The 54,891-nt window shown below is 57.0% G+C and carries 60 protein-coding genes and 1 pseudogene (2 of these 61 running past the window's edge); 48 read left to right on the forward strand and 13 right to left on the reverse strand.

Going from position 1 to position 54,891, the window contains the following annotated elements; translation table 11 throughout:
- Both exbB and exbD read left to right on the forward strand, forming a co-directional pair.
- Window positions 1-641 carry the 3' portion of a tol-pal system-associated acyl-CoA thioesterase gene (gene exbB, locus LLF79_RS12550; protein WP_021242115.1) on the forward strand. The gene continues 91 nt to the left of window position 1, outside the view, so only the last 641 of its 732 coding nucleotides appear in the window; the start codon falls outside the window, past its left edge; it ends in the stop codon at window positions 639-641.
- A gap of 4 nt (window positions 642-645) precedes the next feature.
- Window positions 646-1,071 carry a TonB system transport protein ExbD gene (gene exbD, locus LLF79_RS12555; protein WP_008499809.1) on the forward strand — a complete coding sequence of 142 codons (426 nt, stop codon included), beginning with the start codon at window positions 646-648 and terminating at the stop codon, window positions 1,069-1,071.
- A 42-nt stretch (window positions 1,072-1,113) separates the two neighbouring features.
- Here the strand turns inward: exbD and LLF79_RS12560 are convergent, their stop codons facing one another.
- Together LLF79_RS12560 and LLF79_RS12565 are read right to left on the reverse strand one after the other, a co-directional pair.
- Window positions 1,114-1,563 (reverse strand): hypothetical protein, encoded by a 450-nt coding sequence (locus tag LLF79_RS12560; RefSeq protein ID WP_008499808.1) that lies wholly within the window; start codon window positions 1,561-1,563, stop codon window positions 1,114-1,116.
- A 1-nt stretch (window position 1,564) separates the two neighbouring features.
- Window positions 1,565-1,969: a hypothetical protein gene (locus LLF79_RS12565; protein WP_008499807.1), complete on the reverse strand. Its 405-nt coding sequence runs from the start codon at window positions 1,967-1,969 to the stop codon at window positions 1,565-1,567.
- A 103-nt stretch (window positions 1,970-2,072) separates the two neighbouring features.
- Between LLF79_RS12565 and LLF79_RS12570 the strand changes: the two genes are divergently transcribed.
- Window positions 2,073-2,576 carry an ESA_00282 family adhesion-associated protein gene (locus LLF79_RS12570; RefSeq protein ID WP_008499806.1) on the forward strand — a complete coding sequence of 168 codons (504 nt, stop codon included), beginning with the start codon at window positions 2,073-2,075 and terminating at the stop codon, window positions 2,574-2,576.
- 82 nt (window positions 2,577-2,658) lie between these two features.
- Window positions 2,659-3,147: a TIGR00645 family protein gene (locus tag LLF79_RS12575; protein WP_227879589.1), complete on the forward strand. Its 489-nt coding sequence runs from the start codon at window positions 2,659-2,661 to the stop codon at window positions 3,145-3,147.
- A gap of 64 nt (window positions 3,148-3,211) precedes the next feature.
- On the opposite strand, the gene LLF79_RS12580 is transcribed toward LLF79_RS12575, so the two are convergent.
- Window positions 3,212-4,252, reverse strand: a complete 1,041-nt coding sequence (locus LLF79_RS12580; RefSeq protein ID WP_032664420.1) for an aldo/keto reductase — start codon at window positions 4,250-4,252, stop codon at window positions 3,212-3,214.
- 181 nt (window positions 4,253-4,433) lie between these two features.
- Window positions 4,434-6,980 carry an autotransporter outer membrane beta-barrel domain-containing protein gene (locus LLF79_RS12585; protein WP_227879590.1) on the reverse strand — a complete coding sequence of 849 codons (2,547 nt, stop codon included), beginning with the start codon at window positions 6,978-6,980 and terminating at the stop codon, window positions 4,434-4,436.
- 550 nt (window positions 6,981-7,530) lie between these two features.
- On the opposite strand from LLF79_RS12585, the gene LLF79_RS12590 reads away from it, so the two are divergent.
- From LLF79_RS12590 to LLF79_RS12600, 3 genes are all read left to right on the forward strand, one after another.
- A complete protein-coding gene (locus LLF79_RS12590; RefSeq protein ID WP_025912490.1) occupies window positions 7,531-9,078 on the forward strand; it encodes a methyl-accepting chemotaxis protein in 1,548 nt (515 codons plus the stop codon).
- A gap of 126 nt (window positions 9,079-9,204) precedes the next feature.
- The gene (locus LLF79_RS12595) at window positions 9,205-9,459 is read left to right on the forward strand and encodes a hypothetical protein (RefSeq protein ID WP_159125782.1); all 255 of its coding nucleotides are present in this window, start codon (window positions 9,205-9,207) and stop codon (window positions 9,457-9,459) included.
- A 202-nt stretch (window positions 9,460-9,661) separates the two neighbouring features.
- Entirely contained in the window at window positions 9,662-9,934 is a 273-nt protein-coding gene (locus LLF79_RS12600; RefSeq protein ID WP_023294550.1) for a hypothetical protein, read from the forward strand.
- Between the two features lie 119 nt (window positions 9,935-10,053).
- Here LLF79_RS12600 and LLF79_RS12605 read toward each other — a convergent pair whose 3' ends face one another.
- Window positions 10,054-10,386 carry a glycine zipper family protein gene (locus LLF79_RS12605; protein ID WP_227879591.1) on the reverse strand — a complete coding sequence of 111 codons (333 nt, stop codon included), beginning with the start codon at window positions 10,384-10,386 and terminating at the stop codon, window positions 10,054-10,056.
- Between the two features lie 158 nt (window positions 10,387-10,544).
- Window positions 10,545-11,411 carry a glutathione-dependent disulfide-bond oxidoreductase gene (gene yghU, locus LLF79_RS12610; RefSeq protein ID WP_008499796.1) on the reverse strand — a complete coding sequence of 289 codons (867 nt, stop codon included), beginning with the start codon at window positions 11,409-11,411 and terminating at the stop codon, window positions 10,545-10,547.
- A 245-nt stretch (window positions 11,412-11,656) separates the two neighbouring features.
- On the opposite strand from yghU, the gene LLF79_RS12615 reads away from it, so the two are divergent.
- The 6 genes from LLF79_RS12615 to gss all read left to right on the forward strand — a co-directional run bounded on the left by LLF79_RS12615 (window position 11,657) and on the right by gss (window position 19,086).
- Entirely contained in the window at window positions 11,657-13,246 is a 1,590-nt protein-coding gene (locus tag LLF79_RS12615; protein ID WP_047747051.1) for an ABC transporter substrate-binding protein, read from the forward strand.
- A gap of 45 nt (window positions 13,247-13,291) precedes the next feature.
- On the forward strand, window positions 13,292-14,245 hold the full coding sequence (locus tag LLF79_RS12620) for an ABC transporter permease (RefSeq protein ID WP_181367568.1): 954 nt from the start codon (window positions 13,292-13,294) through the stop codon (window positions 14,243-14,245).
- A gap of 5 nt (window positions 14,246-14,250) precedes the next feature.
- Window positions 14,251-15,096, forward strand: a complete 846-nt coding sequence (locus tag LLF79_RS12625) for an ABC transporter permease (RefSeq protein WP_008499793.1) — start codon at window positions 14,251-14,253, stop codon at window positions 15,094-15,096.
- Window positions 15,089-16,066, forward strand: coding sequence for an ABC transporter ATP-binding protein (locus LLF79_RS12630; RefSeq protein WP_227879592.1), 978 nt, complete (start codon window positions 15,089-15,091; stop codon window positions 16,064-16,066). The genes LLF79_RS12625 and LLF79_RS12630 overlap by 8 nt, the downstream gene beginning before the upstream one ends.
- Complete coding sequence (locus LLF79_RS12635) at window positions 16,063-17,040, forward strand: ABC transporter ATP-binding protein (protein ID WP_045409497.1); 978 nt, start codon at window positions 16,063-16,065, stop codon at window positions 17,038-17,040. The genes LLF79_RS12630 and LLF79_RS12635 overlap by 4 nt, the downstream gene beginning before the upstream one ends.
- A 183-nt stretch (window positions 17,041-17,223) precedes the next feature.
- Complete coding sequence (gene gss / locus LLF79_RS12640) at window positions 17,224-19,086, forward strand: bifunctional glutathionylspermidine amidase/synthase (RefSeq protein WP_227879593.1); 1,863 nt, start codon at window positions 17,224-17,226, stop codon at window positions 19,084-19,086.
- A 52-nt stretch (window positions 19,087-19,138) separates the two neighbouring features.
- Here the strand turns inward: gss and pgaD are convergent, their stop codons facing one another.
- The 4 genes from pgaD to pgaA are packed head-to-tail and all read right to left on the reverse strand — an operon-like array spanning window position 19,139 to window position 25,275.
- Window positions 19,139-19,570, reverse strand: a complete 432-nt coding sequence (gene pgaD, locus LLF79_RS12645) for a poly-beta-1,6-N-acetyl-D-glucosamine biosynthesis protein PgaD (protein WP_008499789.1) — start codon at window positions 19,568-19,570, stop codon at window positions 19,139-19,141.
- The gene (gene pgaC / locus LLF79_RS12650) at window positions 19,570-20,898 is read right to left on the reverse strand and encodes a poly-beta-1,6-N-acetyl-D-glucosamine synthase (protein ID WP_213802226.1); all 1,329 of its coding nucleotides are present in this window, start codon (window positions 20,896-20,898) and stop codon (window positions 19,570-19,572) included. Before pgaC ends, pgaD begins: the two co-directional genes overlap by 1 nt.
- Window positions 20,891-22,825: a poly-beta-1,6-N-acetyl-D-glucosamine N-deacetylase PgaB gene (gene pgaB, locus LLF79_RS12655; protein WP_227879594.1), complete on the reverse strand. Its 1,935-nt coding sequence runs from the start codon at window positions 22,823-22,825 to the stop codon at window positions 20,891-20,893. The genes pgaC and pgaB overlap by 8 nt, the downstream gene beginning before the upstream one ends.
- A gap of 11 nt (window positions 22,826-22,836) precedes the next feature.
- Window positions 22,837-25,275 carry a poly-beta-1,6 N-acetyl-D-glucosamine export porin PgaA gene (gene pgaA / locus LLF79_RS12660; RefSeq protein ID WP_227879595.1) on the reverse strand — a complete coding sequence of 813 codons (2,439 nt, stop codon included), beginning with the start codon at window positions 25,273-25,275 and terminating at the stop codon, window positions 22,837-22,839.
- 672 nt (window positions 25,276-25,947) lie between these two features.
- Between pgaA and LLF79_RS12665 the strand changes: the two genes are divergently transcribed.
- Both LLF79_RS12665 and LLF79_RS12670 read left to right on the forward strand, forming a co-directional pair.
- On the forward strand, window positions 25,948-26,475 hold the full coding sequence (locus LLF79_RS12665) for a LuxR C-terminal-related transcriptional regulator (RefSeq protein WP_021242095.1): 528 nt from the start codon (window positions 25,948-25,950) through the stop codon (window positions 26,473-26,475).
- Between the two features lie 150 nt (window positions 26,476-26,625).
- Entirely contained in the window at window positions 26,626-26,955 is a 330-nt protein-coding gene (locus tag LLF79_RS12670; protein ID WP_227879596.1) for a DUF1493 family protein, read from the forward strand.
- A gap of 24 nt (window positions 26,956-26,979) precedes the next feature.
- On the opposite strand, the pseudogene tssD reads toward LLF79_RS12670, so the two are convergent.
- Window positions 26,980-27,231, reverse strand: a pseudogene (gene tssD, locus LLF79_RS12675) (type VI secretion system tube protein TssD); the annotation flags it as partial.
- A 166-nt stretch (window positions 27,232-27,397) separates the two neighbouring features.
- Here tssD and LLF79_RS12680 point away from each other — a divergent pair.
- The 7 genes from LLF79_RS12680 to LLF79_RS12710 all read left to right on the forward strand — a co-directional run bounded on the left by LLF79_RS12680 (window position 27,398) and on the right by LLF79_RS12710 (window position 34,210).
- A complete protein-coding gene (locus LLF79_RS12680; protein ID WP_004115581.1) occupies window positions 27,398-28,273 on the forward strand; it encodes a ParA family protein in 876 nt (291 codons plus the stop codon).
- Window positions 28,266-29,636, forward strand: coding sequence for an SPI-7-type island replicative DNA helicase (dnaB-PI, locus tag LLF79_RS12685; RefSeq protein WP_004115579.1), 1,371 nt, complete (start codon window positions 28,266-28,268; stop codon window positions 29,634-29,636). The genes LLF79_RS12680 and dnaB-PI overlap by 8 nt, the downstream gene beginning before the upstream one ends.
- On the forward strand, window positions 29,633-31,327 hold the full coding sequence (locus LLF79_RS12690) for a ParB family protein (protein ID WP_004115577.1): 1,695 nt from the start codon (window positions 29,633-29,635) through the stop codon (window positions 31,325-31,327). Before dnaB-PI ends, LLF79_RS12690 begins: the two co-directional genes overlap by 4 nt.
- Window positions 31,320-32,030, forward strand: a complete 711-nt coding sequence (locus tag LLF79_RS12695; protein ID WP_004115576.1) for a DUF2786 domain-containing protein — start codon at window positions 31,320-31,322, stop codon at window positions 32,028-32,030. The genes LLF79_RS12690 and LLF79_RS12695 overlap by 8 nt, the downstream gene beginning before the upstream one ends.
- Before the next feature lie 6 nt (window positions 32,031-32,036).
- Window positions 32,037-32,627 carry a DUF2857 domain-containing protein gene (locus LLF79_RS12700; protein ID WP_004115574.1) on the forward strand — a complete coding sequence of 197 codons (591 nt, stop codon included), beginning with the start codon at window positions 32,037-32,039 and terminating at the stop codon, window positions 32,625-32,627.
- Window positions 32,624-32,872, forward strand: a complete 249-nt coding sequence (locus LLF79_RS12705; RefSeq protein ID WP_004115572.1) for a hypothetical protein — start codon at window positions 32,624-32,626, stop codon at window positions 32,870-32,872. Before LLF79_RS12700 ends, LLF79_RS12705 begins: the two co-directional genes overlap by 4 nt.
- A gap of 99 nt (window positions 32,873-32,971) precedes the next feature.
- Window positions 32,972-34,210, forward strand: coding sequence for an STY4528 family pathogenicity island replication protein (locus LLF79_RS12710; RefSeq protein ID WP_004115571.1), 1,239 nt, complete (start codon window positions 32,972-32,974; stop codon window positions 34,208-34,210).
- Window positions 34,211-34,222: 12 nt separating this feature from the next.
- Here LLF79_RS12710 and LLF79_RS12715 read toward each other — a convergent pair whose 3' ends face one another.
- Window positions 34,223-34,396, reverse strand: coding sequence for a hypothetical protein (locus LLF79_RS12715; protein WP_154816772.1), 174 nt, complete (start codon window positions 34,394-34,396; stop codon window positions 34,223-34,225).
- 68 nt (window positions 34,397-34,464) lie between these two features.
- Here LLF79_RS12715 and LLF79_RS12720 point away from each other — a divergent pair, with 68 nt between their 5' ends.
- From LLF79_RS12720 to LLF79_RS12795, 16 genes are all read left to right on the forward strand, one after another.
- On the forward strand, window positions 34,465-35,190 hold the full coding sequence (locus LLF79_RS12720) for a PFL_4669 family integrating conjugative element protein (protein WP_004115569.1): 726 nt from the start codon (window positions 34,465-34,467) through the stop codon (window positions 35,188-35,190).
- 1 nt (window position 35,191) lies between these two features.
- Window positions 35,192-35,746, forward strand: a complete 555-nt coding sequence (locus LLF79_RS12725; protein ID WP_004115567.1) for a hypothetical protein — start codon at window positions 35,192-35,194, stop codon at window positions 35,744-35,746.
- Between the two features lie 15 nt (window positions 35,747-35,761).
- Complete coding sequence (locus LLF79_RS12730; protein WP_004115565.1) at window positions 35,762-37,771, forward strand: DNA topoisomerase III; 2,010 nt, start codon at window positions 35,762-35,764, stop codon at window positions 37,769-37,771.
- A 635-nt stretch (window positions 37,772-38,406) separates the two neighbouring features.
- Window positions 38,407-38,877, forward strand: coding sequence for an STY4534 family ICE replication protein (locus LLF79_RS12735; protein WP_004115563.1), 471 nt, complete (start codon window positions 38,407-38,409; stop codon window positions 38,875-38,877).
- Window positions 38,878-38,937: 60 nt separating this feature from the next.
- On the forward strand, window positions 38,938-39,474 hold the full coding sequence (locus LLF79_RS12740; protein WP_004115562.1) for a single-stranded DNA-binding protein: 537 nt from the start codon (window positions 38,938-38,940) through the stop codon (window positions 39,472-39,474).
- A 64-nt stretch (window positions 39,475-39,538) separates the two neighbouring features.
- A complete protein-coding gene (locus tag LLF79_RS12745) occupies window positions 39,539-39,781 on the forward strand; it encodes a DUF4160 domain-containing protein (protein WP_004115560.1) in 243 nt (80 codons plus the stop codon).
- Window positions 39,765-40,013, forward strand: a complete 249-nt coding sequence (locus LLF79_RS12750) for a DUF2442 domain-containing protein (RefSeq protein WP_004115558.1) — start codon at window positions 39,765-39,767, stop codon at window positions 40,011-40,013. Before LLF79_RS12745 ends, LLF79_RS12750 begins: the two co-directional genes overlap by 17 nt.
- A 136-nt stretch (window positions 40,014-40,149) precedes the next feature.
- The gene (locus LLF79_RS12755) at window positions 40,150-40,815 is read left to right on the forward strand and encodes a PilL N-terminal domain-containing protein (RefSeq protein WP_004115557.1); all 666 of its coding nucleotides are present in this window, start codon (window positions 40,150-40,152) and stop codon (window positions 40,813-40,815) included.
- Window positions 40,812-41,570: a hypothetical protein gene (locus LLF79_RS12760; protein WP_004115554.1), complete on the forward strand. Its 759-nt coding sequence runs from the start codon at window positions 40,812-40,814 to the stop codon at window positions 41,568-41,570. The genes LLF79_RS12755 and LLF79_RS12760 overlap by 4 nt, the downstream gene beginning before the upstream one ends.
- A gap of 11 nt (window positions 41,571-41,581) precedes the next feature.
- A complete protein-coding gene (locus tag LLF79_RS12765) occupies window positions 41,582-42,304 on the forward strand; it encodes a TIGR03759 family integrating conjugative element protein (RefSeq protein ID WP_004115552.1) in 723 nt (240 codons plus the stop codon).
- Entirely contained in the window at window positions 42,283-42,918 is a 636-nt protein-coding gene (locus tag LLF79_RS12770; protein WP_004115550.1) for a transglycosylase SLT domain-containing protein, read from the forward strand. Before LLF79_RS12765 ends, LLF79_RS12770 begins: the two co-directional genes overlap by 22 nt.
- 5 nt (window positions 42,919-42,923) lie before the next feature.
- Complete coding sequence (locus tag LLF79_RS12775) at window positions 42,924-43,445, forward strand: integrating conjugative element protein (RefSeq protein ID WP_004115548.1); 522 nt, start codon at window positions 42,924-42,926, stop codon at window positions 43,443-43,445.
- Window positions 43,445-44,017, forward strand: a complete 573-nt coding sequence (locus LLF79_RS12780; RefSeq protein WP_004115546.1) for a restriction endonuclease — start codon at window positions 43,445-43,447, stop codon at window positions 44,015-44,017. The genes LLF79_RS12775 and LLF79_RS12780 overlap by 1 nt, the downstream gene beginning before the upstream one ends.
- Window positions 44,018-44,027: 10 nt before the next feature.
- Window positions 44,028-44,516, forward strand: a complete 489-nt coding sequence (locus tag LLF79_RS12785) for a hypothetical protein (protein ID WP_004115543.1) — start codon at window positions 44,028-44,030, stop codon at window positions 44,514-44,516.
- Window positions 44,509-46,608, forward strand: coding sequence for a type IV conjugative transfer system coupling protein TraD (gene traD, locus LLF79_RS12790; RefSeq protein ID WP_004115541.1), 2,100 nt, complete (start codon window positions 44,509-44,511; stop codon window positions 46,606-46,608). The genes LLF79_RS12785 and traD overlap by 8 nt, the downstream gene beginning before the upstream one ends.
- Entirely contained in the window at window positions 46,601-47,359 is a 759-nt protein-coding gene (locus tag LLF79_RS12795) for a TIGR03747 family integrating conjugative element membrane protein (RefSeq protein ID WP_004115539.1), read from the forward strand. Before traD ends, LLF79_RS12795 begins: the two co-directional genes overlap by 8 nt.
- A gap of 90 nt (window positions 47,360-47,449) precedes the next feature.
- Here LLF79_RS12795 and LLF79_RS12800 read toward each other — a convergent pair whose 3' ends face one another.
- Window positions 47,450-47,797 carry an FxLYD domain-containing protein gene (locus LLF79_RS12800; RefSeq protein WP_004115538.1) on the reverse strand — a complete coding sequence of 116 codons (348 nt, stop codon included), beginning with the start codon at window positions 47,795-47,797 and terminating at the stop codon, window positions 47,450-47,452.
- A gap of 184 nt (window positions 47,798-47,981) precedes the next feature.
- Between LLF79_RS12800 and LLF79_RS12805 the strand changes: the two genes are divergently transcribed.
- The 10 genes in view from LLF79_RS12805 to LLF79_RS12850 are tightly spaced (at most 35 nt apart) and all read left to right on the forward strand, a layout consistent with a single transcriptional unit that may run on beyond the window.
- A complete protein-coding gene (locus tag LLF79_RS12805) occupies window positions 47,982-48,329 on the forward strand; it encodes an RAQPRD family integrative conjugative element protein (protein WP_004115537.1) in 348 nt (115 codons plus the stop codon).
- Entirely contained in the window at window positions 48,329-48,571 is a 243-nt protein-coding gene (locus tag LLF79_RS12810) for a TIGR03758 family integrating conjugative element protein (RefSeq protein WP_004115536.1), read from the forward strand. Before LLF79_RS12805 ends, LLF79_RS12810 begins: the two co-directional genes overlap by 1 nt.
- A 35-nt stretch (window positions 48,572-48,606) precedes the next feature.
- A complete protein-coding gene (locus tag LLF79_RS12815; protein ID WP_004115535.1) occupies window positions 48,607-48,993 on the forward strand; it encodes a TIGR03745 family integrating conjugative element membrane protein in 387 nt (128 codons plus the stop codon).
- Window positions 48,994-49,005: 12 nt separating this feature from the next.
- Complete coding sequence (locus LLF79_RS12820) at window positions 49,006-49,362, forward strand: TIGR03750 family conjugal transfer protein (RefSeq protein WP_004115534.1); 357 nt, start codon at window positions 49,006-49,008, stop codon at window positions 49,360-49,362.
- On the forward strand, window positions 49,359-50,018 hold the full coding sequence (locus tag LLF79_RS12825) for a PFL_4703 family integrating conjugative element protein (protein WP_004115533.1): 660 nt from the start codon (window positions 49,359-49,361) through the stop codon (window positions 50,016-50,018). Before LLF79_RS12820 ends, LLF79_RS12825 begins: the two co-directional genes overlap by 4 nt.
- The gene (locus tag LLF79_RS12830; RefSeq protein ID WP_004115532.1) at window positions 50,018-50,968 is read left to right on the forward strand and encodes a TIGR03749 family integrating conjugative element protein; all 951 of its coding nucleotides are present in this window, start codon (window positions 50,018-50,020) and stop codon (window positions 50,966-50,968) included. Before LLF79_RS12825 ends, LLF79_RS12830 begins: the two co-directional genes overlap by 1 nt.
- Complete coding sequence (locus LLF79_RS12835; RefSeq protein ID WP_004115531.1) at window positions 50,958-52,460, forward strand: TIGR03752 family integrating conjugative element protein; 1,503 nt, start codon at window positions 50,958-50,960, stop codon at window positions 52,458-52,460. The genes LLF79_RS12830 and LLF79_RS12835 overlap by 11 nt, the downstream gene beginning before the upstream one ends.
- Window positions 52,438-52,839 (forward strand): hypothetical protein, encoded by a 402-nt coding sequence (locus LLF79_RS12840; protein ID WP_223369404.1) that lies wholly within the window; start codon window positions 52,438-52,440, stop codon window positions 52,837-52,839. Before LLF79_RS12835 ends, LLF79_RS12840 begins: the two co-directional genes overlap by 23 nt.
- A complete protein-coding gene (locus tag LLF79_RS12845; RefSeq protein ID WP_004115530.1) occupies window positions 52,839-53,249 on the forward strand; it encodes a TIGR03751 family conjugal transfer lipoprotein in 411 nt (136 codons plus the stop codon). The genes LLF79_RS12840 and LLF79_RS12845 overlap by 1 nt, the downstream gene beginning before the upstream one ends.
- Window positions 53,249-54,891, forward strand: partial view of a conjugative transfer ATPase gene (locus LLF79_RS12850; RefSeq protein WP_004115529.1) — the 5' portion only. It continues 1,216 nt past the right edge of the window; only the first 1,643 of its 2,859 coding nucleotides appear in the window; it begins with the start codon at window positions 53,249-53,251; its stop codon lies off the right edge, out of view. Before LLF79_RS12845 ends, LLF79_RS12850 begins: the two co-directional genes overlap by 1 nt.

Consider the following 54,891-nt stretch of genomic DNA (forward strand, 5'->3'; position numbering starts at 1 on the left):
TTCTGGCGTCCGTTGTCACCTGGGCTATCTTCTTCAGCAAGAGCGCCGAGCTGCTTTCGCAGAAGCGTCGCCTCAAGCGGGAACAGCAGCAGCTGGCTGAAGCTCGCTCTCTGGATCAGGCCTCAGATATGACCTCATCCTTCCACGCGAAAAGCCTGACCACCCTGCTCGTGAATGAAGCACAGAACGAGCTGGAACTCTCCGCGGGCAGTGAAGATAACGAAGGCATCAAGGAGCGTACCGGTTTCCGTCTGGAGCGTCGCGTGGCGGCGGTTGGCCGACACATGGGGCGCGGCAATGGTTATCTGGCCACCATCGGCGCGATTTCGCCGTTCATCGGTCTTTTCGGTACGGTTTGGGGCATCATGAACAGCTTTATCGGTATCGCGCAGACCCAAACCACCAACCTGGCGGTCGTTGCGCCGGGTATCGCAGAAGCGCTGCTGGCGACGGCGATTGGTCTGGTCGCGGCGATTCCGGCGGTGGTTATCTACAACATCTTCGCGCGGATGATTGGCAGCTACAAAGCCACCCTCGGTGACGTTGCCGCGCAGGTTCTGCTGCTGCAGAGCCGCGATCTCGACCTGAATGCCAGCGCCGTTAAGCCGGTGCACGCGGCGTCCAAACTGCGCGTAGGTTGATATTATGGCGATGCGTCTAAACGAAAATCTGGACGATAACGGCGAAATGCATGAGATCAACGTGACGCCGTTTATCGACGTCATGCTGGTTCTGCTGATCATCTTCATGGTGGCCGCGCCGCTGGCGACGGTGGACGTGAAGGTGAATCTGCCAGCCTCGTCGAGCCAGCCGCAGCCGCGCCCGGAAAAGCCTGTCTATCTGTCCGTGAAGGCCGATAAATCGATGTTCCTCGGGAACGACCCGGTAACGGCCGACTCTGTTATCCCGGCGCTGGATCAGCTTACCGGCGGTAAGAAAGACACCACGGTCTTCTTCCGTGCAGATAAAACCGTGGATTATGAAACCATGATGAAGGTAATGGACACGCTGCATCAGGCGGGTTATCTGAAGATTGGGCTGGTCGGCGAAGAGAAAGCGGCCGCGAAGTGATAAAGAAGCTGGCGAAAGCCGGCTTTTTTATGCCTGTTGGGTTTATGCGTTTTTATTTTCCGTCGGTGCGATAGAGGGGGTTGCCAGCGCGTCCTCATCAAGCGCAACGCAGGTGACGTTTGAGGTACGGTACTCGCCGTCTGACAGTTTGCGCGTCAGACGCAGGGTGGCGATCTCTCTGGCAAGCAGATACTGGTAGTTGGCCTCAAGGCGTCCCAGAAGCTTCTCTTTTAGCTCTGGCCGCTGTTCCATGATGGCGTTCATCACGGCACCGTAAATTTCTTCTTTGACCTGCAGCGGATAAATCTCACGGCGATTCTGCCATTTCAGCCGCACCAGCGTCGCCGGGATCGATACCAGGTCTTGTGTAATGCGCGTCATCTCGTCATTTTTTGTGTTTCGCAGCGCGTCGAGATTTTGCTTTAAGATAAATTCATCACTTTTTTTATCATCCAAAGTCAAATAAACGTCGTTATTTTTAACTTCCTTCACGTTAATCCTCCCCCAGGCTATAAAAAATTGGGTTGTTTTTTTCGCGCGTAATTAAGTTAAGCCAAATTTCATTGCCCGCTTCGTTAATTTCTTTGGTTTTTTCGGCCAATATTTGACTTAGTTTCTGGGCATCTATTTCACCTTCGGCCTGCAGATCATTCAGCAGGTGGACAAAGGCTTCAATTTTTATGGCGCGAAATAAGCGGTCTTTTATATGACGATCGTGCTCTTCCAGCAACATATTACGGGATTTGCCGGTACGGGAAACACCAATTAATATATCAGGCTCGAAATCAGAGAGCTTTCTTTTCCCCTGAGTGAAACTGACCTCTTTTTCTGCTTCCGTCGGTTGCTGTTCCACAGGCGTAATGTGGTACTTAGCCGGGACGAGATAGTCGGGCAGCATTTTTAATTTCCTTTAATTTCAACAGGGTGGGGTTGGTAAAGGCGTGAGATTCGTTGACAATATCATGAGGCAAATTTAAAATCAAAAAAAATGGAGCCTACCCATGAACAGCATCTTTTTTACGGTCATCACATTACTATTACTGACCGCTGGTGTGCTTTTATTGATGCAGGAGTTCAATAAAACGAAAGTGTCGAAAGACACCAGTGAACCGCCGCAACCGGAACTCATGACAAAAGAGGAAGGGGAAGACCATTTCTCTGTATTGATGAACTCCGTTACGCCTGTCTGGTACTGGCGGGTGAACCATGAATATATCGACTTTTTACACGCGACAATTAAACGCATGAAAATGTCGGAAATTAATGACACGCCCGGACTGTTTGAAGCACAGCGTCGCTGTAGCGATCTCAATTCAGCCGTGTATAAATATTATGACAATATCAAAAAACGCTGCCTTAACGGCGAGAAGGTCTCTTATTCCGATCTGGACGTATTAAATTTGCGTCAGTGTTTTCGTGAGTTCAGCCTTGAAGCCTACCCGGAGCTGGTGGTGCTGGTCTGGCCGGAATACGCCCGTCCCGAGGTTAACCCCGACAACGTCTGAGTGACCATACTGGTGAGCTATTGCAAACAGTCAGCGCCATTGGGATATACTGGGCGCTGGTTTCTTTTGCAAACAGGACTTTATGGAACGCTTTTTTGAAAATGCCATGTACGCCTCTCGCTGGATACTGGCCCCTGTCTATTTTGGCCTTTCGCTGGCGCTTATCGCGCTGACGATTAAGTTCTTTCAGGAAATCCTGCACGTTCTGCCGAATATCTTTTCCATTGCCGAGGCGGATTTGATTCTGGTTCTGCTGTCGCTGGTGGATATGACCCTGGTGGGCGGGCTGCTGGTAATGGTGATGTTCTCCGGCTACGAGAATTTCGTCTCTCAGCTGGATATCGACGAGCGCAAAGAGAAGCTCAGCTGGTTGGGCAAAATGGATGCCTCGTCGCTGAAGAATAAAGTGGCCGCGTCGATTGTGGCGATCTCTTCTATCCACCTGCTACGCGTGTTTATGGACGCGAAGAACGTGCCGGATAACAAACTGATGTGGTACGTCATTATCCTTCTGACGTTTGTGCTGTCTGCGTTTGTGATGGGGTATCTGGATAAGATCAGTAAGAAGTAAAGTACGCCTTACCCCTCACCCTAACCCTCTCCCCAAAGGGGAGAGGGGACTGCTCGGTGCGGCCTTATTTATCAGACGACGCCTGCCACAGGTTCAACTCCCCATCCGCAACATGCTGGTCAATCCGCTTGAGTTCGTCCTCACTGAAGTACACGTTATCCAGCGCCCGAACGTTCTCCTCAATCTGTTCCGGGCGGCTTGCGCCAATCAGCACTGACGTCACGCGCGCATCTTTCAGCAGCCAGCTCAACGCCATCTGCGCCATGGTCTGACCGCGCGCCTGCGCCATTTCACTCAGCAAACGCAGGCTGTTCAGGTTGGCTTCGGTCAGCATTTTTTCGTTCAGACCGCGGACTTTCTTGCCTTCACGCTGCATGCGTGAATCTTCAGGAATACCGTTCAGGTATTTTCCGGTCAGCAGCCCCTGCGCCAGCGGGGTAAAGGCGATGCACCCGGTACCGTTGGCCGCCAGCGCATCCAGCAAACCGGTCTTATCGACCCAGCGGTTGAGCAGGTTATAGGACGGCTGGTGGATCAGCAGGGGGATCTTCCACTCGCGCAGCAGCTCGGCCATTTTTTGCGTGCGCTCGGTTGAATAGGAGGAAATGCCTACATACAGCGCTTTGCCGCTCTGCACGGCGTGGGCAAGCGCAGAGGCCGTCTCTTCCATCGGCGTGGTTTCATCCACGCGGTGGGAATAGAAAATATCCACGTAGTCGACGCCCAGGCGTTTCAGGCTCTGATCGAGGCTGGCGAGCAGATATTTGCGCGATCCGCCTGAGCCGTATGGCCCGGCCCACATGTCGTAACCCGCCTTGGTGGAGATAACCAGCTCGTCGCGATACGCGGCAAAGTCCTCCCGCAGCAGACGGCCAAAATTCTCTTCCGCGCTGCCTGCTGGCGGGCCGTAGTTGTTGGCAAGGTCGAAATGGGTAATGCCGAGGTCAAAGGCTTTACGCAGCAGCGCCCGCTGGGCATCAAGAGGCTGAATATGGCCGAAGCTATGCCACAGGCCAAGCGACAGCGCGGGCAGGCGAAGGCCGCTCTTGCCACAGTGGCGGTACTGCATGTTCTCGTAGCGGTCAGGGGCAGGGTACCAGGACATGATGTCTCCTTTTCTTATCGATGAATTTTTGAAACGGCGTTTTCATTCTGTCCTTATCAAAACACAAATCCCGGGGAGAAGCGATGGCAGAACTCCCTGCCAGCAATTTTCCCCGGGATGCGTCAGACGTTGAGTCCCGCACTGCCCGGTACACGCAGGTCACCGGGCAATCAGACGACAATCAGAAGCTATAGCTCATCCCCGCCTGTACGCTGGCATCGTTATCCACATCGCCAGTACCGACATAGACGCCGGTAGTCAGGGTGAAGTTATGGGCGATGGTGGCGTTGATACCTGCCCCAAAGATGCCCATGGTGTTGTTGTGACCGGAGGTGTTGTGATAATCCGCCGCCTGAATGTCGGTGTCATCGCTGAACTCTTTCTGGAAGCGCGCGTCGATCCACGGCATCACCTTCACGTTTTTGTTCAAATCGCGAAGGGTGGTGGTGAGCCTCACGCCCGCGCCGCCGTTCCAGGAAGAGACCTGGCTGTCGGCAAAGGTGACTTCGCTGTCAGAGAAGCCGTTCGCTTTGGTCTGATCCCAGCCAAGAGTGGCATAGGGTTGCAGCAGCGTTTCGCCTGGCAGCAACACGTTCACCCCGGTGCGGGCCTGCGCCAGATACAGACTGCCATCGGTGGAGCCGTGCAGCGCTTCCGTCATGCCGCTGGTATCGCCCGTTACGTTGTTGGCAGACAGCGAGTAACGCATATCGCCGTAGCTGAAGCTGCCGTCAGCAAACAGACCCCAGGTTCGGCCGTTCAGCGCCTGCTGCCAGCCGCCATACAGGCTGTAGTAGTTCCCGTAAACGCTGTCTTTGAAGCTATCCGCGCCGTCGCTGGTGTCCTGCACGCGGCTGCGCGTCCACGCCAGCGCGATACCGCCGGTGACGCTGTCGCCGTTGTCCAGATGCGCCGTCCAGTCTACGCCGCCCTGCGCACCCTGAGTGATGCTTTTGTAGTCGACGTCGTTGCTGAAATTACCGTTCTGATAAAGGAAATCGCCCCAGACCTGCGCACCGTCCTGCTGTTCTCCCAGCAGGTTTGCCAGATGCACCTGGTTCATGTGGTTGCTGATGTCATCCGCTACCTGATGCCCGGCCTGTTCCGCTGCATCCAGGCCGGCTACCAGCCCCTGAACATCGCTCGCAAGGTTGCCCTTCTGGCTGTTAAATTCAATATTCCAGGTCTGGCTATTATCTGCAGTCAGCTGAGCCTGAGGCGCGCTGTCGGCCGCAACAATATTCAGACTGTTGTTGTAGTTATAGGCGCCGCTACGGTTCTCCACGGTCTGGTCGCCGTTGGTAAACGTGGCTGCTGCATAATTCTGCGGCGCACTGCTGCCCGACGTGGTGAAGGTCCCCAGGACTATTCCCTGCTGATTTTGCGCTGACGGCGTAATGCTGTTCACCACCACGGCGTTATTGGCGCCGGTAATATTACCGAAATTCACGTAGCTGTCGGTGCTCATGGTAACCAGCGCATTGCTGCCGGTGGTGTTGGCAATCAGGGTTGAACCGTTTTGCAAACTCCAGCTGGTTGCATCGTTAATTTTATCAATGGCAATGCTGTTATCGCTGGTGGTATTTACCGTTTCAAACTGGCTTATTTGTCCGGATATGGAACTGCCCGCATCCATTGACAGAGTATCGCTGCCGTCACCACCGTTAACATTGCCATTGACATGTGAATCATTGGTCAGCACGACCGTATCATCACCTGCACCCGTTGTAATATCACCGTTGACGGTCGCGTTGTTCTGCAGCGTAATTGTGCTATTGCCCGTACTCTGGCTGGTATTTATCTCGCCATTCACGGTGCTGTTATCCACCAGAACGGAATTTGCGGCGTTACCATCGACGGTCACATTGCCATTTACCACGCTGTTATTGGTCAATGAAATCAGCGTGGTGCCGTTTTCGTTAAAGGCCCCAATGTCGCCGGTGACCGTACTGTTATCCAGCGCCAGCGAATCAGCCTTCGTTCCGTACATCGCGATGGCGACATCGCCAAAGGCATCCAGGTTGATGTCGCTGAAGGGCTTGTATCCGCTCAGTTTTACCGCCAGCGTGTCGATGTTCTGCGCGATTTCGCTCTGCGAGGCATCCACGGAAGCGTTAGTCAGCGTAATATTGGTATCAGATTTATCGCTACCCGCGTAAATACCGCCTTTATCCATCGTGCTGTTGCTGATGGCAATATTTTGTGCACCGGCTCCCGCACTGAGAATACTGCCGTGCAGCATGCTGCCGTCCTCAACGTTGACGGTGTGGTAACCTTTATCCATGGGGTCGAGATAAATGGCGGAACCCATCATATAGGCTTTCTTGCCCTCGTAGCTTCCGGCGTCATTTTCGCCATTCAGCGTGGCGTCATCGATGGTCACCGTCGTATTGGTGGTTGCACCGGTATTGCCCACTTCGATCATATCGACGGTGGCGCCGTTATTCACCGTAATATTAGCCGTCCCCCCGTTGCTGCCCTGAATATAATGGCCGGACATGTCGGTACCAGAAACGGTTAATGACTGGGTATCCCCTGATTCACGGCTTCCATCCATAAAGATATTATTTGCGGTGGTGTCGGCCATAATGGCATTAGTCACGCCGGGATCTTCATAGAAACTATTATCTACATATTTCGTTAAGCCGCAGGTCTGCGATGTCACGCCCGGCTGGCAGGGCGTAGCGGGTGTTACGTTAGCCTGGGCGCCAAATGACGTTAAAGCCACTAATACACATTGCGAAAGCAATGTACGATTCATTAATTTGCGCATTTGAAGTTCTCTGGATGAGTCGAAAATTGTCCGGCTCTTTTTAAATGAATTTATTTAAAATAAGAACTTCCTCAGCAGGTAAGGATGTAATGAAATCTAAAAAAATATCCTGCACAATAATTAGCGTTTAAATAATTAAATCTGATTAATAAATTTAATTTAATTCATGAGCTAAATGCTTTGGAATGATTTGCATACAAATTAAAGGGTTTCTTGACCGGTCGTGCGGTTCTTTGACCGTCTCATTCATCAGGGTATTCATCCTTTCGGGTTGTGAGGTTAATTAACTGTTTGTCTGTTTTACATTTCGACGGCTGCTGAAATATGAAAACATGTATTGAGCAGTAAGATTTTCCCCGCAGTGATTATCCTTTTCCGGCGAACGGCAGGGTAGCGAAGATTTTTATAAAATTACGCGCGAAATAGTATAACTTCGTCAGTTTCTGCCGATAACGAGGGTAAGACTCGCCTCTGGGCGAATTCACCCTCACGGCAAGGAAGACTTATGAATATGCTCCGTAATTTCACGATCCGTTTCGTCATGCTGGCGATTCTCGGGATCTTTTGTTTAATGTGGGCGGGTGTTGGGCTCTACAGCACCTGGTCTCTGTCTCGCGTTTCAGATGGCAACGAGGTGGACCGCCAGCTGGTCAAGCAGATGACGGTGCTCAGCCAGGGCAACGATCAGTATTTCCGCTTTGTGACCCGTCTGAGCCGCGCAATGGAAGTCAAAGCCGCAGGCGGCACGCCGGATCTGGCCTCTGCCCAGCAGGCGCTGGATAACATGGGCAAGAAGCTGGCCGAGATGAAGGCGATCTCCCCAGGCCCAATGGATCCCCAGGTCTCTTCCCGGGTGATCGGTGCATGGCAGGCGCTGCTCGAACAGGGCGTGACGCCGCAAATGCAGCAGGCGAAACTGGGCGCGCTGGACGGCTATCGTCAGCAGGCCAATAACGTCACGCCAACGCTGAGCCGCGCGTTCGGCGCGGCGGCTGAAGAGTTCAACAGTGCTGCCGCAAAGTCGCTCGACAGCACCCGCGTGGTGGTGGACGGCCTGACCAGCATGACCCGTACGGTGATTATCGTCGCCACGATCGTCGGTCTGCTGATCCTGCTCTTCACCGACCGTTACCTGGTCGCGATGCTGGTCAAACCGCTGGACCGCATTCGCCAGCAGTTCCGCCAGATTGCTCAGGGCGATCTCAGCCAGCCCATTGAGCCGTTCGGCCGCAACTGCGTGGGACAGCTGGTGCCGCTGCTGAGCGCCATGCAGGACAGCCTGCGCGAGGCGGTCAGCACGATCCGCTCCGGCAGTGAAAATATCTGGCGCGGGGCGACGGAGATTTCCAGCGGTAACAACGATCTCTCCTCCCGTACCGAAGAGCAGGCGGCGGCGCTGGAAGAGACGGCAGCCAGCATGGAACAGCTGACCGCTACGGTGAAACTGAACGCGGAGAGCGCCCGTCAGGCAAGCCAGCTGGCCGATGTGGCCTCAACCACCGCCAGCCGCGGCGGTTCGCTGGTGGAAGAGGTGGTAAGCACCATGAGCGGTATTTCGGAAAGCTCGAAGAAAATTGCTGAAATCACCAACGTCATTAACAGCATTGCCTTCCAGACCAATATTCTGGCACTTAACGCGGCGGTTGAAGCAGCACGCGCGGGCGAACAGGGGCGCGGCTTCGCCGTCGTCGCGGGCGAAGTCCGCAACCTGGCAAGCCGCAGCGCCAACGCGGCGAAAGAGATTGAGGGGCTGATTACCGATTCCGTTTCCCGCGTCGAGCAGGGTGCAAAGCTGGTAAGCGACACGGGTACGACCATGGATGCGATTTTGCGGGACGTGACGGAAGTGACGACCATTATGAAGCAAATCGCCTCTGCCTCTGAGGAGCAGAGTAAAGGCATTTCGCAGGTCGGTATCGCCATTACGCAGATGGACGGCGTCACCCAGCAAAACGCCTCGCTGGTGGAGGAGGTTTCCGCGGCGGCTTCGGCGCTGGAGCGTCAGACCGAAGATCTTCAGCGCTCGGTGCAGAAGTTCCGCCTGACGGCATAACGCAACGTTGTAAGGCCGCCTTGAGCGGCCTTACATTATTAACGCCTTCCCCATTCCGCGTGCTCTGAAACTGCTATTCTTTTGCTAACCCCTGACGTTCTGGACTCTCTTCTACGAGGTGTTGCTATGAACAGATCGTTATCTTTTATCCCTGTCCTTTCTCTCATTTTTCTGACGCTTTTCTCGGTTTCCACCAGCGCGACCCAGCAGGCGCAGGAGCGGCGCGTGGCGCGTGATGTCAGGCAGGAAACCCGCGACGCGTCACGGCAGGTGAAGCAGACCTGCATGGCGAACAATAACCAGAGTAATCACGACTGCCGCCAGGATAAACGTCAGATTAAACAGGCCGGGCGGCAAAAAGCGCGGGATATAAAGTATTAACATAGCAGGCGAGGCGGCATGCGAGCATGTTTCTTGCCGCCTTTTTAAAAAGCGTGAGTCAATATATTTCAAATATTAAAATATTCGCTTGTAACAATATATTTGGCATTTTCTGCACATTTCAGAACATGAAAATTAATATTGTCTTAAGATTCAGTCGACATAATGAATTATCTTCTTGATACAGGAAATAATTCAATTTATGAAAAACCGTATTATTTTATTTGCTGCCCTGGCAGGTTTTGCCGTGGTCAATACAGCGATGGCCCAGAGCGTCACGGTCGATGTCCCCACCGGGTATAAGGTCGTGATTGTTCCGCAGTCAGCCACGGTTCCTGAGGCGGTAAGCGTTGCGCCTGCACCTGTACAAACAACGTATGCCGCCCCTGCACCGGTCTATCATCCGCGTGCACGCCATGTGGCGAGCGTGGCGGAAGGAATGGTGATTGAGCATCAGTATGACGACCACCATTGATATATTCCGGGTGACATTTCTGACCATAAGTTGAGGGCAAATAGTCGTGATTGGGTGCAGGGAGTTATTACTGAACAGCCATGAGGCCGGGCACGCGCTGCGACGCCCGGCGAAAACTATTAGTGCGTCGCTTCACCAATCAGCGCGCCCGTGCCCGCGCCAACGGCTGCACCTTTCAGCACGCTCTTGCCGGTAACCGCCGCGGCGCCTGCGCCCACGGCAGCCCCTACGGCGCCGCCTTTACGCGCGGCTTTACCTTTGTCGCCGTTTTTGAACATGGCACCCGTGCCTGTGCCAACAACGGCACCGCCAACGGTGGATTTCAGATCTTTGCCCGTGGCCGCGCCAATGGCAGCACCTGCTACCGCGCCAGCGGCGGTTTTATCGATGGCCATTCCCGAGGTGGAAAAAATGAGGGCGCTGATAACCAGCGTTGTTTTAATCAGTTTCATAACAGATCCTTTGTGACTGCTGTCGGTTGATACGTCGCTTCTCACTCTGAGGTGAGAAAAACGCACAGATAGTGCCAGCAATACCGGCTCAACCTTTAGGCCAATCATGCCCTGCGAAAGGATCTCGGTTGCCGGGCGGCGATCCGCCCGGCAGAACATTACGCCTGACGCTTATCTTCCGTATTGGTCTCGAAGTCGCTCGCCGCGTGGCGTTCGTGAAGCTGCTCGTTCAGCTCGCCGCTGGTGCGGTTAACGATGCGTCCGCGCTTAACGGCATGGCGGTTCGCCACGTCTTTCGCCCAGCGCTGCACGTTGGTGTACTTTTCTGCGTCGAGGAACTCAGCGGCGTTATACACGCTGCCCAGCGCCACGCAGCCGAACCATGGCCAGATGGCGATATCCGCAATGGTGTACTCCTCACCCGCCACGTAGCGACCGCGCGCCAGCTGTTTATCCAGCACGTCGAACAGGCGTTTAGCTTCCATGGTGAAGCGGTCAATCGCGTACTCAATTTTCACCGGGGCATAGTTATAGAAGTGGCCAAAGCCGCCGCCGAGGAACGGCGCCGCGCCCTGCAGCCAGAACAGCCAGTTCAGCGTCTCGGTGCGTCCCGCCGGATCTTTCGGCAGGAAGTGGCCGAATTTCTCCGCCAGATAGAGCAGGATATTGCCGGATTCAAAGACGCGCGTTGGCGGGTTCGTGGAGTGGTCACGCAGCGCCGGGATTTTCGAGTTCGGGTTCACCTCCACGAAGCCGCTGGAGAACTGATCGCCCTCGCCGATGCGGATCAACCACGCGTCGTACTCCGCGCCCGTTACGCCCAGCGCCAGCAGCTCTTCGAGCATGATCGTCACCTTCTGACCGTTCGGTGTGCCGAGCGAGTAAAGCTGCAGCGGGTGCGAACCGACAGGAAGATCTTTCTCATGGGTCGCGCCGGAAATGGGGCGGTTGATGTTGGCGAACGCGCCGCCGTTGTTCTTTTTCCATTCCCACACTTTGGGTGGCTGATACGTGTTGTCTGACATGTTGGCCTGCCTTTTGAGTGATGTGTTGAGGCAGTGTAGCAGGAGATTTGTGAAGCGTTTAACGAACTGAGCGTAATCGATCTGCCGCTATTCCTTCCGGCGCTTATATATATCAAATCAGGTATAAGCTTAATCGAAAATCGCATTTTCATAATTAATGCGTAAACGGATAAAGCTGCATATGATGCTTCAACATAAATAAAAGATGCAGTCATAAACACTTTATAAGGCAAGGAGTTAGTGAGATGCGCAAGCTTCTGTTATCGGCAGTGGTTGTTTCGCTCGCGTTAGGCCTGGCGGGCTGTGATGATGCGAAAAATAAAGAGACAAATACGCCCTCAGCGGCAAAAAGCGATGCGCCAAAAGCGGGCGGTTCGCTGATTATCGGTATTACCTCCGGCGACCCGTTAGCTGTAAATCCGCTCTACGCCAGCGACCGTACCACGTTGACGATCATGCAAGCGTTGTATGCTCCCCTCTATAGCTTCAACAACGGTAAGATCGAATGGGGCCTGGCGGAAAGCCTGACGCCCTCCGCCGACAACCTGAGCTACACCCTGACGTTAAAACCCAACCTGAAATGGCAGGACGGCCAGCCGCTGACGGCGGACGACGTGGTCTTTACGTTCAACAAGCTGCTCGATGCCAAACAGCACAGCTTCTTCCGCAGCATGTTCACCTACGGCGATAAGCCGGTACAGGTGAGCAAGGTTGACGACCGCACCGTTAAGTTCACCTTACCGCAGGTCAGCGCGGCCTTTACCGGCACGCTGGTACAGATCTACCCGATCCCGCAGCACGTGTTCGCCAGCGAAGGCGACCTGGAAAAGAGCAGCAAAAACGATGCACCGGTCGGCTCCGGGCCGTTCAAATTTAAAGAGTACCGCGCCGGACAATATTACGCCCTGACCCGTTTTGACGATTACTGGAACGGCAAAGCGAAGCTAGATTCAGTGACCTACCGTTTCGCCAAAGACAGTAACGCCGCCAACCTTGCGCTGCAAAACGGTGAAATCAACCTCAAGATGGTTGACCCGCAGGATGTGAACCGCCTGAAAAATACCGGTAAGTTTGACTTCGTGGTCTATCCGGAAGGCCGTCTGGCCTATATGACGTTCAACCAGAACGTGCCGGTAATGAAGAGCAAAGCACTGCGTCAGGCCATTGCGTACGCCATCAACAAAGACGAGCTGACCCAGACCGCCTTTACCTCGCTGGACTACGCCAAACCGGCGACGTCCTTCCTGACGCCCGATACGCTTTACAAGACGGATGACGTCGAGCAATACACATTCGACCTGCAAAAAGCCAAAGAGCGGCTTAAAGCGTCCGGCGCGCCGGACAACCTCAAGCTGCGCCTGGCGTATGTGAATACCAACAAAACCCAGGAGAGCATGGCGCTCTACATTCAGCAGGCGCTGAAGGGCATTGGGGTGAACGTGGAGCTGATGCCGCTGGACTCCAACGCCATGTCCCAGCGCAGCCTCGATATGAACAACACCGCGTGGGAGCTGAACCTGGGCGGCTACATCATGGGCTCAGAGCCGGACGGCTACAAATCGCTGTTCATGAGCAACGAAGCCTATAACTACGCGCACTACAAAAATCCGCAGTTTGATGCCCTCTGGGATAAAGGCGCCGTGGAAACCGACGCCGCAAAACGTGCCGATATCTACAAGCAAATTCAGCAGATCGTGGCGAACGACATGACGTACTACCCGATCGCCTATACCAATGCGACCGTCGCGGTGGACAAGCGTTTCGGCGGCACCGAGGAAGCGGAGCCGAAGCCGGTCTATCTGTTCCAGGATCTGTCAAAAATCTATCAGAAATAAGCGATTGCCCCGGCCATCGGGTCGGGGCCTTGGTAAGGGCATGTCGTGAACACACTTCTCACGCGTCGGCTGCTGCAGCTGCTGCCGATGCTGTTCTTTATTTCGCTGGTGGCGTTTTTGCTGGTCAAGCTCGCGCCCGGCGATCCGTTGGCGGCGTACATCACACCGCGCATGGCTCCGGAAGATATCGAACGTATTCGCCAGAGCCTGGGGCTGGATAAGCCGCTGGTCACGCAGTACGTTCTGTGGCTGAAGAACGTCCTGCGGGGCGATCTCGGCTATTCGCTGATTTACCACCGCCCGGTGCTGGAGATGATCGGCGAACGCATTCCGGCCACGCTGGGGCTGATGGGCGCGTCGCTGCTGCTGGCGATCGTGCTGGCCATCCCGCTGGGCCTGCTGGCGGGGGCATTTAAGCACCGCTGGCTGGATCACCTGCTGAACCTGTTCGCCTATATCGGCATCTCGGTGCCGATTTTCTGGTTCGGCATTTTGCTCATCACCGTTTTTGCCGTGCAGCTTAACTGGTTCCCCAGCATGGGAATGCGCACCATCGGCATGGAGGATAATGTGCTGGACGTGCTGCGTCACGGCGTGCTGCCGTGTATTGCCCTCACGTTCTACAACCTCTCCAGCTACGTGCGCTACATCCGCTCCAACACCATCTCGCAGCTCTCTGCCGACTATGTGCAGACCCAGCTGGCCTACGGCGCCACGCGTTCCAGCATTCTGTTCCGCCACGTGCTGAAAAACGTGCTGCTGCCGGTGATCACCCTGTTTGGGCTGTCGTTCGGTGAGCTGATTGTGGGGGCCTACGTGACGGAAAGCGTCTTCTCCTGGCCGGGGATGGGGCTGCTCGGGATCCAGTCGATCGCCTCGCTGGACTACCCGCTGATCATGGCGATCATCATGCTCTCGTCGATGATGCTGATCGTCGGTAACCTGATCGCCGATCTGCTTTATCGCTTCGCCGATCCCCGCATTCGTACGCTGAGGTAACCCGCATGAGCAGACGCTGGCAGCAGGTTCGTCACCAGCTGCGCCGCAACCGTCCGGCGCAGTTCTCCCTGTTTGTGCTTTTTATATTTGTTATCGCCGCGCTCTGTGCGGGCTTGAGTCCGTACGATCCGGATCGGATGGCGCTCGGCGCACGCACGCTGCCGCCGGATGCCGCACACTGGTTCGGCACCGACGAGTACGGGCGCGACTACTTCACCCGCGCGCTGTATGGCGGGCAGATCTCCCTGATGGTCGGTTTTCTCGCCATGCTCTTTTCCACGCTTATCGGCACGGTGGTGGGAACGGTGAGCGGCTACTTTGGCGGCTGGCTGGACAACCTGATGATGCGCGCCGTGGATATCCTGATGGCCATTCCGGCCTTCTTCCTGCTGCTGGTGGTGAATGCGTACCTCAAGCCGGGCGTGGATAACATCATTCTGATCATCAGCCTGCTGACGTGGATGAACATGTCGCGGCTGGTGCGCGCTGAAACCCTGTCGGTGAAAGAGCGCGAGTATGTGCTTTATGCCCGCGCGTCGGGGGAGCACCCGCTGCGCATTATCGTGCGCCACATTATTCCCGGCGTGCTGCCGACCATTATCGTGGCCGCCACGCTCAATATCGCCTCGGCCATTCTGATGGAGTCGACGCTCAGCTTCTTAGGGCTGGGCGTACAGGCACCGGCGGCGTCGTGGGGAAGCATGCTCAACAACGCCCAGTCTTATATTGGCGAAGCGTCGTGGCTGGCGATGTTCCCCGGCATTCTGATCCTGCTGACGGTGTTCAGCTTTAACGTGCTGGGCGATGTGTTCCGTACCGCCTTTGAGCCAGGAGCGAATCGCGATGAGTAGCTTATTAGCGCTTGAGAACCTGCAAACCACCTTCCGCACCCGCGAGGGCGAGGTTCACGCGGTGCGTGGCGTGAGCTTTCAGGTGCAGCCGGGGGAACTCGTCGGCATCGTCGGCGAGTCGGGCTGCGGGAAAAGCGTCACCTGTAAGTCGATCATTCAGCTTCTGGGGAACAACGGACGGATAACCGGCGGCAGCGTTCGCTTCCAGAATGACGATCTGGCGCAGAAAACGCCCGCGCAGATGCGCGCCATTCGCGGCAACGAGATCGCGATGATTTTTCAGGATCCGATGACCGCCCTGAATCCGGTGCTGACCATCGGTAAACAGATGGCAGAGATCCTGATGCGCAATAAAGGGCTCACCAAAAGAGCGGCCAAAGCGGCGGCGATCGCCATGCTGGAACAGGTGGGGATTGCCGAGGCGGAACGCCGATACGACCAGTATCCCCACGAGTTCAGCGGCGGGATGCGCCAGCGGGTGATGATCGCCATTGCGCTCTCCTGCAACCCGAAGCTGCTTATTGCCGATGAGCCGACCACCGCGCTGGACGTCACCATTCAGGCGCAGATCCTGCGACTGCTGAAAAGCCTGCAACAGCAGACCCAAACCGCGATTCTGCTGATCACCCACGATCTCGGCGTGGTGGCGCAGGTCTGCAGCCGCGTGGTGGTGATGTACGGCGGGCTGGTGATGGAGGAGGGGAGCGTGGAGGATATTTTTTATGGCCCTGCACATCCTTATACCCAGGGGCTGCTGGCCTCGCTGCCGCGCCCGGATGAGGTCAACCAACGTTTATCGCCCATTGAGGGCGCGCCGCCTGGCCTGCTTAACCCGCCGCCGGGCTGTCCGTTCGCCGAACGCTGCCCGAAACGCATGCCCCAGTGTGAACGGCAGCCCGCTTTTTACGCCATGGGTGAAGGCCATCGCGCCGCCTGCTGGCTATGGGCCGATAAGGAGATTCAGGCATGAGTGAACAACAGGCCCCTTTAGTAAGCGTGCGAGATCTGCGCAAACACTATCCGCTTAACGGCGGTTTGCTGCGTAAAGGCGCGGCGGTGAAGGCGGTTGATGGCGTGAGCTTTGATATCCAGCCCGGCGAGACGTTTGGCCTGGTGGGTGAGTCCGGCTGCGGGAAATCCACCCTCGGGCGCGCCATTCTGCGCCTTTTCGATATCACCGCGGGCGAGATCCACTTTGCCGGACAGGCGATTGCCCATGCTCGCGAAAGAGAGCTCAAGCCGCTGCGTAAGCGGATGCAGGCGATTTTTCAGGATCCTTACTCCTCGCTCAACCCCGGCATGACGGTGCGGCAGCTGGTGGCTGAGCCAATGCAGATCCACGGCTACAGCCGTGAAGAACAGCGCGAACGGACGGAAACGCTGCTCTACAAAGTGGGGCTCAAGCAGGAGCACCTTGAGCGGTTCCCGCATGAGTTCAGCGGCGGGCAGCGCCAGCGCATCAGTATTGCCCGCGCGTTGTCCGTGCGTCCCGAATTTGTGCTGTGCGACGAGCCGCTCTCGGCGCTGGACGTCTCGGTGCAGGCGCAGGTGGTGAATATTCTGCAGGACCTGCAGCAGGAGCTGGGGCTGACCTATCTGTTCATCGCCCACGATCTCTCGATGGTGCGCCATATCTCCAGCCGCATTGGAGTGATGTACCTCGGTAAGCTGGTGGAGGTTGCCCCGGCGAATGAACTGTATCAGCGTCCGGCGCACCCTTATACCCGCGCGCTGCTGGCGGCGGTTCCCCAGCCCGACCCGCGCATTCGCAACCTCGAAGACGCCACCCTGCGCGGCGAAATGCCCGGCCCTACGTCCGCGCTGCCGGGCTGTAAGTTCTGCAGCCGCTGCCCGCACGCCATGCCGGTTTGCCAGACGCAGGAGCCTGCCATGCAGGAGATCGCGCCAGGGCATTTCGCGGCGTGCTGGCTGTTTAAGATGTGAGCCTTAAACGTGTCGGGTGGCGCTTCGCTTACCCGACCTACAGGGGTTTGTGTTTTGTCGGCCGGGTAAGGCGAATTATTTACCACGCAGGTGTATGATAAACGCTCCTCTGTCAGGTTAATTACAACGTGCAGACGACGACAACCCATAAAAATTGCCGCCTGCCTGTTTTAGGTTGGATACATGCGTAAAGGAACGTTAAGCAGTGATGCGCCCTTCGGGACATTGTTAGGCTATGCGCCCGGTGGCGTGGCGATTTACTCTTCAAATTACGGCAGTCTGGACCCGCGAAACTATCCGGAAGATGCGGATTTCCGCAGCTACATCGGCAACGAATACATGGGCCACAAGTGGCAATGCGTTGAGTTTGCCCGCCGTTTCCTGTTCCTCAACTATGGCTTCGTGTTTACCGACGTAGGTATGGCGTGGGAAATTTTCTCTCTGCGCTTTTTGCGTCAGGTGGTGAACGATAACATTCTGCCCCTTCAGGCGTTTGCCAACGGCTCAAAACGCGCGCCGCGCGCCGGAGCGCTGCTGATCTGGCAAAAGGGCGGCGAGTTTCACGAGACCGGCCACGTGGCGGTGATCACCCAGCTTCTGGACGATAAGGTGCGTATCGCCGAGCAGAACGTCATTCACTCTCCGCTGCCGCTCGGGCAGCAGTGGACGCGCGAGCTGCGCCTGAGCGTGGAGAACGGGTGTTACACCCTCCACGACACCTTCAGCGACACGGAAATTCTCGGCTGGATGATCCAGACCGACGACACAGAACACAGCATTCCGCAGCCGGAAATCGACGGCGAACTGCTGAAAATCAGCGGCGCGCGGCTGAAAAACACACGTCAGTTCGACGGGAAATGGCTCAACGAAAATGACGCGCTGCAGCAGGCGTATATTCGCGCCAACGGTCACGTGATCAACAAAGATCCCTGCCAGTACTTCACCATTACCGAAAGCGCCGAGCAGGAGCTGATCAAAGCCACCAACGAGCTGCACCTGATGTACCTGCACGCCACGGACAAGGTGCTGAAAGACGACAGCCTGCTGGCGCTTTTCGACATCCCGAAAATCCTCTGGCCGCGCCTGCGCCTCTCCTGGCAGTGGCGTCGTCACCATATGATCACCGGTCGTATGGATTTCTGCATGGATGAGCGCGGCATCAAGGTCTACGAGTACAACGCCGACTCCGCATCCTGCCATACCGAGGGCGGGCTGATTCTCGAAGAGTGGGTGAAAAATGGCTATCGCGGTAACGGGCATAACCCGGCGGAAGGCCTGCTGGAAGAGCTGACCGGCGCCTGGAAGCACAGCCACGCCCGGTCGTTCGTCCACATCATGCAGGACAACGATGTCGAAGAGGACTATCACGCGCTCTTTATTCAGCGTTCGCTGATGCAGGCCGGGTTTGAAACCAAAATTCTGCACGGGCTGGGGGCGCTCAGCTGGGATACCGCCGGACAGCTGATTGATGACGAAGGCCGCCACGTCAACTGCGTGTGGAAAACCTGGGCGTGGGAGACGGCGATTGAGCAGATCCGCGAGGTCAGCGAAACCGAATACGCGGCGGTGCCGATCCGCACCGGACATCCTGAAGGCGAAGTGCGCCTGATTGACGTCCTGCTGCGCCCGGAGGTGCTGGTCTTTGAACCCCTGTGGACCGTTATTCCCGGCAACAAGGCGATTCTTCCGGTGCTGTGGCAACTGTTCCCGAATCACCGTTACCTGCTCGACACCGATTTTGAGGTCAACGATCTGCTGAAGCAGACCGGATACGCCGTCAAGCCGATTGCCGGACGCTGCGGCAGCAATATCGACCTGATTAGCGCCCAGGACGAACTGCTGGATAAATCCAGCGGCAAGTTTGTCGACCGCAAAAACATCTACCAGCAGCTGTGGTGCCTGCCAAACGTCGACGGCAAGTACATTCAGGTCTGTACCTTTACCGTGGGCGGGAACTACGGTGGGACCTGCCTGCGCGGCGATGACTCGCTGGTGGTGAAGAAAGAGAGCGATATTGAGCCGCTGATCGTGGTTAAAGATAAGTAGCTCTTGCCCGCAATAAAAAAGCCCCCGCAGGACATCCTGCGGGGGCTTTTCGTTACTGTTCTTCCTCTTCCTGCCCGTTGATCTTCAGATCGATGATGCGGCCAATCTGGTCATGATAGACCGTCAGCAGGTTGTACTGGCTCATCTCAGAGATGATCTGCGGTGAGACATTAAAGCTGCGGGCCAGCTCCTCCTGGTGAAAATAGCCCGGCTGACGCCGCCTCGCGTGGGCCCGACGGCGATTGTACTGATACCACAAAATCAGCAGCCAGCCGTTGAGCGCGGCGAACAGCAGGTAGAGCAGCACCGTATTAAAGGAGGCAATAATCACGCTCCAGCGGTGGTCGCTCTCCTCGGTGAGCTGCATCCAGAGCCGGGCATACAGGAAAAACAGAAAGCCTCCCCACGCCACCAGCGTTAACGCGGCATCGAAAAGACGTGGCAACAGCCGATGTTCGGTCAGAATTAAGGTATTTTCATTCATTAAATGCGTCCTTTTCCCCGATCCGGACTGATCCAGCGCGCGCGGGCGCGCTGGCGTTTAAGCATGACTTTTGGAAACGCGACGAGGGTAGTGAACAGGCCGATCATCCAGTACACCATCGGGAACCAGATCACCCAGAAAAGCGAGCTGGCCACCTTCCGTTCATAGCGCCGCTCGATGAACAGGCTGACCAGGAACTGCAACAAGCACATCACGCCCAGCAGCAGCCCGGTAAACTCCGGTGGAAAGAGGCTCTCCACGGTCAGCCTGGCGGGAATCGGCGTGATATGGCTGAGGATAAATAACAGCACCGTCATGGCGTAGGCGAAGGCCCACAGCGTTGACAGGGCATACTCAAGAAACAGGGGCCACATGCGGTGATGCTCCCAGCGCACAATCCTGCGAAGGTTGACCAGAAACACCTCCGCACCGCCCTGGGCCCAGCGCAGACGCTGTTTCCACAGGCCCTTCAGCGTCTCCGGCATCAGGATCCAGCACAGCGCCCGCGGCTCGAAAAAGATATCCCAGTGGCGCAGCTGCAGCTTCCAGCTGATGTCGATGTCTTCGGTGATCATGTCCGGGCTCCAGTACCCGACGTCCGCCAGCGCCTGTCGGCGAAAGGCGGCGATGACGCCCGAGACGGTAAAGACCCGGCCATAGATCCGCTGCGTCCGCTTGATGAGCCCGATAATCGATGAGAACTCGCCCACCTGAATGCGGCCAATCAGCGTGGAGCGCGTGCGGATACGCGGATTCCCGGTGACCGCCCCGACGTGGGGATACTGAATCAGCGGGGCCACCAGATACGCTGCCGTATCGCGGTCGAGCAGGGCGTCGCCGTCAATGCAGACCAGCAGATCGCCCCGGGCCGCCGCTGCCCCGGCTTTGAGCGCCAGCGCTTTCCCCTGGTTTTCCGCGAGATTAATCACCCGCAGGCGCGGATGTTCCTGCGCCAGCGCATGCAGCACCTGCGCCGTGTTGTCAGACGAGCCGTCGTTGATGGCGATAACTTCGATATTTTCATACCGCTGATCCAGCGCGGCGCTGATGGTCTCCCGGGCATTCCTTCCCTCGTTGAAGCAGGGGATAAGAATGGAGATGAGCGGCTCACCGGCGAGCGTCGGGGCGGGCGTCTCTTTATCCCACGACCAGTGGCGTTCAAGCTGAAACCAGAAATAGAGCCCGCCGGTTATCCAGAGCACGGACATGAACAGCGGCCAGAAGAACACAAAATCCAGAATCAGCTCGCCGGTAAAGAGGGCGGCCACGCCTAACGGCAACCCGAATACCAGACATAAAATGGAAAAGGCGATAATGCGATCAGTCATTGTCAGGGTACCAGTACGAAGAAAATACAGGCCTGATGTGTGAGATATCAGGTTGGTTGTTGATAAAATCGTCGGGGTAGTAGCCGTAGTTTTTGACGCCGTTCAGCTGGAGCACGCGCATCCACTGTGCCAGCTGGCTGTCGGAAACGGCGCGCTGCGGTTTCCGCTCCCAGTCCCGGGCCTGCAGCTCGAAAATGGTTTTATCGAGCGCGCCGGGACGCGCGGCGACCGCTTTCACCAGACGCGTCAGCCAGGCATCACTTTCGTCTGCCGGGACGGACTCCATCAGCGGCATGGCCATCGGCACCGTCCAGTCATACTCCGCCAGAAAATCGTCAAGATTCAGGGCGAACCACGCCTCGCTTTCGGGCTGCAGAATGGGCAAGGCGAACATGTTGCGCGCGGTTTTTATCTGCGGGCCACGGATATGCTTCACCGCGAGGCTCAGGGCGTGGGTAAACCCGATAAGCGTCTGGCTTTTCTGACGTGTTGTGCTCTGAGGGCCATCGTCCACGTCGGTCAGCACCGCATCGTCATGGAACAAGATCCCGTTGAAGCTGGCATAGCGGGCCAGATCTTCATAGATGTCCGTCACCTGCTGGCGCACCTGCGGGTCCCACGGGGAGAGCCGGATATAGGGATCGGTGGCTTCGCGCCGCTGGCCTGACGAGCGGTCCCGACGCTGCACGCGCGGCAGGGCAGGATCGAGATCGAACGAGAGCACCGGCATCCACGCGAAGACTTTCACGCCCGCCCGGGTTTGCAGCTGCCAGGAGACAAAATTAAAGAGATCGGCCCGGACCGGCAGCTGGCGGTTGGGGAAATAGAGCGCCCTGATCCTGCCGTCGCCCTGCGGGTCGGCAAACGCCTGCAGGAAAACATGGCTGATTTTCATGTCGTAGACCCGCTGGATCAGCCTGTTGATATTTTGCGTCTGCTGGGCTGGATTGGGATCGTAAACGTAGTCGAGGTCGACGTGCATGACGCGCACGGGTTCGCGCTCCTGAACCTGGCTGACCGTACTGGCAAACGCCTTAAGCGAGGGATTGCCGGCGATCAGCAGCCGGGGGATGTTGCCCAGCTCCTGCACGTTCCCCAGCCCGTCCTCAAGGGTAAAGGCCAGCTGATAACCCTGCTGTCTGGCGATGGCGAGCGACGTGCCGTTGGCGGCGCCATAGGGCCAGACCCAGGCGCGCGGCGCCTTGCCCGTCACCTGCGTGATTTTTTCAGTCACTTTGCGAACGTCATCGCCGATCCGCTGGCTGAACTGCCGATCGGTTTCATAGCGGCCCGTCGCTTTATCGTAAAAGCGGTTGGCGATGGCGGGTTCGCGGCTGCCCTGCGGGTTGGCAACAATGCCGTAATGCGAGGCCCAGGTGTGCGAACCGATCTCAATCAGCGGAGACCGGCTGAGCTCGCGCACCATATCCCACGTCGCGAAGCGATCGCGGGGCGTCATCAGGCCGCCGAAGTTAACTTTTTGATTTTCCGGCGTATCCACCCAGCTGCCCACCGGCGCCCAGAGCGCAGGGACGTTCCACGCCTGAAGCAGTGGCCAGACGCGGGTGTAAAAGCTGCTGTAGCCGTCGTCAAAGCTGAGCAGAACGGCTTTGGGCGGCAGCGTTTTTTTTCCGTCATGGGCATCCAGGATGTCCTGCACGCTGATGACGTGATAACCGTTGTGCAGCAGCCAGCCGATCTGCTCGTTTAGCGCGCTGGTGCGCACGGAGAGGTAGCGCTGATCGGCGGCATCGTCTTCGACGTCGTGGTAGGCCAGCACCAGAAACTGGTTCTGCGGCCAGGGTTTGCTCGCCTCCAACTGCGGCCGATCTTTGGGCGCAATAAACGAAAATGCCTGCGCGCAGACATTTGCGCTGAGGCAGAGCCAGCCGATGAGTATCATGCTCGCGGAAAAACGTGTGTTCATTATCATCATCCTTAAAAGCGTAAAGTCGCATCAAGCGTGACGGAGAGGTTGCTCTCGCGTTTGCCGTCGTAAGGGCGCTTGTCCCAGTTCAGCATCACGCCGGTATCCATGACGTTGTTCCACTGAACGCGTTGTCCGTAACCCAGCACAGCGATGGCACCAGCGGACTGATTTTTCTGCCAGTAGCGGCCGCCTCCCGCCACGAACTGCTGGCTCCAGAGGGTGTCGTAATGGCGATACATCTCATGGTCGACGGCCAGGACGGCCGTCACGGAAAGATCCCGTGCCGGGTTGTAATAGAGGGTGTCCCGCAGGCTGTTTTTGCTGGCGGCGATCCCCGGTTCGAGATCCAGCGTCAGGGACGGGGTCTGCCAGAGACGCTCCTTGCCCGTGAGGGTGTATTCCTGTCGGCGGTTATGATCCGAGAAGCGGCTGAGGGCGGCGCTGAACTGATACTCACGGCGCTCGTTTTGATACCAGCGCACGCCGCCTTCCCCCCGGTTGGCGCTGATCCCGTTGCGTAACGCTCGCAGGGGCGTGGTGCGCGACAGGCGCTCAAGGCTGCCGCTGACCTGCCAGCTATCGGTGAGGCTGTACGTCGTTGAGAGGCGAGCGCCCGGCTTGTTCGCCCCGTGATAGCGGTTGCTTGAGAGCTCGGCTTCGAGCTGGAGATCGCGTGGCCGCCATTCGATGCCGCCCAACAGGTGATGGCTGGTGCCTTTGCCTTCATCGAAATTGCCCTCTGCATAGCGGGTGCCGGCAAACAGCCGCCAGTTATCTGCTATGGGCGGGCCATAGAGCGTGGCGTCCCAGTTGAGGTCGTGCGTCCCACTGACGGGGTTATCGGAGTGCAAACCCTTGCTCGCGTTGAGGCGCAGCTCGGACATATGGTGGACGGTGCGGAGCCTGTCCAGACGCCTGGCGCTGCGATCGCGCGGCGCGCGGGCAACGACGTCGTCGGCCAGTAAATCCATCTGCCGCCACTCCTGCAGATCCATGGCGACGTAAGCCTGCTGCTGCTCAAGCTCCAGATTCGAGGGCTCCAGCGCCTCCGCCATTTTCAGCGTTTGCTCCGCAGCGCGCGGCAGACCCCGCGCCTGAAGCAGCGTGGCGTACTCAATCTGCAAACCCTGATTGCCCGGCGCGGTTGTCGCGAGACGTCGCGCCAGCTTTTCGGCTTCCGGCAGGGCATTCGTCGCCAGCAAATAGTTAAAACGGAGCGACTGACCGGTAAGCCACCGATCGTTCGGCTGAGGGGTAGGGGAACCGAAATCGTAACGGGTCCAGGGAACGTTGCGGGTGTGGCGCTCTGCATACCGGCGAGCGGACGGATACTCTCCCGTATCCAGCCAGGCGTAGAAAAGCGCGTGCTCCTCGTCCTGCGGATCAGATGCGTACTGCGGATAGCGTTGCAGAAGCGCGAAGGCGGCGGCAGCGTTTTTCTCCTGCAGATATGCGGAGATCACCCAGCCGATTGCCCAGCCCGGCACCGGATGCCGGGCTGCCGTCAGATCCTGATATTCGCTGATGACCCGCGGGTAATCGGCATGGGCATACAGCGCGCCGAGCCGGTCGATACGCGCAAGCACGACGTCTTCCGCGGCCTGCGGCTCGCTCTGCCAGCGAGACAGCAGCGCGTCGTAACGATTCAGCGCGGATTGCGCAAGCTGCAGGCGCTCCTTTTCTGTTCTGCCCGGCACATCTGCAAGGCGAACGCTTTCGGCGGCGGCATTCAGCTCAAGGCGACGACGCTCCGCGGGGGCTAGCGTCACCTTTTGTGAAAGCAGGAGCGCGGGGGTATTTACCCGGTTATCCGTTAGCGCGTCGACCCGCTCGCGGAGAAGCGCGTGATTTTCTGGCGCGACATACAGCGCGCGCGTGTCGGCTAAAAGCCGATCCCAGCTTTTTCCCTGGCGTAGCCAGACGTATGCCAGCGTCTGAAGATGCGCCTGCGAGGGGGCCTCCGCCACCAGCCGTCGGGCCTCCTGAAGGGCAAGCGTATCTTTACGGGCATCGGCCAGGGTTTTGATATAGCCGATACGATAATCGTCGTTATCCGGCGCAAGGCTGCGCGCTTCTTTCCAGAGCGCCAGAGCGGGCTCCCACGCTTTCTGATTTCGTCTGGCCTGCGCGACAGCCGCAACGCCGCGGGCGGGCAGCGGCATATAAATGCTGTAGCGCTGCCAGACCTGAATAACCTCGTCATCATGGCCTGCCCAGGCCGCCACCTGTAACCAGTCCGCAACGTGCTCAGGCGTCAGGGCATGCTGCTGCTGATAACGCTGAAGATAATCGAGAAACGACGTGTAATTACCGTTACGCGCCTGTTGAATCTGTTGCTCATAAACGGATTCCGTCGCCTGAACCAGAACAGGAAAGAGTAATAACAGAAACAATAATGTTGGGGTGCGATAAAAGAATAATGTACTGAAGCGAAGCGATCTTTCCATATCTATTTGCCATTTGTTTATCATGAATCCATTGCATAACACGGCTGCCTTTTAACCCTGCGTTAAAGGCCATAAATGAGAACATTAAATCTGAATGCAGTAACGTTAAGGGGTACTTACTTAAAGGTAATTATGGCGCCTCATCTTAGTGGACTGGATGGGAGGTAATGTACACCCGATATGTTGCCCGATAAATATGCTGAAAAGCGGCTGCGTAGTTTTGAGATAATTCTGTAATGAGCAGTTTTTTGTGTTTATTTTGAATTGAGTCATTAATTGTAATGCATTGAAATATAATGATTTTATTTTTATTGTGACAGTTTTGTATATATTTTTAATGACGCATATATGCCTCAATTAAAGTACTTTCTGGTGCATGTTTGGGAAGTTTCATGACAAAAATTCTTAATGTTTAGAGAAGTGACTTTTCTGCGATTGTTTTTTATTTATAATTAAAGGCAGACATTGAATGATAGTCTACAGGAAGTCTTACTCATCAATGTGTGTATTGAGGGATGTCTAAAGCCAGAATACATCTATCGTTAATATAACAGCGCTATAAAACGAAGGCGGTCTTCTTTTCGCAGGATCGTTCTTGCTTTAATCTAAAAGGGATGGTTAGTGGCAACTTCAATAGTGTTAGTGACTCAGGATCGCTACCTTGTCAGGGGGATGCGGATATTTTTTCCGGATATTATCCTGCTCGATTCGATTGACAGAAACATATTTGATAACGGTGCAGATGAATATTCTGTATTGATTGATAGTCGTGCGCCGCTCCGTTTATATGATTACCTGATACGCCATCCGGCCAGAACGAAAAAAACGATTTGCTGCGTTATGCTTGATATGCGCCATCGCGAGGAGAATCTGCTCAGTATGAAGCTGTTTATGAATACGTCGCTGACGGCGCCGGACATGGCCTCGCTGTTTAACCTGGTGCTCAATATGAAGGGCCGTCGCCTGACCACGAAGTGGCTGCTGAATTTACGGCTGAGCACGCATGAAACGATCATGTTGCGGTTGCTGAGAGCAGGGATGTCAATGGAGGAAATTGCAGGCGAGCTGAATACGTCGGTGAAAAGTCTCTACCGCAAACGAATGGCGCTCTCGGAACGGCTGGGGGCGGAGAACTTCAATGAGGCGTGTCTGTTTATCTTCAAAAACAAACTGCTGGGCGCAGGTGGGAACGATCCCTAGGTTGGGGAGAGATCAAAAGCATAATTGCGGGCGGTATTCTGAATTTTAAAGAAAGCTGGATGGTGCAAACATCCTTGATTTTTGCTTTGGATTTACTCTGGCTCAAAACGACACAAGGGATGTTGTCATGGACACAGTTGAAGAGTCTGGTTGGAAATTTTTCTGATGCTACATGATGAGCAAGAATTGTTAGATTACCTCACTGAGAATTACAGTGACCGTAAATCTCCGGCAAGGAAAAAATGGACCTTCCAGGAGCATTTCAATCTCGTACCTGAAGATCTTGAGGACATGCTGCTTGACCTTTTCACCCGGTATGGAATTGAGTACAACAACTTTGTTATGGACAATGATTTTGAACCGGAGCTGTTTTGGTTTCAGTTTCGGCTCAGAAAAAAATTCCGCGATCGGCAGTACAAACCGCTATCGCTTGAGATGATTATTGAGTCGGCAAAAGCCGGACGCTGGATGTATGACTAAGGGCCTGGAAGCCCCTTATAATGTTTACGCCGATTGACGCTCGCTCCATGCATCGCTAAAGATGATGTTCCCATCGTTATGCTTCCAGGTGATTTTCTCGTACCTGAGTTCGACAGTTTCCATAGGGATTTCGTTAGGGTTATCGCCAGTAGCCATTGCAGGGGATATTGATACTATCCGGACGCCCTCGAGCAACATGTTGAAGTACTCTTCTTCCTGACCAGAGTAGTTGATCCGGTACCACTTTATTTTTGTAGAAACCAGACTCTGGCCCGTCCAACGGTGGACTAGCCCAAAAGCAAAAACCCGCCTTTTGGGCGGGTTCTTTAAATAGTGGTGCCCGGACTCGGAATCGAACCAAGGACACGGGGATTTTCAATCCCTGAGTCAAAGTTAATAGTTTGTAAACCGGCGTATTTGCATACTGTAAAGAGTGTGCAAAATGAAAATACTTCCCGTTATCTCTCCCAAAGGTGGAGAAGGCAAATCCACGTTTGCTGCTTACCTTGCCGGTTTTCTTGCCGATGCCGGCCTGAACACCCTTCTTGTGGATGCAGACTATTCCCAGCCCACAGCCAGCAGTATCTTCGCCCTGGAGGATGAATCCCCTTTCGGTCTCTATGAACTGCTGATGCAGATGGTCAGTGACCATACGCAATGCATTTCGCAGACCGCCATAAAAAATCTCGATGTCATCTACTCTAACGACCCGGACGAACTGTTGCCGACCGCGATGCTCCACGCCGCAGACGGCCGTCTGCGCCTGCGTAACATACTTCAGCATCCTTTCTTTAACCGTTATGACGCCATTATTGTGGATTCGAAAGGCGCAACAGGCGTTATGACTGAGCTTTCCCTCCTGTCCTCTACCGGTAATGTGATGGGCATTGTTAAACCCATCCTTCCGGATGTCCGTGAATTTATCCGCGGCTCCCTTCACATGCTTACCCGCCTGAAAACCTATGAAAATTACGGTATCCGCCTTCCTGATATTTCCATTCTCGTCAACTGTATCGAAAACACCCTGCTTGACCGTGAAGCGATGGACGGTCTTGCCGCCATCATTAACGAAAAACATTACGACGCCTCTGCGCTGGGCAACCGTGACGTTTATCGTTTACTCGATACCCGTATCGAGGCGCTGGATATTTTCAAACTGGGGCACGTAAAGCAGCAGCCCGTGCATCGTCTGGAATACAAAACGCGCCGCAAAGGTCCGGCCGCAGCGGTCACCATGCACGACCTCGCGTGTGAACTGTTCCCTGAGTGGCAGAGCCATTTCAGTGACGTTCTGACCCGGGAGGTGCGTCATGTCTGAGATGATGATGCCCTGCTCTTATGAGGCTGAGCAGGCCGTACTGGGCGGACTGATGCTTGATAACGACCGGTGGGATGAGGTGATACTGCAAATCTCCCCGGAAGATTTGTTTTCCCGGCCGCACCGTATGGTCTTCCGCGTGATGGCCGAGCTGGCCGGAGAAGGGCTACCACTCGACCTCATCACTATTACGGAACGGCTGGAGAACAGAGGCGACCTTGAACAGTGTGGCGGCTTTGCTTATCTGGCTGAAATGAGTAAAAACACGCCGTCTGCAGCCAATATCCTGGCTTACGCCGGGGTGGTGGCGGAGAAAAGCCGTCTGCGGCAGCTGATGACAGTGGGTAACAGTCTTCTTTCCGATGTGCAGGCCCCGAAAGCCAGCTCGGCGGGCATTCTTGAGTCGGCCGAAGGTAAGCTGTTTAACATTGCCGAACAGGGAGCCATGCAGCTCAACAGTGAGACCGGTGTTAACGAGGCGCTGGATAAACTGCTGACGCAGCTGGAAAGCATGTCCGCCAGTGACGGCCTCACCGGGACACCGACAGGGTTCAGTGAACTGGACGCGATGACCTGTGGTCTCCAGCCCGGCGATCTGGCCCTGCTGGCCGCCCGTCCTTCCATGGGGAAAACGTCGCTGGCCATGGCCGCCTGCACAGCGGCCGTGAGCGCAAAACCTGACGATCACGTCTTTGTGTTCAGTCTTGAAATGCCCTCAGAGCAGCTGATGATGCGCCTGCTGGCGATGGAAGGCCGGGTGGAACTGTCCCGGCTTCGCAGCGGCAACATGGATGATGAAGACTGGGCTCGCGTGTCCGAGGCAACCGGTCGCATTATTGAGTGGAAAAACCGTCTGATCATTGATGATACCAGTTACCAGACCCCGGCCACACTGCGCGCCCGCGCCCGACGCTATGTCCGCAAATACGGCAGACCCTCTCTCATCATGCTGGACTATCTGCAGCTTGTCCGCTCCCCCGAGCAGGAAAACCGCACGCAGGAAATAGCGGAAATTTCCCGCTCGCTTAAGGCGCTCGGTAAAGAGCTGGGCTGTCCGGTACTGGCGCTTTCCCAGCTCAACCGCCTGGTGGAGCAGCGGGCCGATAAACGCCCCAATAATGGTGACCTGCGTGACTCCGGTGCGCTGGAGCAGGATGCGGACCTCATCATGTTTATTTACCGGGATGAGGTTTATAACCCCGGCACCCCTGATGCCGGGGTGGCTGAGATCATTGTCGGCAAGCAGCGGCAGGGGCCAACCGGCACGGTAAAAGTCAAATTTGACGGGCGTTACACCCTCTTTTCGGAGTTTCAGGAAGGCAGCTATGACTTCGGTTACCGCAGCGGGAGGAAACAGGCATGAGCCGTAAAAGTTCTAATGTGGGGGCTGCCATGCTGCAGCCCGGACGCCAGTCGCAGGCGGCCGGCAATATCAGCGTCATGCCGGCGGCTGAAATGCCCATGGTCCTGACGCTCGACCAGTTAAGCCCGAATCCTGATAATCCGCGAACATCACGCAATCCGCGTTATGACGATATCAAGGCTTCCATCCGTTCGCGCGGGCTGGACACCGTGCCCAAAGTCACCCGTGACCCGGATGGTGAGCCCGATATGTACATCTTCAGCGACGGGGGTAATACACGTTATCAGATCCTGTCAGAACTGTGGCAGGAAACCGGAGAAGACCGGTTTTTCCGCGTCCATGTGTTGTTCAAGCCGTGGCCGGGACGGCTGCAGTGTGTTATTGGCCATCTGGCAGAGAATGAAGTGCGCGGGGAGCTGAGTTTTATTGAAAAAGCGCAGGGGATCCACAAAGCCCGCTCTATATATGAAGAGCAGATGGGAAAGACGGTTTCGTTGCGTCAGTTGTCAGAGCTACTGACCCATGAAGGTTTGCCAGTCCATTACTCAACAGTCAGCCGTATGGAAGATGCGCTGAAATATCTTTATCCGTGGATCCCAGACCTGCTTGAGTCCGGGCTCGGCAGGCCTCAGATAACGGCGCTGCTGGCGCTCCGGCATGATGCTGAACGCGTGTGGGATGAGTTTTGCCTGATTTCAGACACAGGCGACAAATCCTTCAGCGACGTTTTTGGCCAGTGTTGTGGCCGTTTCAACTCACCGGAACTGTGGTCTCTTGAGATGTTTCGCGATGAATTAATTGGTGATTTACTGCATGCGCTGCCCCATCCGGAGCTGGATTATGACCGCTGGATGATGGAACTGGATCCTAAAGAACGTAACCGCAGACATCACTTCGGCGATCCAGAACCGGTGTCCATCCCTCCCGCAAACAGCCTCGTCACCGCTGACTCTGCAGGTCAGGCCACACCGGCGCAGAAGTCTGTTGAGGTCGTGCAGCCTTTCTCCAGTCCACGTCGTGAAATCTCAGGAGAGCCGGTAACGCCCGCCCCGGATAATACCCCACCTGAAAAACTGGATAAACAGCACCCCCGGCATGAGGTTCAGCCCGATATGTACGGTGCCGCGCCGGTCATTTCAGGTGAGAGCGCGGATGTTAGCGGGCTGGTTACCCTCTCCGATGGGTACGGAGAAGAGAATGGTGGAGAAGAGGGCAATGGCGAGGATGGCCTGCTTTCTCTTTTAACACCAGAACCTGAAGTTGTCCTGCAGGATGACGCGCCGGTGACTAATGACAGCATCTGGCATGTGCCGGCCCATCAGGACGATATCGAACACCTGCAGAATACCGCTTTTCGTCTGGCCTGGGAGCTGGGTGAGGTCCTTGGCTGCGAAGATGAAATTCTTCCTCAACGCGACAACGACATGTCTGCCGGTTACGTCGGGGCAGGTGAGATGTGTTCTGAAGCCGCCGCATTTCTGCTGGGCCTGACCGGCGAAGCGCCTGCGCTGCATCCTGCGGCAGGAGTGTGTGGCCTGCCGGAGCTTTTCACCGGCGGCCCGGGTGAGGGGGAAGCACCTGCACTGACAGATGAAGATGCTCTGAAACTGCTGCGCCTGCTGCGCGTTATGCGCCGTCTTCGGGAGCTGCAACGTGGTCTGACGTACGGGGAGGATAACAGTGATGAATAACTCACAGCGACAGTTGCGACTGCTGAATCTTGTCAGGAAACTGCTGAAGCTGGGCCGCAGCAACAGTAATGCCCATGAGGCAGGACTGGCCCTGCAGCGTGCCCAGAAGCTGATGGCCAGATACGGTATCAGCGAGCTTGACGCCGGTCTTACATCTGTGCGCGAGGCGTCTTCCCGCACGGCCCCTTCGGATGCTGAAAAAGTTCCGGAATGGATGGTAACCCTTGTCCGGGGCGTCTGTCATGCCTTTGGCTGCCGCGCTTATTACTCATGGCGTCAGACCTCTGCCGGGTATCGCCGTTCGGTAACCTTTTACGGATTCAGTGAAAAACCTGAGATAGCAGCCTATGCCTTTGATGTGCTGACGCGCCAGCTGAAAGATGCCACAAATTCTTATCTCAAAACCCAGAGTAAGCGGCTGAAACTGGCCACACGCCGGGCGAGAGCGGAGCAGTTCCGTGACGGCTGGGTATGTGGGGTGCGTGAGGTGATATCGGCAACTGACATCAGCAGCGAGGAGCAGCAGGTGATGAGCCACTGGCTGGAAAGCCGCAGTATGAAAACAGTCACAACCCGTGAACTGAAAGCCTGCCGCGGTGCGGATACAGCACGTTATCAGGGGTATGAAGCCGGACAAAATGCCCGTCTTCATCAGGGTGTCAGCGGCCGGGGTCCGGCAGCCATTGGTTACCGTCAGGATTAAGGGGGAATGATGAACAGTTTATCTCAGGCTGCCAACGGATTGCTGATGCAGCTGGTTATGGATCTGAGAAGTGGCTATCTGCGCCGCTGCGAATCGCTGGGACTGAACCGCGAGGAAATGCAGATGCTGCAGGGGCTCTCGCTCGAAGAGCTTCACTACCTTTCCGGCAGTGAGGTGTCGATCATCAGTGTGGGCATCAATCACGGCAATCTGGTGCGCATGCTGCAGCAGGCCCGGACGGAACAGAAACGACTCCAGCGTATCGATCGGGCGCTGGCGCTGGGCGGCTCCATTGAACTGATGGCCAATTACTTCGGGCTCTCCAGTACGGACGTGGCGGCCCGCCGTCGTATTGCCGGTATCGATGTCCGCCCGGGGCGCGGTAACGCACTGGGTGATGAGGAAAACGCCGCCCTGTGGCGACAGTGGCAAAAGTCCGACGTTGAAGATGCGGAAAGTGCTGACGGGCTGGACGTGATGATGCTGGCTGCAGAACAGATGAACGTCTCGCTGACGTCGGTCTGGCATGCGGTCCGTGGCTGGCACAAGACCCGGCAGCCTTCTCCGGCACGAACGCCGGTAAGGAAGACGGCATGAAATACAGGATGGTTGCGCCGGGCCTGCGGGCTCCCCATGGTACGCCGCCGCAATGCTGTCAGAAGGCGTTACGTCAGGTTCGCCGTTTCCGGCAGGGGGCGCGTAATTACACCCGGCTCGATGAGAAAGGTTGCGGTTACTACAAAATCGATCTCGGCCCGTTCTGGCGTCTGCTGAGTCGCAACGAAGGTCGGACATGGCTTCTTCTCAGCCACGAACGCTATAACAGCGCCATACGGAAATAGCAGCATGACAGCCTGTTTACCCTGCCCCCGTACGCGGGTGCAGTACTAAGCATACTGACAGTTCAGAACGGCCGTGATGGCGGCCGAAAAGGAAAAATAATGAGTCTGCCTGCAGAAAGCCTGATTGCTTATACGCTGGATAAAATGAATGCCCGCCTTGCGGCCAGTCCCCGGCGGGATGATGGCAGGATACGTAACGGCCTGCTGTTTACCGGAAATGTGCATGATTCCATTCCCCGCCGGCTGTTGCTCGACACGCGGTTGTCACCGCTGGACAAGATGGGCTGGATGATGATCCGGCTGTATGCACAAAATAATGAGGGGGCGGTTTTCCCCAGCTATGACGAACTGCAGTTGCAGCTTGCCTCACCCGGAAAGGGGAAAGCCTCAAGGGAAACGGTAAGCCGCGTCCTGCTGATGCTGCGAATAACCGGCTGGCTCAGCCTCTGTAAACGCGTGCGGGATGATAAAGGGCGGGTGCGGGGGAATATCTATGCTCAGCACGATGAGCCCCTGACGTTCAGCGATGCGGAAATGCTCGACCCCCGCTTCCTTGATGTGGTGGCGGATGCCTGCCTGAGTAAAAACCGGACTATCAGCCAGACTGCCCGCGAAGTGCTCGACGATATAAAAAACGACCCCACCATGCGCCATTATCGCAGCCATCTTGCGCTGATCGAATCGCGTCTGGACAGCCCACAGTCTCCCAGCCAGATGGCGAAACATCATCACCGAATACCCTGTCCCGCACCGGGTTCGGAAACCGAACTCAGTCATAAACGGCCAGGAATCGTCGCTAAAAAACAGGGTTCGGATACCGAACTCAGTCCAGAAAGGTACAACAATTCACTGAGTTCGGAATCCGTACTGCCAGTAAAAACAGGCAGTTATGACCGGGTTCGGAAACCGAACCATTACGTACGTAGTATCACACACAGTGTGAATAAAAATACGTACGTACCGGGTAAACCTGTGCTTCCCGACAGTCTGCATGAACTTGTGCCGGCTGAAGATATTGCCATGCTGACCGCCCAGCTGCAGGCGCTGCCTGAAGAACAGGCACAACTTGTGCTGCTCAGCCTGCAAAAGGTGATGGCACGCCATCAGCTCAGCAACCCGGTTGGCTGGTTGCTGGCCGTGATGAAGAAGGCGCGTGAGGGCAGGTTATACGCGCCCCGTCAGGGTGGCGATATATCTGACAGTGTCGGGAAAAAAACAGTTCAGCGTCCCGAACAGCAACAATGGAAACCCGAACCACGGGCCTCTGCCCGCCCGGTATCGGAGGAAAATATCAGGGATCTGGTGAAGAAAATTCGGGAAAATATCATAAATTCATGAAATTGCAGATTTTTACAGGCAGCGGAGCATGAAGTCTTGCACTTTTGCCAGCAAAGTGCTGGCTAAAAAGTGAGCGCTGTTGCCAGTGGCAACACTGGTTGAAAGCCAGGCAATACTTCTTCGCCATAAAAGAGATGAAGGTTCTGCAAATTTGTAACGGTGACGATCTGGTTTTAAGTTGTTCATATACCCCTCTCGCCCGGACTATCTCAAGCGTGTCAAAACTCATTACCCACTAAAGAGAGGCGTTAGACATGTCTGATGGTAAAACAAAGGGCGGAACAACCGCTTCACGAGCGGGGGCCCTACAGTCCTCTGTTAATATCCTGCTCCATACACATTATGCAATCCGGCTTTGGGAGGGCAGGAAACGTGATGCTCCGGACGAGACAGGGGTGAAAAAAAAGAGGCCTGAAATAATCAGCATGCCGCAAGCCATTGCGCGAGCTGGTAATGCTTCCCGAGACTCAGCGGCAGATAATCCCTATGCCGATATGGCTCTGGTACGGCTCGAAGAAGCCCTGCAACGAGCAACACTTAAAATTAATGAAAACGTCAGTTCACTGGATGCCATATTGTCAGCCGTACCCAAAGGGGTAACGCTCTCGGAAGTTGAATCAGCCGATCCGTTAAATGTGAGCGTTTTCAGCCGTTCACCGTTAGGATACCGGTGCGTATGGCTTCTGGTTGGATATGATCAGTTAGCAATGAAAGCTTTCCAGGCTTTTCATTACGGACTGATTTCGCGTTCGCAACGTGACGCTATCCTGGACAATGGTGGCCATGCTGTTCGTCAGGTCTATGGCGTGATTCAGCCTTACCGAACACTTGCAGTGACTCGCCGTGATATTGCAGAAAAAACCACGCAAGGGCTTGTTGCCATTGAGCGAAATGGCGAACCTGATCCGGATGTGTTAAGCGGTAAAAAACGTTCTTCGTTCTCACCTCCGCTTAAAAACACCATAGCAGAGGAGGAATGATATGATTCGCCCTGTGTTCCTCCTCACCTCTTTCTTTTTACTGAGCGGATGCGCAACAACGGACTGGGCTGCGATTAATAAACAGGTCAGCGATACCGCTGCGAACCTGAAAAAAACGTTAGGCGGCAACGATAGCGGAGAAAGTGGTGGGATGCCGCTGATGAGCCCGGCGGGGCAACAGGCCATGAAGTCCGTCGATAAAACGTTCTCCGTGCCGGTCGATGTGGATACCGCGGCGGCCCGCCTGAAGCGCCATTACAAATTTATCTCCACACAGGAGCTTGAGGCACTGCGGCAGGCCACAAATGACGGGGACTGGAAAGCGGCTGCTGAAGATGATGCGCATCCCGTCTGGGACGCCATGCCGGGCAGCTACTACAAAATGGGCTCCGACTGGAACGGACGTGATCACCTGGATATCGAAATCGAGAAAAACGGGTCCGGCAGCAGGCTCTATGTTGTCTATCGTTCATCATCATCACAGCGTCTGGCCGGGTCCGGCGTCACGAAGCTGATGAATGATGTCCGCGCTGTTGCGGCGGGTGAAAAACGCTGACGCGGGAGGCAACACATGCAACTCTTTCTGTGTGAAAAACCCTCCCAGGCAAAGGATATTGCCCGCGTGCTGGGTATCAGCAAGCGTGAGCAGGGATTTATCAGCGGCGGTAACATCGTTGTGACCTGGGCGGTCGGCCATTTACTCGAAACTGCCAGCCCTGAAGCCTATGGCGAGCAGTATGGCAGGCCGTGGCGTGCCGATGTCCTGCCTGTGCTGCCTGAGGCCTGGAAAATGGTCGTCAAAGAGCAGACAAAATCGCAGTTCACCGTTATCAGTAAGCTGCTCAAAAAGGCCTCTGAGGTGGTCATCGCCACCGATGCCGACCGCGAGGGAGAAGTTATCGCGCGTGAGCTGCTGGAATACTGCCACTACAGTGGCGCGGTGCGCCGGCTCTGGTTATCAGCCCTGGATGAGGCCAGTGTGAAGGAAGCACTGAGCAGTATTCTTCCGGGGGAAAAAACAGCCCTGCTGTATGATGCCGGCAAGGGCCGGAGCCAGGCTGACTGGCTCATCGGTATGAACCTGACCCGGCTTTATACCCTCAAAGCCCGTGACTCAGGGGTGTCAGAAGTGCTGTCCGTCGGGCGGGTACAGACGCCGACGCTTGCCATGGTGGTTAACCGGGATAATGAAATCACGTCCTTTGTGCCAAAGCCCTGGTGGCAGGTACATGCGCTTATTGAAAAAGAGGGCGTCCGGTTCCGGGCTGGCTGGGTGCCCGTTGAGCAGTACTGTGACGAGGAAAAGCGTTGCATCAATCCTCAGGCAGCCCGGGCGGTGGGACAGCTTTGTCAGCAGCAGGGCAGGGCTACGGTACTGGAGGTGACACAGAAGCGGGAGAAAACGGCGGCACCCCTCTGTTTTGACCTGGGCACCCTTCAGCAGGTCTGTTCCCGAAAATTCGGCATGGGCGCAAATGATGTGCTCGCCATTGCTCAGTCACTTTACGAAACCCATAAAGCGACCACCTACCCCCGGACAGACTGCGGTTTTCTGCCAACCTCCATGCAGCAGGAAATTCCCGACGTGCTGGCAGCAGTGGCGAAATCCGATCCCGCTGTGGCCCCGGTACTGAATCAGCTGGACAGGAAGTTTGTCTCGCGTGTCTGGAATGACAAGAAAATCACCGCGCACCATGCCATCATTCCCACCCGACAGGCATTTGATTTGTCGCGCCTCAGCGCCGATGAGCTGAAGGTCTACCAGCTGATTCGCCAGCATTATTTCGCCCAGTTCCTTCCGCTGCAGGAATCTGACGTGACAGAGGCGTCTTTCAATATCGGTGGCCAGCTGTTCCGTACACGCGGGAAAGTCGGTGTGGTGACGGGCTGGAAGTCATTGTTCCAGGCTGAAAAAGATGACGATGAAGAGGACGCCGATGGTGACAGTATGGCGCTGCCGGCGCTGGCAAAAGGGGATATTTGCGCTGTCACCGGTGCTGAGGTTAAGGATATGAAAACCAGTCCGCCAAAACCGTTCACGGAGGGGACGCTGATTGCTGCCATGAAGAACGCGGCCAGTTTCGTCAGTGACCCGAAGCTGAAGAAAGTGCTGCGTGATAACGCCGGTCTGGGCACAGAGGCGACGCGTGCGGGCGTACTCGAAACCCTCTTCAAACGACACTATCTGGAGAAAAAAGGGAAGCACATCCACTCAACGCAGGTGGCACGAGAGCTGATTGCGGCCCTGCCGGAAACGCTGACGAGCCCGGGCATGACCGCATTATGGGAGCAGGCACTGGATGATATTTCGCAGGGGAAAATGTCGCTTGCGGTCTTTATGCAAAAGCAGCTGCAGTGGACCCGTCACCTTGTCGAAAAAGGCCGCCAGGACAGTGTGAAAATCACCGCTCCCGTCACGCCTCCCTGCCCGTTATGCAAAGGGCCCACACGTAAACGTAAAGGTAAAAATGGTGATTTCTGGGGGTGCATACGCTATCCGGACTGTGAGGGAATTATCAGTACAGGTAAGAAGAAAGCAGCGAAGCGTAAAAAAACATCGGTTAAGGCTAAAACAGAATAATCCGCGCAGTATTGAACTATTTCACTGTACAACCCCGGGGCGGGTTCTGCTATTGTTGCCAGGCTTTGATGCATAGGTGCCCCGCTGGCCACGGTGCTGTAAGGTAAACTATAACGGGATTTACCCGCAGCAGGCCTGGCAGGAAGTTATTGCACACTAACTGACCTGTAAGACGCATGCACTCCGTGAAAACCGCGTCGGGATTTTTCCCCGGAGACAGATGAGACGACTGCAGGTTAAGGCACTGACCCCAGGGCACCGGAAACGGTGCCCTTTTATTTTTACGGATCACGTTTTCCATTTTGACCGTTGACATTCCGGGAGGACGGTTTAATTATAAAAGTGCTAAACCGTCGTTCATACGACCACCAATGATTCAGTAGCCTGTGAGAATCGCCTTCGGGTGGCTACAGCGAAAGCTCCTGTAACCTGAAAGGGAGCAAACTTTGGTACATCTGCGCACCTTTGAAAGCAGATATCGCCTGTACAAGCGCATTACGACGCGGCGATGAAGGTTCCTTCAACATACCAGACTCTCAGGATTCAACCGATCCTGACCCCCGACGGGAAACCACTCCCGTCAGGGCAGATGGTTTCTCCGTCGTACCTATTTTTACCTCCATGGAGAAAACATCATGTCTGCAAACAACACTTCTGCATCTGCAAAATCTGAGTACTTCAACCTGACTATCAAAGGCATCGGGTATCTCAGCAACATTCGCCAGGTTAACCATCAGAATGGCTCGTTCCTCAGCTGCGTAATCAATGCACTGAGTGGTCCGACTGATAATCCGGCCTACGTCCGTTTTGACATTTCTGTCGCAGGTAAAGAGGCAACCAGCCTTATCGCCCGCTGCCAGAAAGCCGTCGATGAAGACAAGAAAGTCCTGTTGGGCTTTAACCTGAGTAACCCGTCCACGGACATATTTACGCTGAACAAGGGCGACCATGCCGGCGAACAGCGCGTCAGTCTGAAAGCCCGCCTGATAAAGGTGGACTGGATCAAAATAGGCCAGGAAATGGTTTACAAGACTGAAAAATCTGACTCCGTGCCGCCGCAGAATGGCTCTGTCGCACAACAAAACTACGCAGAAAACTCATTCTGATGCGCACCTGACACACCCCGTTCGCGGGGTGTTTCTTTATTCCTTACAGGAGAAATGATTATGTCCTCACGCGGCGTTAACAAGGTTATTCTTGTCGGAAACCTCGGCCAGGATCCTGAAGTTCGTTATATTCCTAACGGCAGCGCAGTTGCCACCCTTTCGCTGGCCACGTCTGAGAGCTGGCGCGATAAGCAGTCCGGTGAACAGAAAGAAGTGACCGAATGGCACCGGGTGGTTATTTTCGGCAAGCTGGCAGAAATTGCGGGTGAATATCTGCGTAAAGGCTCCCAGGTTTACATCGAGGGCCAGCTGCGCACACGCAAATGGACCGATCAGGCCGGCCAGGATAAATACACCACAGAGGTGGTGGTCAATATTGGTGGCACCATGCAGATGCTTGGCGGTCGGCAGTCCGGCAGCGGTCAGAATACGTCTTCCCGGAATGACTGGGGCCAGCCTCAGCAACCTTCCGGACCGACTCACAGTGGCCAGGCTTCCGGCAGCAGTGCCGGTGCGCCACCGATGGACTTCGATGATGATATACCGTTCATTGGATTCGGGTATGGAGTACCAAAATCGGCAATCCATGCACTCTGAACAGCCTTTATGGCAGTTGCTCTGAACTTACACATAATCCGGTCAGCATTTAAGGATAACTGACATGCCTGTTATACTGAGGATCAACGGTTTCCGGTTCTTTTTTTATTCTAATGAAGGTAACCCGCTCGAACCTGCACACATTCACGTAATGAAAGCAGGTAGTGAAGCCAAATTCTGGTTAACGCCATCAGTGGTACTGGCCAGTAACGATGGGTTTAATTCACGGGTATTAAAAGAACTGACGGGGATCGTTGAAGATAACCAAGCATTGTTTCTGGAGGCCTGGAATGACTATTTCAGCTAAACGGGTCAGCTTCGATGAGGCCACGATGTGGGTTGAACTCAACGACGCCCGTACCATCGGTGTGCCGCTGGCATGGTTTCCACGCCTGTTGCATGCTTCAACTGAACAGCTTAACAGCTATGAACTGAGTCCCCGTGGTATCCACTGGGACGCGCTGGACGAAGACATTTCTATTGCGGGTTTGCTTGAAGGCCGCGGCGATGTGACCCATCGTCCCCATAAAGTAGCCTGACAGCGCGCTATTAGTGAAAAATGCTGGCTTTTGCCGGCGTTTTTTTTCATCAACGGAAAATCAGTTGTTAATTGAGTGAAACCGGACCGATTCCGCACAGTGAGGGCTGTTTTATCACTGTACAGGAAAAATCCGGATGAAACGTAACACCTCTCACAACGTATTTTCACCAGGCAGGCTTGCCACTGTTCTTCCCCTGCTGCTCCTTGCGGGCTGTGTTTCCCAGCCGCAAAAGTTGCAGCAACGTGCGCCTGCCGACCCGACACCCGGCACCACCGTCACCCGCAACGTTCAGCCGGTCTCTCCGGACGAGTATGCGCGGACGCCGGAAGTGGTGCGCTACGATCGTTATCTGCTGGTCAGTACCGATCCGCAGGCGGCCCAGCGTGACCCTCTCTCGCAGATTATTGATATTCGCATCCCGTCATCCCTGCATCCTACCGTGGCGGATGCGCTGCGTTACGCCCTGCGCCAGTCCGGTTATTCCCTGTGCGCGACCGGCTCCGCCAACGGCGTGCTTTACCGCCAGGCATTGCCGGCAGTCCAGTACCAGCTGGGCCCGATGCGCCTGCGTACTGCCCTGCAGGTCCTGGCTGGTCCGGCCTGGCAGCTTGAGGTGGATGATGTACAGCGTGTGGTCTGCCACAGCCTGCGCGACGGCTACCAGTTGCCGGTCTCCCAGCTTCCGCCGCCGGTCAGCACCTGGTCCGCGCCTGCGCCGTCAGCGGTGTCACAACCGGCCATCAGCGCACCTCAGTCCGTCCCCGTTAAACCTGTCAGCGGAGGGTTTCTGAGAAAATGAGCGAACAGCAACCATTCCATACGGATCCCGCGCCGGCCCGTAAAAGATTCAGCTGGCGTCCCCGCCGCCGCCTCATCTGGGGCGCTGCCGGCGGTGTGGCGCTGGCCGGCATTCTGGCGCTGGGCTACACCGCCTTCAGCCTGGGCATATCGGACCTTGATGAGCGCCTTACACGCCTTGAATCTCAGGGCAGTACTGCGGCCACTGTTGAGACAGTCGCGGCCCTGCAGTCAGATGTGACCACGCTCAGAGCCGGTCTGCAGGATAGCCAGAAAAAACTTGGTGAGATGCAGCAGGAGCTGAGCGCAGCAGCGAAACAGGCCGGCAGCGACGACGCCGTGCGTCAGTCATTGCGAACCCTTCAGGACGCCCAGCAGGGGCTGGAAACCCGCCTGAGTGCGCTGACTGAGCAGCTGACAGCGCTGAAATCACAGCCGGCACCCGCACCCGCCGCACCTGTCGCCGCACCGGTCAAAAAAAACGCGCCTGCTGCAAAAAAGCCCCGTCCCGCTGACACACGTCGTGCTGCTCCGTCCCTTCGCATGGCCCGCAATGCGCCTTTTGTGCTGACGGGTGTGGAGAAGCGGGGGGCAGAGTCCTGGGCTGCCATCGCGCCCCGGGGCTACAGCAGCCTGTCGCAGGTGGCCCTGGTCGGAGAGGGCGAAACCGTTGCCGGCTGGACGCTGGTCAGTGCCGGTTATGGTGAGGCGACGTTTCGGGTTAACGGCCGCCTGACCGTGCTCAGAGCAGAATAACGGAGCGAATAATGAAACTGAAACATACCTTTTTAGCCGCCATGCTGCTGAGTCCCCCGACCCTGGCCGCGACCACATCAGGACAGACGGATGTCAGCCGACAGGAATCAACACAACGGGCGGACTCCGCTCAGCAAAACCTGCAGCAGCAGGCCGGACAGTGGGGACTCAGTACCGACGATTATCAGCGTTATCAGCAGCTGATGAAGGGACCCCGGGGTATCCAGTCGCCGGGTCTCGATCCGCTTTCCACCCTGGGTATTGAGGCGCAGACGCCGGCAGAGCGCCGTAAGTTTGCTGAAAAGTGGGTGAAGGAAGAGTTTGCCCGCACCCAGAAAGAGCTTGATTTCCAGCGTGAGGTGAACGCGGCCTGGCAGCGCCTGTATCCGGGCACACTGCCGGTCAATATGGGGAACGCCTCCGGCGTGGCGCACGACAGTGGTGGCCGGCTGGCGCTGTTCGTCAGGTCAAAAGACTGCGCCACCTGCGACGCGAAACTGTCTGCCGTGCTGGCTGACAACCGGCCGGTGGACATCTATCTGGTCGACAGCCAGGGCAGTGATGATGCGCTTCGCAGCTGGGCGCGGGACCATCACATTCCCGTGGAAAAGGTCCGCAAGCGCCAGATCACGCTTAACCACGACGGCGGACGGTGGATGCGCTTTGGTAACGGCCTGATGCCGGTTTTACTGCAGCAGGCGGGAGACGGTAAATGGGTAATCGCAGCGTTCTGACCGGCGCGCTGGCGCTGGGCTTACTGATGGCGGCCGTCCCTGACGGCCATGCTGACCAGACGGTGCCGGAGGGTTACGTCCGCGTGGCCATGGCGCACGGCGTGCCCCCGGAAGCGCTTTACTCGGTATCACTGAGCGAGTCTTCGCGCAAACTTCCCCGCGGCGTGCGGCCATGGCCCTGGACCATCAATGTGGCAGGCAAAGGGTATCGCTATGAGACGCGTCTGCAGGCCTGGCAGGCGCTGCAGGTCTTTATGAAGCGTCACGCGCTTAAGCGCATCGATGTCGGTATTGCCCAGGTCAATCTGGGCTGGAACGGTCATCATTTTGCCTCGACGTGGGAGGCGTTTGACCCTTACACCAACCTGAACGCCGCCGCCACCATTTTGCGTGAGTGCTGGGCGCGTAAGCCAGGCAGCTGGCTGGATGCGGCCGGCTGCTACCACCATCCCGCAGGTGGTCAGCCTGCTGCACGTTACCGCGCCATTGTGAGAAGGCATCTGGCAAAAATCAGCCCTACACCCCGCATTTCTGCGCCGGCAGCTGAAGCGCCCCGTTCGGTTGCTGCGCTCACCCCCGATCCAGGCTTCGTCTGGACTGAACCCGGGAGATAACCCTGATGAAAACGCTGTCCTTACTGCTTTTTACCCTCCTTCCCCTGACCGGCCATGCTGAACTGAATGTGATTGCTGATCTGGGCGGTGAAGATGCTGCGCCGTATTTTGAGGCCGTTAATAAACAGCCCGGTATGAGCACGGGAAACGACACAACATCTTCACCCCCGTCACCCGTGCTGCAGGGCGAGGCCGCCATGCTGCCGGTATTCACGCCGGAGTTGCGCCCGGGCAGCATTGCCGACCGGCCGCTGCAGCTGCCCGGCATCGGGGCGTTGTTTCTGGTCGGGGATGATGCCCTGTCCCGTGAATGGCTGAAGGCTAATGCCGGTGAGCTGGCTGAACAGCATGCGGCCGGGATGATAGTCAACGTCACGGATATGGCTACCGTGCGTGAGCTGCGCGAGCTGGCACCCGGTGTCAGTCTGGCCCCGGCTTCCGGCAGCGAGCTGGCCCGTCGCCTGCAGATTGCGCATTATCCGGTACTTATCACCGATACCGGCCTGACGCAGCAGGTTAAGCCGTAATGAGCGCGCCATATATCAATGGTCTGCTGATGGCGCACCCTTACGGGGCGGTCATACTGGTCGTCCTGTTCCTGGTGGTGATGGTTTTTCTGAACCTGCGCCGGCGGGAGAAAGCCAGCACCCGCCGTCACCGGCGATACCGGGCAACGGCGGGGAGGGTACTGAATAAGCTTAACAGCCTGCCGGGAGACGGGCAGCGCCTGACTTATCTGCGCAAAATCAGCCCCTATGTCTTTGAAGAGCTGTTGCTGTCTGCCTTTGAACGTCAGGGGCTGACCGTGGTGCGTAATGCCTCCTACAGCGCTGACGGCGGCCTTGATGGCCAGGTCATCATCGACGGGGAATACTGGCTGATTCAGGCCAAACGGTACAGCCGTGCTGTTTCCCCCGCACATGTTGAGGACTTTGACCGGCTTCTCCTGCAGACCGGCCGCCGCGGTCTGTTTGTCCACACGGGCCGTACCGGGAAGATGAGCCGCGCCATTCGCACGACATCACCGCGCCTGCGCATCATCAGCGGGCAACGCCTGCTGACCATTCTCGCCGGGCAGGACGTCCGGCAGTATCTCTGAGGAATCATTTATGCACATCATCCTGAACAGCCTGCGCTGCGCTTTGTGGCTTGTGTTCTGTTTATTCCGTCATGCCGTTTTCGTGCCTGCCGCTTTCGGCGGTGTCTGCCTGCTCGCCTGGTTTGTTTTCGGCCATCCGGTCAGTGACCTGAACGACCAGTTGCAGAAAGAGGCAAAGGCATGGCGCACCGCGCCGCCCGGGCACTACATGTGGGAGGGATGCCCGGTGCCTGATAATGCGGCTCCGCCTGATGCAAAGCCGGCAGCCTGTACCGTCACTGCCGTCTCCACAGAAACCGCGGCGAACAATTACCTGCTGTCATTGCGGGCCGTATGGATCATTTTTTTCATTCTGTCGAATGTCCTGTATGTGCTCTGGCGCTTACTGGCGGATGCCCTGCGTTTTCACTCTCAGCCCTGCAGGGAAGCCGGCTCCGCAAAGGGGACGTATACCCGCAGGGCCGACGGTAAAATCATAAAGGAGGCAGACGATGAGTAACCGTTACGTCATTGAAGCTCTGCTGCGTCCGGCCGTTGAGCTGAATACCGCCGTGGTATCGGGCATGGCGGCGTATGTCTGTGTGCAGGCACCCTGGGCTGTCGCCCTGGCACCCTCTGTAAGCTATGTCACCGCAGCCGGGTTTGCGGCGCTGGCCGTCACCCGCACGCATCAGGGGATGAAGATTATTCGCTACCGCCGGAATCTCCGCCGTCTGCCGCGCTATGTTATGAGCACCAAACAGATCCCCGTCAGCCATCGTCGCCTGTTTCTCGGCCGGGGGTTCCGCTGGACCCAGAAACACACCCAGCGCCTGCAGGATACGCTGCGCCCGGAAGTGGCCCGCTACCTGCAGCCGAACCGCTTTTATCAGGGCGCGCGTCAGCTTGAATTGCTGACAGAGCATCGTCTGCCCTGGCTGGGGAAGCTGCTGAGCGCCGATACGCCGCTGAACCCGGTGCGGCCATTACCGCCGGTGGGTGGGAATCCGGCGCTGCACGGCATCGAGCCCGACGAAAAAGACGTTACCCTGGCCCTGGGGGAGCGCGTTGGCCATACGGTGGTGTACGGCACCACGCGCGTCGGTAAGACCCGGCTGGCAGAGCTGCTGGTCACCCAGGATATCCGGCGGGGTGAAGTCACCATCGTGTTTGATCCGAAAGGCGACGCAGACCTGATGAAACGCGTCTGGGCAGAGGCCCACCGGGCCGGGCGCGGGGATGAGCTGTATATCTTTCATCTCGGCTGGCCTGAAATTTCAGCCCGTTATAATGCCGTCGGGCGTTTTGGTCGCGTGTCAGAGGTGGCGTCCCGCGTGGCCGGTCAGCTGTCGGGTGAGGGGAACAGCGCGGCATTCCGCGAATTTGCCTGGCGGTTCGTCAACATCATCGCCCGTGCGCTGGTCGCCCTGGGTGAGCGCCCTGACTACACGCTGATCATGCGCTACGTGAACAATATCGCCGATCTCTATATCCGCTATGCGGAAAAAATCATCCAGGCGCAGCTGCCAGCTCTGCAGACGCAGATTGAGAATAATCAGCAGGTGCTGGGAGAGGACGACGTGCCCCGTAACATGCAGGGTCAGCCGGATGCCTTACGTATCTGGGCCATTGAGGTTGCCCTGAGTTCAGAAGAGGGTAAAAAACTCTATGATCCCATCCTTGACGGGCTGCGGTCAGCGGTACGTTATGACCGTACTTACTTTGACAAAATCGTGGCGTCGCTGCTGCCGCTGCTGGAAAAACTGACCACCGGCAAGACCGCCGAGCTGCTGTCGCCGGATTATCAGGACATTGACGACACGCGGCCGATTTTTGACTGGGAACAGATCATCCGTAAAAAAGCCGTGGTGTATGTGGGGCTCGATGCGCTCAGTGACAGTGAAGTGGCGAGCGCGGTCGGTAACTCCATGTTCGCCGATCTGGTGAGTGTGGCCGGGCACATTTATAAACACGGTATCAATGCGGGCCTGCCGGGCGGGAAAGAAGGGAAGTCCCTGATTAACCTGCACTGCGATGAGTTTAACGAGCTGATGGGGGATGAGTTTATTCCTCTCATCAACAAAGGGGGCGGTGCCGGCATGCAGGTGACGGCCTATACCCAGACGTCTTCTGATATTGAGGCACGCATCGGGAATGCGGCCAAGACGGCCCAGGTACAGGGTAACTTTAATAACCTGATTATGCTGCGCGTCAGGGAGAACCGCACCGCCGAGCTGCTGACCACGCAACTGCCGCAGGTGGAGATTTACACCAAAACGCTGGTCTCCGGGCACCAGGACACGGCCGATGTCAATGCAGACCAGGACTTCACCTCAAGCACCCAGGACCGCGTCGGGACGGTAAAAGTCCCGCTACTGGAGCCGGCCGATATCGTGACGCTGCCAAAAGGGCAGGCGTTTGCCCTGCTGGAAGGCGGGCAACTGTGGAAAATCCGCATGCCGCTGCCTGCCGGGGATGCTGATGATGTGCTGATGCCGGAAAGCATCGAGAAAATAGCGGAGGAGATGCGGCGCAGCTATCACAGCGGCGAATCCTGGTGGCGGGACGGTCCGGCCCTGAACGTGCCGGTCACAGGAGGGGCGAATGGCTGAGGTAAAACGTCCCCCACAGCAGCAGACACTGCCGGAACGCAAGCACGGCATTCTGTATAATCTGCTCTGGGGCTGGCCATGGGCCCTGGTGGGCGTGGTGCTGTCCTCGCTGCTGCTGAGCCTGCTGATTGAATATATCGGCATCGCCTTCTTCTGGCCGGAAGCCGGGGCGGCGCACAGTGAAGCGGTTATGAATACCGAGCTGGGGTGGCTGTCCACAGAGTTCACCCGCAGCCTGCTGCTGTCTGAGCCATCGGTGACGGTTGTGCGCTGGGTGACCACTGCCTATCAGTGGGCTTTTGTGGACAGTGGTTTTCTCGACTGGGTCCGGCAGCAGTATGCGCACCAGATGCACAGTGACAATGCCGTCACCCGAGAAATCAACAGCTGGAGCGGCTGGCTTGCCGGCTACCTGCGTGAGTACCTGCTGGCCACGGTATGGATAAGCATTATCACCCTGGTACGCGTCACCATCCTGGTGCTGTCCGTCCCGCTGTTTGTGCTGGTCGTGGTGGTGGCGCTGGTTGAGGGGCTGGGGCGGCGTGATCTGCGGCGGTACGGCGCGGGGTATGAAAGTTCGTTTGTCTATCATCATGCCAAGAAGCTGGTCAAACCGGCCGCTGTGGTGCCCGCCATGCTGTACCTTTCCTGGCCCACGGCAGTCTACCCCAATCTGCTGTTGTTGCCGGCGACTGTTCTGCTGGGGATCGCCGTAACGGTGACCACTGCGTCGTTCAAGAAGTATCTTTAAATCAGGGCTGGACGGAGGCGTGCAAAACTTGTTTTGCGCGCCTGCCGTCAGCAGACAAGCCATGAAACGACCGTTACTGGCGCGTCAGTGTCAGTTATTAAATACCGTCAGTTCTGTCACTTTGAAGCTGTCTGGCTTGTTGGTTATGCTGTCGTAGGGGGCCTGTAGCTTCCATTGCTGACCCGGCTCCAGATTTTCAGCCATCGCTGCCGTATTTCCTATTACTGCCCCATTCTGAAGCAAGTTGAATTTGACAATTACAGTCTTCACAGGCCCACCTGACACGTTTGTTCCCGTGCCTTCAATTTGCTGCAAACCATTTGCTGCTGAGGCGAAATGCAGGTCTGAAAGCTGGACTTTGCCAGTACCGTCGACCGCAAGAACAGGGCCGCTAATCAGTGCAGTGATTAACGTGGCCTTCAGAACAGTATTCATCATTTTCATTTTCCCTCTGTTTAACGTTGAGTTTTCTTAATATCACAATGAACCTTTATTTACAGCTAAACCTGCCACCGACACTGACCTGCAATTAATTTTGAAATTCCTGTTTAGGGTTTATCGCTGACCCGACGCTTCCTCTTCCGCATCCTGTCCGCACCCCTTAATCCTTCTGGAGGTGCGTATGAACTCACATCGTCCGGCCATGCGGCGCAACCGTCGTGTCCCGGGCATCACTGGTCTGGTATTGCTGACCTTTCTGGCATCAGCTGTTGCACAGGCATCCGAGAAAGACGAGCTTGCGTCTGTTCAGCGTCAGCTGGACCAGGTTCAGGCGTCGCTTGAACGGGCCCGCGTGGCGGCTGCACAGGCCGACCCGGCTGACCGTGGCCGCTTTTTCTTTGATTACCGTCAGGCCACATCCGATCTCAACACCATCCGCAGCGGCATTGACCGCTATCTGGAGCCCTCCCGCGCGCAACCGCGTGACCCGTCTTATGTGGCCGGTAATTACCGGCGGGAGCGGCCCTGATGTCCATGACATCCGAACAAACGAACGCGTTTAAAGCCGGCTCCGGCAGTCTTGATGTGAACATCCTTCATCTGCTCTGCATCGGGGCATTGCTGGCGTTTCTTTTTTTATGGGCCGCGTGGGCGCTGTCGGATGTCTGGACCGGCTGGAGTAACACCAAAGTGCGGGACGCGGCCCTGGGGCGTTTTGCCGTCCGCACCGTGCTGCTGTTGCTTGTGTGTATCTGGATGTTTGCCAGTTAACCCGATTATGAACGTTAAGTCAGGAGATGAATTCCATGCACCATTCTGAGTCTGTTGTTGCCCGCCTGCGCCGTTTCGCCAGTCGTACGCTGACCCGCGCCGGTACGCTTGCCCTCCTGGGCTGGCTCACCTGCAAACCGGCCTTTGCGGACTTGCCAAGCGTTGAAGCGCCTGAGTCCGGAGGCGGAAGCGGGCTGTCCGGACAAATCAAGGGCTACCTGCAGGACGGCATTGTTATCGGGGGGCTGGTCGTGGCGGCCGTTGCCTTTATCAACGTTGCCATTGCCGCCCTGCACACCTTCACCGAAGTCCGCAATGAGAAAGCCACCTGGACCAAATTCGGGGCCATTGTGGTGGTGGGTGTGGTGCTGCTGGTTGCCGTTATCTGGCTGCTCGGCAAGTCTGCCGACATTCTGCTGTAGGAGCCTGCGACGATGCAGACCATTCGTTTTTTACCTGACCGTCTCAACAGTGAGCCCGTGGTGTTTCGCGGATTCACCACCCATGAGATGGGGCTGGCAGCCCTTGCCGGCGCGGGTGCGGGTCTGCTCCTGTCACTGCCGTTTATCCCGCTTGCCGGCTGGGTTGTTGTTCCCACCGGCCTGCTGGTCATGCCGCTGCTGCTCGTCTGGTTCGGCGGCCGCTGGATGGCCAGGCTCAAGCGTGGTAAGCCCGAGAACTGGCTCTGGCAGCGACTGGAGACTAAAAAACGCCGGCTGGGGATGGGCAATCCGAAACTGATTGTGGATGCCCGGGGCTGGTCAGTGAAACGTAACAGGAGAGCTTCATGAGCCGTTTTCGCCATGCGGTAAAAGACCGCGACCAGCATATTCAGACGCTGCGCATCGCCTGCGCCGTGCTTGCCTTTTTCCTTTTATTCACCTGTGCAGGCTGGATGCTGGCACCCAGCAAGCTGACCGTGCATAACCCACCGGATTTACGTACCGGCAGTACGCGGCCCTGGTGGGAAGTGCCGCCCCCGACGGTCTACTCCTTTGCGTTCTATATTTTTCAGCAGCTCAATGCCTGGCCGAAAAACGGCGAGGTGGACTATTCCGCCAAAATCAATGCGCTGTCGCCGTATCTGACGCCGTCCTGTCAGGATTTCCTGAAAGCGGATGCAAAGAAACGCGGTGACGCCGGGGAGCTCACCGACCGCGTGCGCGTGGTGTATGAAGTGCCCGGTCGCGGTTACCAGTCACAGAGCGTGACCGTACAGGATCGCGATCACTGGATTGCCCGCCTGGACGTGGTCGCCGATGAATATTTCCATGCCGAGCCGGTCAAACGCGCCCTGGTGCGTTACCCGCTTAAAGTGGTGCGCTGGGAAGGTGATGCGGAGCGCAACCCGTTCGGGCTGGCGCTGGACTGTTATGCCGGTGTGCCCCAGCGTCTGGAGGCGGCACCGCCTGCACCTAAACCGGAGAAGTCAGGAGTGTTTCAGTGATGAGTAAAAACCCCCACTACCGCGCCGGGCTGATGGCGCTGTCCTTCGCCCTGCTGCCCCTGGCGACGCTGGTATCACGTCCTGCCGGCGCAGATGAGCTGATGAAATGGGAGCGTATTCCGCTGCAGATCCCCCTGAAGGTGGGGCAGGAGCGGGTGGTCTTTGTGGACAAAAACGTCCGCGTCGGTTTTCCGCCGACGCTTAACGGTAAACTCCGTGTGCAGAGCACCGGGGGAACCGTCTACCTGAAAGCCGACAGCGCCTTTCCGCAGACGCGGGTGCAGCTGCAGGATGTGGAAAGCGGCGAGGTTCTGCTGTTTGATATCGCCGCCGGTGAAAAAGGGCCGACTGAGCCGGTGCGGCTGGTCTACAGCGGTGATGTCAGCACGCTTAGTCACGCCGGCGATGCGGCCGGTCAGCCAGGTGGTGCAGATCGGGCTGCTTCCGGATCAGGCTCATCTGCTCCCACCGGCAGCGATGACGGCACCCAGGCCAGGCGTAAAAAAATCCGCTACAGCGCCCCCATCCCGGTGCTGCTGACCCGCTATGCCGCGCAGAGCCTTTATGCGCCAGCCCGTACGGTCGAGGCGGTCCCGGGTATTCATCCGGTCAATCCTCATCTGCCCCGACGTGTCAGCACGCTGTATCCCTCTGAACCATTAACGGTCACGCCGCTGGCTGGCTGGGGCGTGGCAAACCGTAGCGTGGTGGCACTCAGGCTCACGAACACCGGCAGCCGTAAGGTCGTTCTGGATCCGCGCGCGCTGCAGGGACAGTTTGTGTCCGCCACCTTCCAGCACCGCTGGGTCGGTCCGGCCGGCACGCCTGAGGACACCACCACGGTGTATGTGGTGACCGCCGGTCGTCCGGAGAGCGCATTCATTGCTGAGCCGTCTGCATTGCGTAAAGCGACCCGCACGGTAAAACAGGAGGCCCGCCATGCAGATTAAATCTAATGCCCTGGTGAAGTTTATCGTGCCGGCCGTGGTGATTGCCGGGCTGGCCGTGGGGCTTAAAAGCTGCAAAAACGAACCGGCAGAGCCGTCCCAGGCAAAACAAAGCGGCGGCCCCCTGCATAATCTCCCGCCAGATGAACTGAAGGCGCTGGGTGTGGAAGGCGACACGCCGGAGGACACCCTGCGCACGCTCATCGGCCGGCTGAACGATGTGCGTGAGCGCCAGAAAACGCTGGATAAACAGAACGCGGATTTGGTGAAAGAAAACGAGCGGTTGCGCCGACGCAATCAGGACGTTTCAGGACAGGTGAATGAGGCCGTTAATGGTCTGCGCGAGCAGTACGACAAGCGGCAGGCGCAGCTTCAGAACGAACAACTGAGCCTGACGGCGAAAATCCAGGAGCTGACCGACAAACTCAAAAAGCCTGACAGCGAGAAAAAAACGGCGGACAGCGATATCCCGCTGGGGCTGGGCCTGGACGGCATGGGCAGCAGCACCGGCGGGGCGGCGTCTCAGGGCAGCGACGGCATGATGTGGGTCGCGCCGACGGACCAGAAAGAGGCGGACCCGCGGGACGCGGCCAGCGGCAAGGCATCACCTCAGTTCCCGACTTCTTTTCTGGGTGAAAATGAGCTGACCCGACAGAAAGCGGCCTATGAGGAGAAAGTGAAGGGACGTACGAATGAAAAAGGGGCGGAAGAGAGCGCCGAGCCGGTTTACACGCTGCCGGAAAATTCCACGCTGGTCGGCAGCCGCGCCATGACGGCACTGCTTGGCCGTGTGCCCATCAACGGCACTGTGACCGATCCTTATCCGTTCAAGGTGCTTATCGGTAAGGATAACCTGACGGCGAACGGCATCGAGCTGCCGGACGTCGAAGGGGCGATTGTTTCGGGGACAGCCAGCGGTGACTGGACGCTGTCCTGCGTACGCGGGCAGGTTAACAGCATCACCTTTGTCTTTTCCGACGGTACGGTGCGCACCCTCCCCAGACCCGACACCAGTAACAACGCCGGCGGGCAAAATAATAACGCCCAGGCTAAACAGGATACCAGCACCAGTGGCGGTATCGGCTGGATCTCGGATGAAAACGGGATCCCGTGCATTGGCGGCGAACGTAAGTCCAACGCCTCCACCTACCTGCCCACCATCTTTGGCCTGTCGGCTGCCGGTGCGGCGGGTGAAGCGATGAGCCAGGGGCAGTACACCACGCAGAACAACGTGAATGGCATTTCGGCCACCATGACAGGCGACGCCGGACAGGCGGCGCTGGGGAAAGCCATTTCCGGCGGCATGTCTGAAACCACCGACTGGATCAAACAGCGTTACGGGATGACGTTTGATGCCATTTATGTGCCACCCGGTGCCCGTCTTGCCGTGCATATCACCCGTCAGCTGGCCATTGATTATGAAGAGAAGGGCCGTAAGGTGCGCTACGACTTCACCCTGCCGGGTGGCGTCAGTGACAACGGCGGACTGGACTGAGTACACGGCCATGGCGGGACAGATAACGTTTTTCCCTCTTTCATCCGTGTGCTGGACGTTCAGCGACCGGGCAGGCTGGCATATTGACGTGATCCCTGCGTCTTCTGCGGCTCTGTTGCTGCGACCCGTAGCGCTGTTGCCTGCCGGCGCACCTTTACTGCGCTGGCGCGATGGCCAGCTTTTACTGGATATTGGCAGGTTCTCCCTGCCGCTCAGTGCCCGGGAGTGTGCCGTTTCGTGGCGCAGCCCGAAAATCCCGCGCCGGCTTTACTGCCCGCGTATGACATTACGGGAGCTGGGGCACCTGCTGAATGTCAGTGCGTTCGTTTTTATCTGCGGCGGTTACGATCCGGCCGCCTCACAAAGGAGATACCGGTAATGTACAGAACGGTTTTCATTCTGGCCCTGAGCTGTGTAATGCTCAGCGGCTGCTCAACCTCCAAAGAGGAAATGCTGCCGGCGGGCGATAACACCATGCTTGAACTGTGGAACGGGGCGGACGGTGGCGGCAGTACTTCCCGTCAGTCTGCGGCGGCCCGCGACACGCTGCGACGCCCGCTGACGGGCAGCGAAACGCAGGCGGACGCGCAGGGCGACCGCAGCTACAGCCGTACTCAGGAAAGCGAAATCACCCAGCAGTTTCCCCGGCTGCCCAACCCCGACATGGTGATGTACCTGTATCCCCATCTGGCAGACGGTAACACGCCTGTGCCGGGTTACAGCACCGTGTTCCCGTTCTACAGCCAGACGCAGTATGCCATGCCTGGCGAGCGTACGGAGGCCCTGTAATGCTTTCACTGTTTACGCGTAGTAAATCCACCGACCGGCAGACGCCGCCTGATGATGGCCAGTCTGTTCAGGCAGATGAAACCCTGACCGCGGTCGTGAAGGGCCGGCAACCCCTGAAGCGCCCCGGGAAAATGACGCGCCAGGATGAGGAGAAGGTTTATCATGCCAGTCCGTCCATCATTGACTTTTTGCCCTGGGCCGAATTTCTCGATGAAGAGCAGTGTCTCCTGCTGGATGACGGCGTGTCGGTGGGGGCCGTTTATGATGTGACACCGGTGGCGACCGAAGGGCGAACCGAAGAGCGCCTGGAGCAAATCCGGGACTCGGTTGAGGATGCACTTCAGGACAGCTTTGATGAACATGACGTGAATCCCTGGATCGTGCAGTTCTTCTGCCAGGATGAGGACGACACTGACGCGTACCTGGACAGGCTGCGCGGATATGTCAAACCACATGCACAGCGCACGGCGTTTACCGACGCCTGGCTGGGTGAAATGGAGCGCCATATTCGCAGTATCTCCCGGCCTGAGGGACTTTTTACTGACTCGCTGATTACCGGCCAGCCGTGGCGCGGGCAGCAGCGCCGCACCCGGATGGTTGTTTATCGCTGGCTGGGGAAAAGCCGGGATCCGATGCCGCCGGTGGCGATGCTCAACCAGGTGTGCGACCGGGTCGTTAATGCCCTGGGCGGGGCGGGGATCCGCTGCACCCGGCAGAACGGCCTGCAGGTGCATGGCTGGCTGCTGCGGCTGTTCAATCCGTCACCGGACTGGGTGGAGAAAACCACGCTCTATCGGCAGGCTGCTTACGCAGACCCGCGCGAGACGCCTGAAGGCACCGTGCCGGTCAGCAATGATTTTGCCGAAACCCTGTGGTTCACGCCGCCGGTCTCCGACCCGGAAAACGGCGTGTGGTGGATTGACAACAAGCCACACTGCGCGGTGGCGGTGGAAAAACTGCGTACACCGCCGGAGCCGGGCACCCTGACCGGCGAGAAAAGCCGGGGTGAAAAGAAAATTAATGCCCTGATGGATATGTTTCCGGAAGGGACCATGGTGTGCATGACCGTGGTGGTGCAGCCCCAGGACCGGCTTGAAGAGCAGTTTAACCGGCTGTCGAAAAATGCGGTCGGTGAGAATACCGAGTCGGGCCGCGTCCGCCAGGATGTGAAGACGGTCAAAGAGTATCTGGGCAACCGGCACAAGCTGTACCGGGCGGGGATCACCTTCCTGTTGCGCGGCGATGACATGACCAGCCTGAAGCGCAAGCGGCTGGAGCTGTCCACCGTATTGCTCGGGGCCGGTCTGCAGCCGGTACGGCCGGAGTTTGAAGAAGGTCCGCTGAACAGCTGGCTGCGGGCGCTGCCGATGTGCTTTAACCCGGACAGCGACAAAAAACACTGGTATACCCGTCTGACCTGGGTTCAGCACCTGGCCGGTCTTCTGCCGGTGACCGGGCGGGAAACCGGCACGGGGCACCCCGGCTTCAGCTTTTTCAACCGCGGCGGGGATACCCTGACCTTCGATCCGCTCAACAAGCTCGACCGCACCCAGAACGCGCATCTGCTGTTGTTCGGCCCGACCGGGGCGGGCAAGTCGGCCACGCTGTGTGCCGCGCTCTCTCAGCTGATGGCCGTCCACCG

This window comes from Enterobacter cloacae complex sp. 2021EL-01169, assembly GCF_020733125.1.
GTDB classification, from domain to species: domain Bacteria; phylum Pseudomonadota; class Gammaproteobacteria; order Enterobacterales; family Enterobacteriaceae; genus Enterobacter; species Enterobacter roggenkampii.

Excerpts from the sequence above, each read along its gene's own strand:
- LLF79_RS12600 (WP_023294550.1), top strand. The coding sequence starts at position 9,662 with ATGAAAAACCGTATTATTTTATTTGCTGCCCTGGCAGGTTTTGCCGTG.
- pgaC (WP_213802226.1), bottom strand. The coding sequence starts at position 20,898 with ATGACTGATCGCATTATCGCCTTTTCCATTTTATGTCTGGTATTCGGG.
- LLF79_RS12755 (WP_004115557.1), top strand. The coding sequence starts at position 40,150 with ATGAAACGTAACACCTCTCACAACGTATTTTCACCAGGCAGGCTTGCC.
- pgaA (WP_227879595.1), bottom strand. The coding sequence starts at position 25,275 with ATGGAAAGATCGCTTCGCTTCAGTACATTATTCTTTTATCGCACCCCA.
- LLF79_RS12665 (WP_021242095.1), top strand. The coding sequence starts at position 25,948 with ATGCGGATATTTTTTCCGGATATTATCCTGCTCGATTCGATTGACAGA.
- LLF79_RS12805 (WP_004115537.1), top strand. The coding sequence starts at position 47,982 with ATGAACTCACATCGTCCGGCCATGCGGCGCAACCGTCGTGTCCCGGGC.
- LLF79_RS12760 (WP_004115554.1), top strand. The coding sequence starts at position 40,812 with ATGAGCGAACAGCAACCATTCCATACGGATCCCGCGCCGGCCCGTAAA.
- LLF79_RS12780 (WP_004115546.1), top strand. The coding sequence starts at position 43,445 with ATGAGCGCGCCATATATCAATGGTCTGCTGATGGCGCACCCTTACGGG.
- dnaB-PI (WP_004115579.1), top strand. The coding sequence starts at position 28,266 with ATGTCTGAGATGATGATGCCCTGCTCTTATGAGGCTGAGCAGGCCGTA.
- LLF79_RS12845 (WP_004115530.1), top strand. The coding sequence starts at position 52,839 with ATGTACAGAACGGTTTTCATTCTGGCCCTGAGCTGTGTAATGCTCAGC.
- LLF79_RS12680 (WP_004115581.1), top strand. The coding sequence starts at position 27,398 with ATGAAAATACTTCCCGTTATCTCTCCCAAAGGTGGAGAAGGCAAATCC.
- LLF79_RS12700 (WP_004115574.1), top strand. The coding sequence starts at position 32,037 with ATGATGAACAGTTTATCTCAGGCTGCCAACGGATTGCTGATGCAGCTG.
- LLF79_RS12735 (WP_004115563.1), top strand. The coding sequence starts at position 38,407 with ATGTCTGCAAACAACACTTCTGCATCTGCAAAATCTGAGTACTTCAAC.
- LLF79_RS12695 (WP_004115576.1), top strand. The coding sequence starts at position 31,320 with ATGAATAACTCACAGCGACAGTTGCGACTGCTGAATCTTGTCAGGAAA.
- LLF79_RS12690 (WP_004115577.1), top strand. The coding sequence starts at position 29,633 with ATGAGCCGTAAAAGTTCTAATGTGGGGGCTGCCATGCTGCAGCCCGGA.
- traD (WP_004115541.1), top strand. The coding sequence starts at position 44,509 with ATGAGTAACCGTTACGTCATTGAAGCTCTGCTGCGTCCGGCCGTTGAG.
- yghU (WP_008499796.1), bottom strand. The coding sequence starts at position 11,411 with ATGTCAGACAACACGTATCAGCCACCCAAAGTGTGGGAATGGAAAAAG.
- LLF79_RS12740 (WP_004115562.1), top strand. The coding sequence starts at position 38,938 with ATGTCCTCACGCGGCGTTAACAAGGTTATTCTTGTCGGAAACCTCGGC.
- LLF79_RS12765 (WP_004115552.1), top strand. The coding sequence starts at position 41,582 with ATGAAACTGAAACATACCTTTTTAGCCGCCATGCTGCTGAGTCCCCCG.
- LLF79_RS12795 (WP_004115539.1), top strand. The coding sequence starts at position 46,601 with ATGGCTGAGGTAAAACGTCCCCCACAGCAGCAGACACTGCCGGAACGC.
- LLF79_RS12820 (WP_004115534.1), top strand. The coding sequence starts at position 49,006 with ATGCAGACCATTCGTTTTTTACCTGACCGTCTCAACAGTGAGCCCGTG.
- LLF79_RS12725 (WP_004115567.1), top strand. The coding sequence starts at position 35,192 with ATGATTCGCCCTGTGTTCCTCCTCACCTCTTTCTTTTTACTGAGCGGA.
- LLF79_RS12715 (WP_154816772.1), bottom strand. The coding sequence starts at position 34,396 with ATGAACAACTTAAAACCAGATCGTCACCGTTACAAATTTGCAGAACCT.
- LLF79_RS12565 (WP_008499807.1), bottom strand. The coding sequence starts at position 1,969 with ATGCTGCCCGACTATCTCGTCCCGGCTAAGTACCACATTACGCCTGTG.
- LLF79_RS12615 (WP_047747051.1), top strand. The coding sequence starts at position 11,657 with ATGCGCAAGCTTCTGTTATCGGCAGTGGTTGTTTCGCTCGCGTTAGGC.
- LLF79_RS12635 (WP_045409497.1), top strand. The coding sequence starts at position 16,063 with ATGAGTGAACAACAGGCCCCTTTAGTAAGCGTGCGAGATCTGCGCAAA.
- LLF79_RS12750 (WP_004115558.1), top strand. The coding sequence starts at position 39,765 with ATGACTATTTCAGCTAAACGGGTCAGCTTCGATGAGGCCACGATGTGG.
- LLF79_RS12775 (WP_004115548.1), top strand. The coding sequence starts at position 42,924 with ATGAAAACGCTGTCCTTACTGCTTTTTACCCTCCTTCCCCTGACCGGC.
- LLF79_RS12710 (WP_004115571.1), top strand. The coding sequence starts at position 32,972 with ATGAGTCTGCCTGCAGAAAGCCTGATTGCTTATACGCTGGATAAAATG.
- gss (WP_227879593.1), top strand. The coding sequence starts at position 17,224 with ATGCGTAAAGGAACGTTAAGCAGTGATGCGCCCTTCGGGACATTGTTA.
- LLF79_RS12570 (WP_008499806.1), top strand. The coding sequence starts at position 2,073 with ATGAACAGCATCTTTTTTACGGTCATCACATTACTATTACTGACCGCT.
- LLF79_RS12720 (WP_004115569.1), top strand. The coding sequence starts at position 34,465 with ATGTCTGATGGTAAAACAAAGGGCGGAACAACCGCTTCACGAGCGGGG.
- LLF79_RS12705 (WP_004115572.1), top strand. The coding sequence starts at position 32,624 with ATGAAATACAGGATGGTTGCGCCGGGCCTGCGGGCTCCCCATGGTACG.
- LLF79_RS12580 (WP_032664420.1), bottom strand. The coding sequence starts at position 4,252 with ATGTCCTGGTACCCTGCCCCTGACCGCTACGAGAACATGCAGTACCGC.
- LLF79_RS12825 (WP_004115533.1), top strand. The coding sequence starts at position 49,359 with ATGAGCCGTTTTCGCCATGCGGTAAAAGACCGCGACCAGCATATTCAG.
- LLF79_RS12745 (WP_004115560.1), top strand. The coding sequence starts at position 39,539 with ATGCCTGTTATACTGAGGATCAACGGTTTCCGGTTCTTTTTTTATTCT.
- LLF79_RS12605 (WP_227879591.1), bottom strand. The coding sequence starts at position 10,386 with ATGAAACTGATTAAAACAACGCTGGTTATCAGCGCCCTCATTTTTTCC.
- LLF79_RS12835 (WP_004115531.1), top strand. The coding sequence starts at position 50,958 with ATGCAGATTAAATCTAATGCCCTGGTGAAGTTTATCGTGCCGGCCGTG.
- LLF79_RS12730 (WP_004115565.1), top strand. The coding sequence starts at position 35,762 with ATGCAACTCTTTCTGTGTGAAAAACCCTCCCAGGCAAAGGATATTGCC.
- LLF79_RS12770 (WP_004115550.1), top strand. The coding sequence starts at position 42,283 with ATGGGTAATCGCAGCGTTCTGACCGGCGCGCTGGCGCTGGGCTTACTG.
- pgaD (WP_008499789.1), bottom strand. The coding sequence starts at position 19,570 with ATGAATGAAAATACCTTAATTCTGACCGAACATCGGCTGTTGCCACGT.
- LLF79_RS12630 (WP_227879592.1), top strand. The coding sequence starts at position 15,089 with ATGAGTAGCTTATTAGCGCTTGAGAACCTGCAAACCACCTTCCGCACC.
- pgaB (WP_227879594.1), bottom strand. The coding sequence starts at position 22,825 with ATGAACACACGTTTTTCCGCGAGCATGATACTCATCGGCTGGCTCTGC.
- LLF79_RS12595 (WP_159125782.1), top strand. The coding sequence starts at position 9,205 with ATGAACAGATCGTTATCTTTTATCCCTGTCCTTTCTCTCATTTTTCTG.
- exbD (WP_008499809.1), top strand. The coding sequence starts at position 646 with ATGGCGATGCGTCTAAACGAAAATCTGGACGATAACGGCGAAATGCAT.
- LLF79_RS12575 (WP_227879589.1), top strand. The coding sequence starts at position 2,659 with ATGGAACGCTTTTTTGAAAATGCCATGTACGCCTCTCGCTGGATACTG.
- LLF79_RS12810 (WP_004115536.1), top strand. The coding sequence starts at position 48,329 with ATGTCCATGACATCCGAACAAACGAACGCGTTTAAAGCCGGCTCCGGC.
- LLF79_RS12590 (WP_025912490.1), top strand. The coding sequence starts at position 7,531 with ATGAATATGCTCCGTAATTTCACGATCCGTTTCGTCATGCTGGCGATT.
- LLF79_RS12785 (WP_004115543.1), top strand. The coding sequence starts at position 44,028 with ATGCACATCATCCTGAACAGCCTGCGCTGCGCTTTGTGGCTTGTGTTC.
- LLF79_RS12800 (WP_004115538.1), bottom strand. The coding sequence starts at position 47,797 with ATGATGAATACTGTTCTGAAGGCCACGTTAATCACTGCACTGATTAGC.
- LLF79_RS12815 (WP_004115535.1), top strand. The coding sequence starts at position 48,607 with ATGCACCATTCTGAGTCTGTTGTTGCCCGCCTGCGCCGTTTCGCCAGT.
- LLF79_RS12830 (WP_004115532.1), top strand. The coding sequence starts at position 50,018 with ATGAGTAAAAACCCCCACTACCGCGCCGGGCTGATGGCGCTGTCCTTC.
- LLF79_RS12625 (WP_008499793.1), top strand. The coding sequence starts at position 14,251 with ATGAGCAGACGCTGGCAGCAGGTTCGTCACCAGCTGCGCCGCAACCGT.